The organism is Polaribacter sp. (assembly GCF_051251875.1).
Lineage (GTDB): Bacteria > Bacteroidota > Bacteroidia > Flavobacteriales > Flavobacteriaceae > Polaribacter.
Genome location: NZ_JBPOGL010000021.1, coordinates 1 through 57,671, shown reverse-complemented (window position 1 = coordinate 57,671; position 57,671 = coordinate 1). Strand labels below are relative to the sequence as shown.

General features: G+C 31.0%; 39 protein-coding genes (1 of these 39 running past the window's edge). 7 read left to right on the top strand and 32 right to left on the bottom strand.

Annotation, left to right across the window (positions count from 1 at the left end):
- On the bottom strand, positions 1 to 313 hold the 5' portion of the coding sequence (locus ACSHW5_RS10640) for a T9SS type A sorting domain-containing protein (RefSeq protein ID WP_435676114.1). It extends 2,960 nt beyond the left edge of the window; 313 of the gene's 3,273 nt are visible here — the first part of the coding sequence; it begins with the start codon at positions 311 to 313; its stop codon lies beyond the left edge, outside the window.
- Between the two features lie 259 nt (positions 314 to 572).
- Positions 573 to 1,574 (bottom strand): GntR family transcriptional regulator, encoded by a 1,002-nt coding sequence (locus ACSHW5_RS10635; RefSeq protein WP_435676113.1) that lies wholly within the window; start codon positions 1,572 to 1,574, stop codon positions 573 to 575.
- 359 nt (positions 1,575 to 1,933) lie between these two features.
- Between ACSHW5_RS10635 and ACSHW5_RS10630 the strand changes: the two genes are divergently transcribed.
- Complete coding sequence (locus ACSHW5_RS10630; protein ID WP_435676112.1) at positions 1,934 to 2,653, top strand: VIT1/CCC1 transporter family protein; 720 nt, start codon at positions 1,934 to 1,936, stop codon at positions 2,651 to 2,653.
- A 107-nt stretch (positions 2,654 to 2,760) separates the two neighbouring features.
- Here the strand turns inward: ACSHW5_RS10630 and trhA are convergent, their stop codons facing one another.
- From trhA to ACSHW5_RS10530, 20 genes are all read right to left on the bottom strand, one after another.
- Complete coding sequence (gene trhA / locus ACSHW5_RS10625; RefSeq protein ID WP_435676111.1) at positions 2,761 to 3,414, bottom strand: PAQR family membrane homeostasis protein TrhA; 654 nt, start codon at positions 3,412 to 3,414, stop codon at positions 2,761 to 2,763.
- A gap of 217 nt (positions 3,415 to 3,631) precedes the next feature.
- Complete coding sequence (locus tag ACSHW5_RS10620) at positions 3,632 to 4,966, bottom strand: ATP-binding protein (RefSeq protein ID WP_435676110.1); 1,335 nt, start codon at positions 4,964 to 4,966, stop codon at positions 3,632 to 3,634.
- A 16-nt stretch (positions 4,967 to 4,982) separates the two neighbouring features.
- Entirely contained in the window at positions 4,983 to 5,807 is an 825-nt protein-coding gene (locus ACSHW5_RS10615; protein WP_435676109.1) for a hypothetical protein, read from the bottom strand.
- Between the two features lie 20 nt (positions 5,808 to 5,827).
- Complete coding sequence (locus ACSHW5_RS10610) at positions 5,828 to 10,408, bottom strand: eCIS core domain-containing protein (RefSeq protein ID WP_435676108.1); 4,581 nt, start codon at positions 10,406 to 10,408, stop codon at positions 5,828 to 5,830.
- A 94-nt stretch (positions 10,409 to 10,502) separates the two neighbouring features.
- On the bottom strand, positions 10,503 to 11,189 hold the full coding sequence (locus ACSHW5_RS10605) for a hypothetical protein (protein ID WP_435676107.1): 687 nt from the start codon (positions 11,187 to 11,189) through the stop codon (positions 10,503 to 10,505).
- Between the two features lie 43 nt (positions 11,190 to 11,232).
- Complete coding sequence (locus ACSHW5_RS10600; RefSeq protein WP_435676106.1) at positions 11,233 to 12,591, bottom strand: eCIS core domain-containing protein; 1,359 nt, start codon at positions 12,589 to 12,591, stop codon at positions 11,233 to 11,235.
- A 17-nt stretch (positions 12,592 to 12,608) separates the two neighbouring features.
- Positions 12,609 to 14,390 carry a contractile injection system tape measure protein gene (locus tag ACSHW5_RS10595; RefSeq protein WP_435676105.1) on the bottom strand — a complete coding sequence of 594 codons (1,782 nt, stop codon included), beginning with the start codon at positions 14,388 to 14,390 and terminating at the stop codon, positions 12,609 to 12,611.
- Positions 14,390 to 18,913, bottom strand: a complete 4,524-nt coding sequence (locus tag ACSHW5_RS10590; protein ID WP_435676104.1) for a hypothetical protein — start codon at positions 18,911 to 18,913, stop codon at positions 14,390 to 14,392. The genes ACSHW5_RS10595 and ACSHW5_RS10590 overlap by 1 nt, the downstream gene beginning before the upstream one ends.
- A 13-nt stretch (positions 18,914 to 18,926) precedes the next feature.
- A complete protein-coding gene (locus ACSHW5_RS10585) occupies positions 18,927 to 21,704 on the bottom strand; it encodes a hypothetical protein (RefSeq protein ID WP_435676103.1) in 2,778 nt (925 codons plus the stop codon).
- The gene (locus ACSHW5_RS10580; protein WP_435676102.1) at positions 21,692 to 25,036 is read right to left on the bottom strand and encodes a baseplate J/gp47 family protein; all 3,345 of its coding nucleotides are present in this window, start codon (positions 25,034 to 25,036) and stop codon (positions 21,692 to 21,694) included. Before ACSHW5_RS10580 ends, ACSHW5_RS10585 begins: the two co-directional genes overlap by 13 nt.
- Before the next feature lie 8 nt (positions 25,037 to 25,044).
- The gene (locus ACSHW5_RS10575) at positions 25,045 to 25,458 is read right to left on the bottom strand and encodes a GPW/gp25 family protein (protein WP_435676101.1); all 414 of its coding nucleotides are present in this window, start codon (positions 25,456 to 25,458) and stop codon (positions 25,045 to 25,047) included.
- A gap of 58 nt (positions 25,459 to 25,516) precedes the next feature.
- A complete protein-coding gene (locus ACSHW5_RS10570) occupies positions 25,517 to 25,807 on the bottom strand; it encodes a PAAR domain-containing protein (protein ID WP_435676100.1) in 291 nt (96 codons plus the stop codon).
- A 2-nt stretch (positions 25,808 to 25,809) separates the two neighbouring features.
- The gene (gene vgrG, locus ACSHW5_RS10565; RefSeq protein WP_435676099.1) at positions 25,810 to 27,555 is read right to left on the bottom strand and encodes a type VI secretion system tip protein VgrG; all 1,746 of its coding nucleotides are present in this window, start codon (positions 27,553 to 27,555) and stop codon (positions 25,810 to 25,812) included.
- Positions 27,556 to 28,281 carry a CIS tube protein gene (locus ACSHW5_RS10560; protein WP_435676098.1) on the bottom strand — a complete coding sequence of 242 codons (726 nt, stop codon included), beginning with the start codon at positions 28,279 to 28,281 and terminating at the stop codon, positions 27,556 to 27,558.
- Between the two features lie 6 nt (positions 28,282 to 28,287).
- A complete protein-coding gene (locus ACSHW5_RS10555; RefSeq protein ID WP_435676097.1) occupies positions 28,288 to 28,455 on the bottom strand; it encodes a DUF5908 family protein in 168 nt (55 codons plus the stop codon).
- A gap of 3 nt (positions 28,456 to 28,458) precedes the next feature.
- On the bottom strand, positions 28,459 to 28,911 hold the full coding sequence (locus ACSHW5_RS10550; RefSeq protein ID WP_435676096.1) for a phage tail protein: 453 nt from the start codon (positions 28,909 to 28,911) through the stop codon (positions 28,459 to 28,461).
- Entirely contained in the window at positions 28,911 to 29,354 is a 444-nt protein-coding gene (locus tag ACSHW5_RS10545) for a phage tail protein (RefSeq protein WP_435676095.1), read from the bottom strand. The genes ACSHW5_RS10550 and ACSHW5_RS10545 overlap by 1 nt, the downstream gene beginning before the upstream one ends.
- Before the next feature lie 37 nt (positions 29,355 to 29,391).
- The gene (locus ACSHW5_RS10540) at positions 29,392 to 31,293 is read right to left on the bottom strand and encodes a phage tail sheath family protein (protein ID WP_435676094.1); all 1,902 of its coding nucleotides are present in this window, start codon (positions 31,291 to 31,293) and stop codon (positions 29,392 to 29,394) included.
- A 17-nt stretch (positions 31,294 to 31,310) separates the two neighbouring features.
- Positions 31,311 to 32,327: a hypothetical protein gene (locus tag ACSHW5_RS10535; RefSeq protein WP_435676093.1), complete on the bottom strand. Its 1,017-nt coding sequence runs from the start codon at positions 32,325 to 32,327 to the stop codon at positions 31,311 to 31,313.
- 1 nt (position 32,328) lies between these two features.
- On the bottom strand, positions 32,329 to 32,895 hold the full coding sequence (locus ACSHW5_RS10530; protein WP_435676092.1) for a DUF4255 domain-containing protein: 567 nt from the start codon (positions 32,893 to 32,895) through the stop codon (positions 32,329 to 32,331).
- A gap of 713 nt (positions 32,896 to 33,608) precedes the next feature.
- Here ACSHW5_RS10530 and ACSHW5_RS10525 point away from each other — a divergent pair.
- On the top strand, positions 33,609 to 33,968 hold the full coding sequence (locus tag ACSHW5_RS10525) for a hypothetical protein (protein ID WP_435676091.1): 360 nt from the start codon (positions 33,609 to 33,611) through the stop codon (positions 33,966 to 33,968).
- Between the two features lies 1 nt (position 33,969).
- Here the strand turns inward: ACSHW5_RS10525 and manA are convergent, their stop codons facing one another.
- The 5 genes from manA to nirB form a co-directional block, all read right to left on the bottom strand.
- Entirely contained in the window at positions 33,970 to 35,187 is a 1,218-nt protein-coding gene (gene manA / locus ACSHW5_RS10520; protein ID WP_435676090.1) for a mannose-6-phosphate isomerase, class I, read from the bottom strand.
- Between the two features lie 328 nt (positions 35,188 to 35,515).
- On the bottom strand, positions 35,516 to 37,249 hold the full coding sequence (locus ACSHW5_RS10515; protein WP_435676089.1) for an ATP-binding protein: 1,734 nt from the start codon (positions 37,247 to 37,249) through the stop codon (positions 35,516 to 35,518).
- A 96-nt stretch (positions 37,250 to 37,345) separates the two neighbouring features.
- The gene (locus ACSHW5_RS10510; RefSeq protein ID WP_435676088.1) at positions 37,346 to 37,930 is read right to left on the bottom strand and encodes a DUF4202 domain-containing protein; all 585 of its coding nucleotides are present in this window, start codon (positions 37,928 to 37,930) and stop codon (positions 37,346 to 37,348) included.
- A gap of 8 nt (positions 37,931 to 37,938) precedes the next feature.
- Positions 37,939 to 38,316 carry a nitrite reductase small subunit NirD gene (nirD, locus tag ACSHW5_RS10505; RefSeq protein ID WP_435676087.1) on the bottom strand — a complete coding sequence of 126 codons (378 nt, stop codon included), beginning with the start codon at positions 38,314 to 38,316 and terminating at the stop codon, positions 37,939 to 37,941.
- Positions 38,317 to 38,488: 172 nt separating this feature from the next.
- Positions 38,489 to 41,002, bottom strand: coding sequence for a nitrite reductase large subunit NirB (gene nirB / locus ACSHW5_RS10500; protein WP_435676086.1), 2,514 nt, complete (start codon positions 41,000 to 41,002; stop codon positions 38,489 to 38,491).
- A gap of 429 nt (positions 41,003 to 41,431) precedes the next feature.
- Here nirB and ACSHW5_RS10495 point away from each other — a divergent pair, with 429 nt between their 5' ends.
- From ACSHW5_RS10495 to ACSHW5_RS10475, 5 genes are all read left to right on the top strand, one after another.
- The gene (locus tag ACSHW5_RS10495) at positions 41,432 to 42,850 is read left to right on the top strand and encodes an MFS transporter (RefSeq protein ID WP_435676085.1); all 1,419 of its coding nucleotides are present in this window, start codon (positions 41,432 to 41,434) and stop codon (positions 42,848 to 42,850) included.
- 111 nt (positions 42,851 to 42,961) lie between these two features.
- Entirely contained in the window at positions 42,962 to 44,242 is a 1,281-nt protein-coding gene (locus ACSHW5_RS10490; RefSeq protein ID WP_435676084.1) for an alginate export family protein, read from the top strand.
- A gap of 111 nt (positions 44,243 to 44,353) precedes the next feature.
- On the top strand, positions 44,354 to 45,016 hold the full coding sequence (locus ACSHW5_RS10485) for a response regulator transcription factor (protein ID WP_435676083.1): 663 nt from the start codon (positions 44,354 to 44,356) through the stop codon (positions 45,014 to 45,016).
- Between the two features lie 137 nt (positions 45,017 to 45,153).
- Entirely contained in the window at positions 45,154 to 48,678 is a 3,525-nt protein-coding gene (locus ACSHW5_RS10480) for a molybdopterin-dependent oxidoreductase (RefSeq protein WP_435676082.1), read from the top strand.
- Positions 48,679 to 48,680: 2 nt separating this feature from the next.
- On the top strand, positions 48,681 to 50,108 hold the full coding sequence (locus tag ACSHW5_RS10475) for a rubredoxin (RefSeq protein ID WP_435676081.1): 1,428 nt from the start codon (positions 48,681 to 48,683) through the stop codon (positions 50,106 to 50,108).
- 77 nt (positions 50,109 to 50,185) lie between these two features.
- On the opposite strand, the gene ACSHW5_RS10470 is transcribed toward ACSHW5_RS10475, so the two are convergent.
- The 5 genes from ACSHW5_RS10470 to rpoC all read right to left on the bottom strand — a co-directional run.
- Positions 50,186 to 50,725, bottom strand: a complete 540-nt coding sequence (locus tag ACSHW5_RS10470) for a tetratricopeptide repeat protein (protein WP_435676080.1) — start codon at positions 50,723 to 50,725, stop codon at positions 50,186 to 50,188.
- An 87-nt stretch (positions 50,726 to 50,812) separates the two neighbouring features.
- A complete protein-coding gene (gene prfH, locus ACSHW5_RS10465; protein WP_435676079.1) occupies positions 50,813 to 51,508 on the bottom strand; it encodes a peptide chain release factor H in 696 nt (231 codons plus the stop codon).
- Positions 51,509 to 51,664: 156 nt separating this feature from the next.
- Entirely contained in the window at positions 51,665 to 53,056 is a 1,392-nt protein-coding gene (locus ACSHW5_RS10460) for an RtcB family protein (protein WP_435676078.1), read from the bottom strand.
- Between the two features lie 867 nt (positions 53,057 to 53,923).
- On the bottom strand, positions 53,924 to 54,235 hold the full coding sequence (locus ACSHW5_RS10455; RefSeq protein WP_435676077.1) for a DUF3467 domain-containing protein: 312 nt from the start codon (positions 54,233 to 54,235) through the stop codon (positions 53,924 to 53,926).
- 139 nt (positions 54,236 to 54,374) lie between these two features.
- A partial coding sequence (rpoC, locus tag ACSHW5_RS10450) for a DNA-directed RNA polymerase subunit beta' (protein ID WP_435676076.1) occupies positions 54,375 to 57,671 on the bottom strand: 3,297 nt, incomplete at its 5' end.

Genomic DNA, 57,671 nt, shown 5'->3' with positions numbered 1-57,671 from the left:
TTTCTATTTTAACTCTACCATCCAATATAACTTTTTCGTCTTCATAAGAAGTGATGGTTATTGGAGAACCATCTTGTCCTGCAATGTTAGCTAAATTAACAGATTCATGGTATGAGCCACCACGAATAAAAATAGTGCTACCAGGCCCTGATTGAGCTAATGCGTGCTGAATAGAAGCAAACGGTTGTATTAGTGTTCCTGTATTTCCATCATTTCCAGTGGTGGATACATAAAAATCCTGAGAGAAGCATACTACTGGAGAAATTAAATATATCACCAAAATAACACCCAATCTAAAAAAATATGATTTCATATAATATAATTTATAGTCAATTCTTTAAAAATTTAATAATACTAACATTTTAACTCCACTTAAAGATAGAAGCTTTTATATTCTGATTTTTTTTAAATCGTTTATTTGCTCTCTAACTATCTTCAGTCATCAATCATTCTTTAAGAATATATATATCCATTTATTATAGGTTCTTGAACAACCCAAATACTTTTATTTGATTCAATTTCTATAAATACTACTTTTATAGATAAACTTGCTAATTCTATTTAATACAGATTTATAATGATTCTCTTACTATTAATTTTGTTGGAACGTAATACTGCATTGGTTTTTCTTGCATAACAAATTCTGCTGCTTTGGTTCCTAATTCTTTAAAATCTGTTGAAATAACTGAAATTCCTTTGTATATAAATTTTTTTGTTGGTGTTTCATTATAGGATAGAAAACCTACATCTCTTCCTGGTTCAAAATTCTCTGTTCTACATTGTTCTAAAAATACACCCAACATTCTATCGCTTGTGCTTAAATAAGCCACATTTTTTTCTACGAAAAAGGATTTTGGATTGGTAATTATTCTATACTTAAATTGAAAAAAATCGCAATACTTTTTAAAATAAGTTATGGTTTCTATTGGGTGATACGTATAGGTAGGATATAAAAAAACAAGCTCTTTATATTTTCTAAAGACATTTACAGCACCTTTTAAAGATTCAAAAAAAGCGTTCCCAAAATCCTGAAAGACATAATTATTTTTATCGCTTGAATGAATACTCCAATCTATTAATAATAGTTTTTCATTATCAATATCTGACAATACTGCAGGTACATCAATATGATTAAAAGGCATAACTACATATTTATAATACTTCCCTTTTGCATTGTTTAAAACTGTTTTAAAATTATCTATATTATAATGATGAAATTGAACATCAGTAATAATATTATCTGGTAGATTATTCACAAAAGAATGGTATAAAACTTCTTTATAAGCCTTAAAAGTATCTAAAAGTAATAAAACCCTTTTGGTATCATTGGCCACATAATAGCCTTTATTGGGTACAGATTCTATAACTCCATTTTCTTTTAAAATAGTATATGCTTTGAAAACCGTATCTCTAGACAACTTACTTGATTTACATATATTGTTAACTGATGGTAAAGCATCTCCTTTTTGTAAAAAATCTTTTCCTATGGCGGTATTAATAGCATTTACCAATTGCTGATATTTTGGTATATCACCTTGATGCTGTATTGTTATAGAAAATTTATTTTTATCCATACTGTTCTGTTCCGGTATGTAAAGATATAAAAAAATTATAAATGAAATTATATAATTATTAAAAAGTTCTATTCAATAAAAAAAATTAAACCATTATAACCGATTTTGTATAATTATACTTCCTGACATTTATCATTGTAACACCTACATCTGAATGGTACTTTTAAGGTTGAAACTTACACGGTGTAAAAGAAATTCACCCTTCAGAATTTAAACCTAAAAGGATATATGCCAACTAATTTATATATAATAAATGCCCAACATAAACTCCTTTTAATATTCTGAAATTAGAAATACATTGGTTAAAAAGCAATAGATTTTGTAAGTTGTGCTTATATAAAAATTTAACAAATATCAGAATGAACGAAAATTCAGAAAAAACTGATGATTATTTAAACAACAACCATTATATACATAGAAGTAATTGGTTAAGAGCCGCTGTTCTTGGCGCAAATGATGGTATTTTATCAACAGCAAGTATTGCTATTGGCGTTGCCGCCGCAAGCAACTTAAGAGATCCAGTTATTTTAGCCACTTTAGCAGGGTTGGTAGCCGGAGCACTTTCTATGGCCGCTGGAGAATATGTTTCGGTAAGTTCTCAAACCGATGTTGAAAATGCAGATATTGAAAGAGAACGAATAGAATTGGAAGAAATGCCAGAAATAGAACTGCTACTGTTGGCAGAAATCTACGAAAAAAGAGGCCTAAAAAAAGAAACTGCGTTGCTGGTTGCCAAGGAATTAACTGCACACAATGCTTTAGCTGCCCATGTTAGAGACGAGTTAGGAATAAATGAAATTAGCCAAGCAAAACCTATTCAGGCAGCACTGGCTTCGGGTGCTTCGTTTATAGTTGGCGGATTTCTTCCTTTTTTAGTTGTACTTTTTTTTCCTTTAAAAAGTATGGAATATTCTCTGTATGGTTCTGCTCTTTTATTTCTAATTTTTTTAGGCATTTTAGCAGCAAAAGCAGGTGGATCTAGCATTAAAAAAGCAATTGTTAGAATTGTATTTTGGGGAACCGTTGCCATGGGATTATCTGCTTTAGTAGGTTATTTATTCAATGTGAATGTTGCATAACAAAATATTATGGTATTATAATCAGAAATCAATCTAATTGTTCTTATACAAACTTTATAGAAAATTGGCTATTTTATAAAAAATGGATTATTAAATTGGTTGTAATATTACTTAGAAACTACAGCCAATAAAATAGCTACGTAATGACATACAGCAGCCGCAAGTACAAAAAAATGCCAAACAGCATGGTTAAACGGATATTTTTTCCATAAATAAAAAACAACACCCAATAGGTAAAGTCCGCACCCAATTAAAATCATTGTAAGAATGTTTGTAGGAATACTTTCAAAAAAAGTACGTCCGCCAACAATCATAATACAACCCATTGCTATGTATATTAAGGTTGATATAACATTCCATTTTCCTGTAAAAAAAATCTTAAAGATAATTCCCAATGCAGTAAGACTCCACAAAACCGAAAGCAAAGAAATACCGAAAGAATTTTGCATATACATTAATAAAAAAGGCGTGTAAGTACCTGCAATTAAAAAATAAATACTAATGTGATCTAAAATTTCGAGTATCCGTTTTGTTTGTGCGTGTTGAAACCCATGATAAAGTGTAGAAAAAGTAAAAAGCTGTAAAAAACAAAAGCCATAAATTGCTGCACCTATAACGCCCACATTATTATCACTTTTTATAGCAAAGGCTATAAGAATAGGAATACTTACAATTCCAAAAATAATTCCGAAGCCATGTACAATACTGTTTACAAGCTCTTGTTTAATTTTTGTGGTTGAATTTTGAGCTTTCTTAAACATATCTTGGTAAGAATTATTGTTCTATTGTCTTTTTGTAAATTTACTCAAATCCTTGCGTCCGTTTGTACTTTTGATTATAAATTTTGATGCTAAATTATGCTTTTTTTAGACGGTTTATAAATCTTAGTAACAAATTCAATTGGTTCAGCTATTGGCATTATTTGAGATGTTACTTAAGAACTAAAACTAGGAAAATTAAAAAGCATTTCTAAACCTATTAACTTAACGTTTTTCCTTCTTTAATGTACTCTCTCTTAATTCCTTCTAAAATAACAGATTCTTTAATTTCTGTATTTCCAGCAGCCAATGTTTGTAGACAAGTATAATGCACAACATTCACAATATTTGCCCCCGTAATAGTGTATTTTTTTGACAAAGACTCTAAAGATACACCTGCTTCTAATGGGATGTTTTTGGGCAAGTTATTTTGCCACAATTTTAAACGCTCTAAATGTGCAGGAATTTCAAACTCAATCATAGCATGAAAACGTCTTGTAAACGCTGTGTCTATATTATTCTTAAAATTAGACGCTAAAATTACCAATCCTGGATGCGCTTCTATACGTTGCAATAAATAAGAAACTTCCTGATTTGCGTATTTATCATGCGCATCTCTAACATTGGTTCGTTTGCCGAAAATAGAATCTGCTTCATCAAAAAACAAAATCCAATTTTTATGAATGGCTTTATCAAATAAACTGGACAGATTTTTTTCTGTTTCACCAATATATTTAGAAACTACCATAGATAAATCTATTCTATAAACGTCTCTTCCGGTTTCCTTTCCTAACAATCCGGCGGCTAAGGTTTTTCCTGTTCCCGGAGCGCCATAAAACATTACTCTATAACCTGGTTTTAGAATGCTGCCCATATTCCATTCATTCATTAACGTCTCATTATGTGCTAACCAAATTTTAATTTCTTGAATTTCTTGTATTGTTTTATTTTTTAATATTAAATCTTCCCATTCCATTTTTGTTTCTATTAAACTTGCAGGAAATTCTTGACTTAATTGAGGTTTTAAAATAGCGCCCGTTGTTAATAATGATAAATATTCTTCATCTATCAATAATTTACCGCTCATTTTAGGTTCTCCAACAGGTACTTTTTCTAGAGATAATATTTTTTTATTGAATAAAAATGAATCAAGCTGAATGAAAGTTACACCTTTTAAACGCGCTTCGATATCATTACCGTGCAAAATGTATAACGCCGTTTCTGCAGTTGGTAAAATTCCACGATGATTTTTTCCTTTTACGCCACCAAATTCTGGAAACTCACCTCCATTTGGGAAAAACGCTGTTAAAATACTATTTAAAAAGCTAGGGTCTAATTGCGGAATTAAAGACAGTAATAATAAAATAATATCTTCCTTTATCAAATTATTTTTTTTGATAAATTGAGCTAAATAGGAATCATTATCAACTAAATCTAACTCGGAAATAAGATAAATTTCTCCGGTTAACTCTTTTGCCAAACGATACTTAATAGCGGCTTCTAAATAACTAAACAAAGGTTTAATTGAGGTATTTATTATTTTGTTACCATCCATAGATTTACTTTCTAATTTATGAAATTACACTATTTATAACACTTTCTAAATCTTGATTATCATGTGTAAATTGCTGCAACCAAGTACTTGTATCATTATGGTCTAAAAAACTATTTAATGCCGCTCTAATTGCAATACGGTTTTGTACCGGAACATCTTCTATAACTTCTGTTAGATTGTCTATAAGCTGCAATGGAGTTGCACTTTTATCACTCAATTTAAAAGCAATTTTACCTGTTAAATCTAAAAATTTTAAATAATTTACTTTGGTTGTTATAGGTGTGTTAATGCCAAGTTTAGCAAACACTCTACTTACTCCTCCAGAAGTTTGTGGTCCCCAAAACCCATCCACTAAAATATTTTCTTCATAAATATGTTTTAACACCAATTGAAGATATAAAGTTTCAGATTTAGAACTTGTATTATAATCTACAGCAACACTAGTATCTACATGCCAATGATCTTGATGGTTTGGATAAAAATAGTTTAAAACAATACCAAAATGCTTTCTTAAAAAAGATTCTATACCTAAATATAATTCTTTTTGATGCACAAAATTAAGCGTAATTAAAGTATCATTTCCCCAAAAAATAGCATCTAAATCAAATGCTGTTCCATGCCCATGTTGTCCTGGTTTATCTACAAATATACCTGCAGTTGTAATAACTTCTGGTTTACCTAAAGGGCAATTATCAAAAATTTCTTTAAATGCTTTCTGCAGAATTATTAAAAACGATTCGTCTACAGAGAAATTTCTTTGCATCCCTCTTGTTCCGTAAGGATGGTTGGTTAATCTTGCATAATGTAAGGGAATTCCGTTTATTTTGTTAATTGTTTTCATTAGATTTATTTTTAATAATATTACTTATTTTCTTCCAAAGGTTCAACAGTTTTATTTTTTTCTCCGGTGTTCATTAAATTATCATAATTCACATCCTCTCCAATGGTTATTTTTTTGGTTATTTTTTCTTCTCCAGAAGCATCCTCTTTTTTAATATCTTCTGCTTTATGCTCTTCAAAAGGATTATTTTCAAATTGCTTTTCTTCCGTATCTCTAGCATTGTATTTTTCCTCTCTATTTTTTAATTCAAAATCACCAACTAAAGATTCTGACTCGTATTCTACTTTCATAAATTTTGCAGGATGCTCTATAACATCTTCTGTTACACGTTTTTGAAGGCTATCTACCATTCTTTTTTGAGCTTTAATAGCCAATTCTTCTGTAGATTTATCTGCTTTATTATCTTTTTTATACTCTTCTGTTAATATCTTTTTTACAGGAGCAATACTATTTGTATCATCTTGTAAATATGCCTTAGCCGTTAGGTTGTAGTTTTTATTTAGAGCTTTAAATTTTCTTGCCATTTCTTGCTCAACATCTCCCATTTCTTTTTTATTGTAATTGGATGAAGATGGATGGATATTAAACCCATGATTATACCCAGAACCTCCAAACTGGTCTCCAATTATATGTGCATTATCAAAGCCGCTACCTGCCTTTGCGCTGTTATGCTTTCCTCTTCCAACTCCACTTTTTTTACTATTTAAATTTGTACCTATAACTTCTCTAGTTTCTACAGGAACATTACTAAGTTTATCTAAAATTTCATCGAACCTTATTTTAATACTAAAGCTAGGTAATGGTTCTGAACTATCTACATCTTCATGCCCACGTTTAGTTGTATAAGTTACAATATATTCTGTTCCTGTTTCTTCAATTGTTAAATCTTTTGGCAGAAAGTTACTATGATTTGGTTTATACGCTTTAGATTTTCCTTGTTTTAAAAAACCTTCTTCAGCACCTTCACTTTCTATATAAATTTGCGGATAATCACCAAACCCTTTTCCTGTTCTAAACTTATAGCCAGAAGTTCTTTTGTCTAGAATATAAACTTGCTTTCCACCAACTTTATAAATATCTAACTTTAAGGCTGCAATAAACTTATCTAATGGTTCTCCATTCTCATCTACAACTTTTTTATCTAAATATGTATCTAACCATCCTACGTTTTTTGTGCTTTCATCTCCTTTAGCACTGCCATCTACTTTTGTTGTATTTGGAGCAATTTTTATATTAAAATCTACGTCGTTATCTTGTTGATCTTTTTCTAAGGCTGAAAATGTGATTTCTAAATTTATACCCTTTTTTAATTGAGGTTGGTACTTGTTTTCCAGTTTTTTAGCTTCTTCTTGCTTCCTTTTATAAAACTGAATAAAATCTTCTCCTTTTACGGCATCTTCACTCAGGCTTATTTTTATTTTATTCGCAATTTTAACGTGCTCTTTCTTATCTGCTTCTGTTATTTCTACTGAAGTTTCCTCCTTATTTTTATCTTTAATTTTATCTGCACTACCAGTATCTTCAGTAGTTACTTTTTTCATTTTCCCTTTCTCCGTCTCACTCTTATCTCCTATATCAATAAAATAATCCCATGTTTCTTTTCCATCTATTACTTTGGCACTTTCTACCACCGGATGCGCTTTTAACCAAGCTACAAGCATTTCTTGTGCACCACTTTTATCCATAGTACCAATTTCTCCGGCTGTAGCTTTTTCTCTGGTTCTTAAATCTGTCATGGCATTGTAAAGCAATAACAAACGTTCTGCTTCACTCATTAATGGAATCTTTAATAAATGTTTACCATTGTCTTCTTTTGCATGTTTTACAAAAACTGAAACACTACCATCTTCCTTATTTTTAAGCTGAATTTTATCCAATCCATATTTTTTCTTTATATTTTTAGCTTTAGCATCTACAACTCCGTAAGTTGGTTTGGGTTTTGCTTTTTCTAATTTAGACATTTCATCTAAAGCACGCATGTACTTTTGTTCATCTGGTAGCTTTTTAAGATCTTCTTTTTTCTTGCTATTTTCTGGCAATCCTTTTCCTTCACCTGTAACTGTAGGATCTTTTTCTTGCTCACCTCCTGGTTCACCTGTCCATTCTCCTGCCGGTGAAGCATCTGCTTTACCGTGTTTCTTTGGTGGTGGATCTGCCATAACATCTGCAGTAAACTTATCCGGATCAAATTCTACAGGAGAAAAGGCCAATTCTGGCGCTTCACCAGACCCCACTAACCAATCCATATCTGCACCAATGCCCATACTATCGCCAATTGGGTATTGTACTTCTCCTAGCGGAAATTCTTCTCTTCCGTCTGGCGCTGGAGACCACCACGGACTGTCCAATTCATAAAATAATGCGCCTGACAATTGTAAAAATAATTGAGCAGCAGCCTCAAAATGTCCTTTTAGTCTAGATTCTCCTACTTTTCCACCTTGTGGAGATGCACTTTCTTCATATTGAAATGTTGGAGTAGCTTCTGCATACGCCCGTAATCCTGCGGCAGCAGTTACATTTACACCTGCTTTTAAATCATGACCTAATAAAGTAACCCCAACACCTGCTTCCGCTTCTAACCCTAAAATAGCAAAGGCGTTAATACCCAATGTACCTGTAATACTAAATTGTTGTAAAACACTTGGGTCTGTAGAATAAGTGCCTGTAAAACCAATATCTTTAAGAACTAATGGACCAAAACCTGCATTTACAAACATGCCAATACCCGCAAATAAAAATACTTGACCAACTAACGGAATACCGTAACCTGCTCTAATTTCTACACTAAAAATATCTACTTTTTTACCACGTTGCTCCATGAGTTCTATCTCATCCGGAACTACTATTTCTCCAACAATGGTTACATGTCCTTCGCTATCTATACCAATTTTTGCTGTTCCTTCTAACCAAGAGGTTATTGTGGCTTGCACTTCTCCCCAACCAGCAAGCACCTGATTTCCTTTTGTTTTTGGTACAGCTTCTGCTGGTGTAGCAGGTACTTCTGCTTCCATGGTTTCAACTCCCAAAGCAGCATTCATCATTTGTCTAGACTTTACAGCATCCGTTACCAGTAAGGTAATTTCTCCTGAAAATTTTTCAGAATTCATTTTTCCTGTACCTTGAATGGTTACTGCTCCTTTGTCATATTCTATGCTAAGATTTGCATTTATATTCGCAATATCAGCCCCTATATTGGCTTTCCCACTTAATTTACCATCTTCTCCTCTAGCTAAATTGAATTCTCCTGAAGCCAATCCTGCAACTTCTACCGTAGAAGATAAATCAAATGTAAATGATGAGTCGGTTATTCCCATACTTCCAGATGCTTCTATATAACCATCTATTCCTGCACTAAGATTATTTGCTTTAAAATTAAGTCCGCCATTTTCGAATTTATTCTCTAAACCTTCTGCAACCTCAATAGGACTTAACCCTAAAAAACTCATGGCTTCTAAATTCTCATTAATTCCTTTTATAATTCCTAAAGCGTTTGGTACTACAACTGTTTCTTTTCTTATGCTTAAAAAACCATTGGTTTTTTGTTCATCACCAAATTTATTTAAAACCAATACAGGGTAAACTCCTGCTCCTCTTAAAGGGTCCAAAAATTGCATTCCTTGAACGTCTAAATAGTTATTATTTTTGGTACTATTTAATTCAAATTTTTGATTTTCTCCTTCTTTTGGTCTACCCGATTTTTTTATTTTAATCGTTCCAGAGAACTGATTTCCAATTTTAACTTTAATATCAAACTTCTTTTCCTTTGGATTTTCTTCTAAATAAGTAATCCAATCTTGCGATAAACTTAATCCGTTAGTAATATCTATAATAGTAGCTGGCACACCAACTTCTGCAGGCACATTGGCTTCTGCTTTTTGCACATTGTTGTTTGATGGTGATGCTCCTTGCTGAACCGTATGGGTTAACTCATGTGCTAATAAATGTTTTCCAGAATCGCTTTCCGGATTGTATTTTCCTTCATTAAAATAAATGTCGTTTCCATTGGTAAATGCTTGTGAACCCAGTTCTTGATTCATTTGTACCGCCTTATTATCATTATGAACACGAACACCTCCAAAATCAGAACCAAAACCAGATTCCATTTCATTTTTAACGCCTGTATCTAATGAAGTACCTCCGCCTTTAGAATTGTTTAAAGTACCTTCTACTCCCGAAGTATCATCTGCACCTGCTACCGAGTTTGTTTGCAAAACTTCCTCTTCTTCCTTGGTTTGAATTTCTTCTTCTTCCTTTGCTTGTACATCCTCTTCTACTTGTTTTTGAATGTAGGGATTCGCTTTTAATTGTACACCCGGAGTAATGGTTTCTACAACTGGTTTTTGTTGAATTTCATTTTCCGAATCTTGCTTCTGTACATCTTCTTCAGTTTGCTTTTGAATGGTTGGACTTGGTGCTAAAAAAGTACTGGTAGGTTCTTTACTTTTGGCAACAACAGTATCGGCTGCTTTGTCTGCTTCAAGTTCATATTTGTCTCCTGATTTTCCAACATTTAATTTTGGTTGAATAAAATCAGTCTCGTTACTACCAAATATGGATGTATTTGGTTTTGACGATTTTGTATTGGATTTTGGAGCAAACATATATTTTATTGATTGTTTTTGTGACTAGCTATAATGATACTTTTTTTGTTACTTTACCGTAACAATTAGTACGAACACCAATTGTTAAAAAACGCTAATTCCCTTCACTTTTACTGGCTTCTAAAGCATTACTTTTAGAAGTATTTGGTTGGTATTTCTTAGTAAAATAATTGATTGTATTTGTTGTGCTCTTTGTAGTTGAAATACTTTTTAACCTTTGGTTAATTTTAGCCGTATCTTGCAACGATATTTTATTACTTTTTAAATCTTCTTGTAAGGTTGCTATTTTTTTATAATCTTTTAAAATATTTATTCTTTCGTCACTACTATTTTTATCCTTTGCTGATGGTATCTCTTTTTCTTTAACTATTGTACTTTCTTTTGCTAATGCTTTGTCTGCATAAACAATTGCTTTTTTTGGCTTATCCAATAATAAATATGCCTCACTTATTTCGGCAATATCTTTTGGGCTATGAACTCTATCAGCAACTTTTAGAATTAATTTTTCCATTTTTACTTTAGCCGTAGAATCATTTGGGTTTTCTCTAATTTTTTCTTTGTAAAAACTTAAATCACCTAACGCACTATTGAATTGAAATTCTTTAATACTCGGATATCCAATCATGATAATTGGTAGCATAAAGAACAATAATAATCTTTTAATTTCTTCTCTTTTTACAACGTAGTAAATTAAGGCTCCGCTTAAAATTATAAACAAGAATACCCCTAAAAATAATAGTACAATTTCATGTAAATGAAGATTTTCTAGTAGTCCTTTCATAATTTCTAATGGTTTTAAAGTTGGTTAACAACCTATTTTTTTATTAAACATATTTTACAATTACCGCTGTTAATCCTTTTACAGAATGATAATTTAGTTGTTTTAATTTTGAAAAATCAGCAACATGCAAACAACCATGAGAAGCTTCATTTAACAACCCTCCATGAACAGCTTGAGCTCCTTTATAAAAAATAGCAAAATGCATGTTCGCTTTCTCTGGCTTTTGATTATATCTTGAATTTTTAGGGTTTGGTGTATACGGCTCACTATAATCGCTACTCATATAACCGGGTCCTTCAATTCTGTGAACCAAATGATTTGCTTCTGAAGACATGTGCTCTGTAGACCCTGCCGTTACTGGAAAAGTAATATCAGATAATTTATGTTTATTGTCGAAATACTTTGCTACCAAACTACCTTTATACGTGTCTACACCATTGCTATCTTTTACTGTTTTTTTATTTAAATTCACATATATTTTATGAATCCAAGGCTTTGTTATCTTATCCGTTTTAGGATTAAAGCTATCTTCCTTTAAAGAACTTGAATTTCCCACTCCAAAATTAGTAGCTCCAGAACCTCTATAAGTTTGCACCATGCCAGTTTGCTGAATGGTATGCGTTAACTCATGTGCTAATAAATGACTGCCTTCTGTAGAATTTGGGTTGTATTTTCCTTTGTTAAAATACACATCATTACCATGTGTAAAAGCCTGCGCTCCTATATCTTCATTCAACTGAACAGCATCGCTATCTGTATGGATATTTACGGCACTAAAATCTGCGCCAAAACCTTGTTCCATTTTAGCGCGGGTATTTCCATCCATTTTTTTGCCACCACTTCCATTTTTTAATTTTTGCTCTATGTTTGGTTTCTGTTGTTTTCTAGAATTAATTTTCGCTTGTACAACCTCCTCTTCTTCTTTTGCTTGCACTGCTTCTTCCTCTTCCATCATTTGCACAGACTCCTCCTCTTCTTTACTCTGAACGGCTTCTTCCTCCTCCATCATTTGTACTGATTCTTCTTCTTTTGCTTGTACGGCTTCTTCCTCTTCCATCATTTGTACTGATTCCTCTTCTTCTTTAGTTTGCACTGCCTCTTCTTCTTCCTTTTTTTGAAGTTTTGCTTGTGCATTTTCATCTTCTGAAGTTGCCATTTTTTGAAGCAACGGCGTTACGGAAGCTGCCAAGGGTTTTGCCTGTAAATCTTCATCTCCTTCTTTTTTTTGAATCGTTGCTTCGTTTCCTTTATTCTTTACTACTTGATCTGCCATTTTATCGGCTTCTACTTCATATTTGTCACCAGGTTTACCAACATTCAATTTTGTTTGAATTGCTGGTTTTAAGAACATTCCATTTTCTTTAGCTTGTATTGCTTTGGGTTTTTTATAAAGTCTTCTCATCGAATTAGGTTTTTAAATTACCAATCGGTAATTATAAGTTTAGAAATCCATGGTAATTTGCACATACCAATTGTCCAAGGAATTTTATCTAACAAAATATCATGCACTTTCCTTTCTACCACAATTTTAGGGTTCACTTCTTTAAAACTAATTTTACCGGAACGTTGTAAAAATTCGTACCGCAACAAATCTGGTGATGCATTGTTTAAACTTCCCCAATTTGTAATTACTGCCTTTAAAAGGTCTTCCGTTTTTTCTTTTAATTCCTCTGAAATTTCTACATTTCTATTAATAGATTTATGAATAGAAACTCCGCATAAAAATTTTTCGAACACCATCTTATTTTCATATTGTTTTTCTTCTTTGGTTGCCAAATAATGCAATAAATGAATTGCCAATTCCGGATTTTTAATTGTAGCATCTTCACGTAACAAATTGCAGTTTTCAAAAAATAGTTTTAAAAATGGATGCACTAAAATAAGTCCTGCATTTTCTACGTAGAATTCTCCTTTTTCTTCTGGGAAAACAGCTTCTTCCATCAATGTAGGTTCTACAATTTCTTCTGTAGTTTCTTTTACATTCAGAAGATCTGATTTTGCCTTTAAAGCAGTTTTACCTTCTTCACTTTCTGCATGTGCTGTTGTTTTTAAAACTTTATCTACAGGTTCTTTTTCCTTATTTTTATTTTCCAATTTCGATAAAAAATTGTCCTTATTTTTTAGTGCTTTTTCTCCTTGAAAATCTATGTCTTTTTTTTGTAATCCTACCTCATCTTTAGAATGTTTTTCACCCCTTTTACGTTTGTTTACGTTTTCTTTATTTTTAGAATCAATAAAACTTGCGTCTTTTTTCTGTTTATTTTGCTCGTTTACTATTACTTTAGTTTCTTTATTTGGATGATGATGCAAACTTTTGTTTGCAATTTTTCTAGTTGAAAAAACGCTTTCAATTTCGGTTTTAAGTTCTTCTAAAATTGAATTGTTTGTAATAGACATATTAAATTCTCTACTTAGTAACTGTACTATTTCCATCAACTTATCTGTCCTTTTTCCCTGCTCTTTTCTTGTCTTTTCAAATTGAATTAACGCAACCAATTCTTCAAAAAAAACAGCGCTCTTTTTATTTAAAAAATAATCTAGATATAACTTCCAAATCGACTTTCTTACAGTAGGAGTTAAATCAATAAATTTTTCGACAATGGCCTTTTGTAAAATTGAAATTTTTACGTTTTCTATCTTAAAAGTACTTTCTAAAAGTGTTTTAATCTCCTTATCTAAAAACTGATTTATCAATCGATTTTGAACACTTTCTTTGGTTATTTTATCTCTAAAGATTTTTATAAAACTTGGAGAAACAAAAAATTCTTGCAACCTTTTTTCTTGTAAAAAAGACATTTCTTTAGAGGCATTCCACCAAGGTGGAATTCCTTTTTCTAAGAAGTAAATAAGTGCTCTTTCTTCACTTTTATCAACTTGTAAAAACCGTATGTTTTCGTTATCCTTTTCTGATGATTTAATAACTCTTTTCAGTTCTTTTATGGCTTGTTTTTTCAGATCTTCTTTTAACGCTCTAAAATTATGATCACTAGTACTATTTACATCAATATTTAATTTTGAAATTTGAATTGTTTGTCCTTGAAACTCCGATTCTAAAGATTCAAAATATTGTTCTAAACTAGGAAAAACTTCTTCCTTCAAAAACACATTAATAAAATCTTTTATTTGAAATGCCACCTCTTTATTTTTGGTAGTTACATCTACAATTACTTTTTCTATGATATGTGGTTGAACATTTGCCATTATTCAATAACTGGAATTAATGATTCTTTAATACCTTTTTGAATGTACTCTATAACTTGAGCATCTTCTGAATAGGCTTTTAAGTATGCTTTTAAATCGTTTTCTAAATCAAAAACCAACTGATTCTTTTTAAATTTACCAAAAGACAACTTCATTTGTTCTATTATATTTAAAATCAAATCCGTATCTTTTTCTAAAACTTCATGTGGCTGACAATGAAGAATATTAAAAATTAATTTAGTTTGAGCTATATAACTTTTTGACAATTCGCCAAACACATGGGTTTTTTCTTTATTGCCTGGCATTTCATCCGCAGTTAAAGAAAACAACCTCATTATTGCAGGTAGTATTTCATTATTTTTAGACCCTTCAAAGACCTCATTTGCCGCAACTACAGTTTTATCATAAATAGCCATTGTTGGTAGAATAATATTATCCATAATATCTTGTGAAACATCTATATTGTCTGATAATTTAGTACGATCTTTTATAATACTATTTCTTACTTCATCAATACAAGTTGTCTCGTTTTCTTCGGAAAGTGTTATGGTTTGTTCAAATGGTATTTCTTGCATACAAGTGGCAATTGCCACTAATGAAACTTTAATGACCTCTGAATCAAAAGAAGTTAATTTTCTCTCAATAACTTCCTTTACGTCTCTTGTTTTTGTTTCGGTACCATCTATATTCCATAAATAAGCCTCTGCCAAATCAGATGTATTGGTTAAGATTAAAGTTTTTCCTTCAATTTTATAAGTAAAACTTGCCGTTACTATTGTACCAATTGTAATTACTGCAGTGGTACTAAAACCGTCTATAGTAAAACGAATTCTTTGATCAAAAGCTCTAAACTCTTCTGGTAAAATAAATAATTGATCTGCATCAATTTTTAGTCCTTCAATTCCATTTCCAACTATTTCAATTTTACCTCCCGTTGGATTTATATTTGTAAATGGTACGTTAATTGGACTGGTTAATTGGGGATCTAAACAATAATTTTTTTGAATATCTAATGATGCATCAATAGGTTTTTCAAAAGTAATATCTGCAATCGGAATTTGCTTTTCACACAAACCATTGGTTATTGTTAAGGTTGGTTTTATGGTATTTGAATTATTAAAAGGCAACTCATATTCTTGCGCTATTTCTCCATTTTTATCTGGTCTTTGACCAGAAACATTTCCTTTTCCAAAATCCCAAGCATAGGTTATATTGGGTATTATTTCTGAAACTTTATAAGTAACTGTTGCTATAGTTTTTGCTTCATTGTAGGTAATTTCTCTGGTTACAGATAGTGATACATCTGCATATACGGTTACATTACATTCTGTTTCTTGATCGTCTAAGGTGAACTCAATTACCTTTCCATACAAACTATCATCTGTTAATCTTGCATCAAAAATATCAGCTCCTTTTTCATTTTTTGTCAATCCACTTTCAATTCCTTCAGAGACATTTGCTTTAATTTCTAGATTATTATCAGATTTTACAAATACCATTGGTTCAAATTCTTCACTGTCTTTTAAACAAACATAAGGTGAAGGCAATCTTAAAAAAACAGGTTCTTTTGGAATAATAAAGTTGATGGGCGAACAATCTGACTTAAACATAAATGGCAAACAAAAATCTGCCACAACTTTATTTTTGGTATTGGTACCGCTTACAATTGTTGCGTTTTCTTCAAAGTAAATCTTCTGATTTTTACCAACAATACTCGGGTTGTAAAATTGAATATAATTTGTATATTTTTTAATTGATTGACCACTAATTACTATAATTAATTTCTTTCCATCCGCTTTAGCCACTACAGATTTTTCACCAACCAACGTCCAAATATTATTTAAAAAACTAGCAAGATTAGAAACCGTTTCGGCAATATCTTTTCCAATAAAAACAACTTCATTTACTGGGTTTTGCGTATATTTTGTTACTCTATGTAAAAAAGCAAATTTTGTACTTATTCTACTATTCCATAACTGTATAACTCCTTCATCTCCATCCAAACCATCATCATCTATATTGGGTTGTTCTAGAAAATCTAATTCTAGCATAACATCTTCGTATACTTCTTGGTCTTTTTCATCTTCAGAAAGATAGACCATCACAAAAGTTCCGCCAGGTTTTACACCTGCTTTGTGTTCTAATCCTGGGTGATTTTTCACAAATTCAGACAATTGAATTTGCATCAAAATTTCTTGCTTTCTTTTATCAATTTCTGTTAATAATAGTTCTAATTTTTTACCAGAACAACAAACTGTAGAAAGTTGATTTATTAACAAACCAACAATTTGTTTAGAACCTTCTTCTATTTCTTTAGATTGATAATTAGCTTGTAACTCTTTTACGTAGACACACAATTCTTTAATTGTTAATTGATAATTAGATAAAGTAATATTATCTATTTGTAAAATAGTAGACGGAATTTTGTTATCTAAAAGATACGTGTGTACTAAAATTTGCGGAACTTCTCTAAAAACAAAGTCTGTAAGTTCTGCATCTGCTGCCCAGGATTCTTCTTTTTTTATAGCGGAAGTACTTTGGTCAAAATAGGCCAAAATATCATGAGCAGAGCCCTTTTTATTTTCTTGAAATGCTGCTTCTAAAAGTTGTCCTATGGTGTCTTTTTCTTTTGTTAACCCTTCTTCAACTATATTTTTTCTTAGTAAATCTTTTTGATTTACAATTACTTTATCGCTAACAGTTGTTAACCTTTCTTTACTAGTAACTGTACTTTCTATTTTAGCACTTGTTTTTGATGTTGCATCAACCATTTCTGTTAAAGAAGAAGCTTTTCTAAACTTATTTTCGTAACCTTTAGCCACTGCTACAACATTAACACCTGCATTTACTGTACTAAATCCAGACAAAAAAGAACTTATTTCTGTAAGTATACAATTTTGCTCTGCTTTCCATGCGCTTAATAACACACTTAAATCTTCGAATTGACATTTGTATTTATTAATGTCAATTTCTCCTTTACTTGTATTTATAGAAAGAGCTTTTACATCAAAACTAAGCCCTTTTTCTTCTCTTATTTTAAAAATACTTTCTAAAGCATCTCTATACATTTTACCTTGATGCCCTTCTATTCTATAAAAATTAAAACCATCTAAATTATAATCTAATGGACTTTGAATAGAGAGCGCCTTTGCTAAATTTTCTTTGTGATAACTAAGGTTATACTTTTCTTTTAAATTGCTTGTTTTTAGAAAGCTCCATTGTGTTAAAAAAGACTCGTTTACATTATAATAGAACGGAATTGCTCTGTCTTGTAATTTTGTATAAATTTTAGAAGGTGTAATTTCTATGGTTTCTCCTTTGTTAGCTGTACGATAGTTAAATGCCAATACTTTAACTCTTTGTAATAAACTAATAACTTTTAAATAATTCTCATCTTCATGCCCAATAATTGGTGATTTATAAAATTGATGTCTATAACTTAAATAGGCTTCTTTTTCTTTAATTTTTCCTAATAATAAATGCTTTGGAAACGCTCCAATATTCGGGCAACAATCTACATTCAAATGCAATAACAGTTCTTTAATTTCATTATAAGTATCTATAATATCTTTTAAAACATCATATCTATATTGAAAATCAAAAGGCACTAAATTAGACGAGAAATTAAAAATATTATTAATTCTTGGTGTAACTGAAGTTATTTTAAATTTAGCATAGATGCTGTTTAAACCTGCAACCAAATTTTTTAACGTATCATTATTTTTTATTTCTTTGTAATAACTCTCTTTTAGCTTTTTATACGTTTCTGTATTTTTAGAACTTAATACAATTCTTTTAGCTTGTACTTCTGGTAAATTCTGATAGATTTCAAACCAATTATGTTGGTTATAAATGGCATCTTTGCTTACCAGATATTTTGCATCGTCTAAAGAAACTAATAACACTTTTAGGTTGGCTACTTGCACTAATCCTTGATTGTCACAACTTTGACTGGAACATAAATCTGCTTGTTTAGAATAACTTTCTAAGTACAACAAAACCACCATTTCTTCTATATTAGAAAAATCTTCTATTCTTTTTAAAGTACCGTTTTCATCCTGATTTTCAGATAATTCCCACAGCGAAATTTGATTTTCTTCATCACCAATAAAATGAGCGTAATTGGCATTGTTATCTGTATATTTTTTATAATAACCGTAAGATTTAGAAAGAAAATCTATCGTTTTTAAAGTTTCATTATCTCTACCTTCTATTACGGGTAATTCTTTTTGCAACAACAACAAATCTCCATCTGTGGTAACACCTCTTCCTTGAGAAATATTTAATCGATATTCACTAAGAAATTCTCCTTCTAGTTGCACTTTTACTTTTGTGTAACTTAGGTTAAATCCACATGCAATTCCCACACCACTTAAACTAGTTCTAGACAAACGATTTTGATCATCGAAATAATCTAAAAAGTTATTTAACTGCGTTTCTGTTAAAACTTGATTTTTATCAAACTTGCTGTATTGAGTAGAAATCTCCTCTAGTTTTATATTGTTGTTTAATTTAGTGTCCATTGCTGTTTGGTTTTTACTGTGTTCCTAAATTTGTTTGGCCTAATATGATTCTTCCTTCTAAATCATCACTTTCATCTGCACAATCAATCAATTGACCAAAAGGATAAATAGTGTTTAACTTAGACATTGCATCTATTAAATTTTTATGTTCATTATGTTTTTTGGGTTGTTTTTGCCCCAAATTTGTTTTTGCTAGTAAATAAGTTTTGTAGGCTTCCTCAAAACACCATAAATCATTCTCTTCATCTTTTACTGCTTTTCTACGATTTCCTACCCAACAAATTTTTGGTAATATGTGTGCCGGAAGTTCTTCTTTTATTATATTTTCTATGTAATTTCTAAAGTCTGCATTTATAAAACGATAGGTATATCCTGGTAAAATAATACTCACTTTATAAGAATACGGATCTACATCACAATCAGCACAACCATCTGCACAAATGGGCATAAACCCCACTTTATCTTCTAAATTATTGGTAACATCTGGTCTTAACAAAATGTGCTCAACCATAAACATTCCTTCTTCCGAAAATTTATATTTCATAAATGAAATAAGATGTAACAAACCTTTTTTTAATGCATTTAAACTGCTATAATATTTATATTGTTTGGCAATAACATAATCTGTGTGATATGTTGCTTTTGATGGATCTATGATATGAAATGAGTATTTTCCTGAAGCTGTTTTATGAATAACTATATTCTCTATTACATGATAATCTAAAATCTCTTTTTTAAAAGCTTCTGCTATTTTTTCTTCGGATGTTTGAATAATCTGCATCACAGAAAAATAGAGTTCTTTAGAGGCTTTTGAGATAGAACTATAATCTGTAGTTGCAGACAAAACAATGTTTTTATCGGCATCTTTTATACGCCATCTGTACTTTTTAGCTATTGGTGCAGCATCAGACGATGACTCTAAAACAGCATCTGTGTCTGAATCTGGAATTATCTCATTTTCCAAAGTATAAATCTGAATATAAGAAGTTGTTAAGTTTCTTCTTGAATAATCTTTAATTCCCACTAAACGAGCAACTCGTTTCTGAAATCCTGCAATATTATTGGTATTCCAAAGGGCTTTTTTATCTTGATTGTAATAATTAAAAGCATTTCCCCTATCGGAACTAATGGCCATATAATCTTTTAAGAAAGCTTCTTTATTGGCTAAAATAATTTCATCAGAAGCAGTTCCGTAAAGTGTTTTCATCAGAAAAGCATAATCTCCAAATTTCTCTGCAAAACGCGCTAATAAATGGTCTAAAATTTCATTTCTACGTACAATATTATTATCAAACTTGTCAAATAACAAATCGGTTAATTTATCAGCATCATTAGCAGGATAACCATTTACCAAATCTTCAAAACCTTTAACTCCGGTAATTGCTTGGGCAAAATAAGTTTTGGTTTCCGCTCCGCTGATAGATAAAAGGTCTTTTACTTTTGATAAATGCTGAAAATAATTTGCCAATATTTTATCAAAAAACAACAAGTAAGATTTTAACTGTTTTGCTTGCGCTTTACGCTCTGTAGTTGCTCTGCCACTTACTCCTTCTTGACCGATTCCATACGTATCCGGAAAATCATTTTGAATACTAGCATAGGTATTGGTTTCTGAAAAAGTGCCATACGGAAAATCTAATTTCTTGTCTTCTTTTGCTTTTGTTTTTTGCTCTAAAGCCGCTTCTTCTAATGCTTTTTTAAATTGTTCTACCGCTGCTTTATTAATATTTACAGGCAAAACTCCTTTGTTATAATTAAACGTACTTTTATTACAAAGTGTTGGTTTTTTATCGCCTTTAATACAAATTATCCAATCGTTCTCAAGTGGTTCTGAGCTGCCACAATTACCAATAGAAATATCTTGAATAAGCTTTACGCCCTTAATATTCATGATAATTTTCATCAAATCAGATAAACGCACTTCTTTTCTAAGACCAGAAGCTTTTAATTCTTCTGTCTCTATAAAACCATTGTCTAAAAGTGGTCCGTCAAATATTTCATCTGGCGAATATCCTTTGGCTAACATTTCTTTCACTCCATAAAATTTTGGAAACGGAGAAAAATACTTTTCTATTTCAAACAATACATTGGCGTGTATTTCTTCTTCATTGGCTTCTTTTTCTACTTCAATACTAGCACATACAGAAATTGGTTTTATACCTATTCTTTTTATGTTTACTAAATCTTCACAGAGGTTTCTGTTTTCATGGTATTTTACTCTAATTTTTTCTTTTATCTCTTCAATCTTTTTTAGTTTTTCTTTTGCTGTCAGTACTTCATCACAAGAATCAAACTCCACCAAAAGAGTATACAAACCTTTCAAATTAAAATCATTTCTATACGTACTATCTAAATGATTAAAAGCATTTGAATCATAAGACAATTCATTTTCTAAACAGTTTACGTGTACTTTTTTCTGATAGATATTTAACCAGCAATTTCTTACGCCTTCTATGTCTATAAACAGTTTTCTATAATCTAATTCTGTTACTGGCTTGCTTGGAAATACTTCTGAAGCTTTGTAAAACTGACTATGAATATTATTGTTTACATTCTTAGAAGTTAATAAATTTTCTATAGGAGTTTCAATTCTATTTCCTAAATCTGTGATAGCATACGCAAGCATTTCCATGATAGTAACTCCCGGATCGTGCTCGTTAAAATCCGTCCATAAATCACCACCTAACTCCTCTATATATTCTATTCCTAATCCTTTTAAGAAATAGAAATCTAAGTCGTTTTTAGTTGCGACATCTTTGGGTAAAGCGATATGTTTTTCTAAGCCTGACATATATTTATTTCTTCTGTTAATGATTCTCCACAAGCCGTTAAATTAGTGTCTATGGAATGCTTTTTCTCTGAAACCAATATAGATTTAGGACTTGAAGGTGTAATATTGGTTTCTGCTTTAGTACTCCCTTCTTTTCTCATTGTTACATTTTGCAAAAAATCTACATAGTCTAACTTTTCTAAATAATCTATTAATACACTTCTATGTAAGGTAATGCCAAAGGCAATTTCTTTGGTTTTATCATACGCCCAAGGCGATAAAAACTTGATAATATCTTCGTCTAATTTCTTTGCATAAAAACTTTTATCTAAGCCTTTATAAAATTGCACTTGCAAGGTTATTTTTACTTTTTCATAATTAGGGTTGATAACTTTGGCAGTTACATGTTTAGAGTTTAATTGATTAATAAACGCTTCTACTTTATTTAAAACTCCTGTACTTACTCTAGGCTCAAAAATGTCAAACACATTTTTATTTACAGTGTCCGGAATTACAACTATGGTTACTTCTCCTGCGGCTAAAAAACTTTTATCGGAAGTGTGATTTAAACATTTCACTTTATAAATTTCTGTAAATTCTTGTAGTATTAAATGCTCATAATCCCATAAAGTAATGGCCCTATTTTTATGTCTTAACCGCTCACTTATTCTTCTGTAAAAGTTAAGATCAGATTCTTCTGCTTTTCCATTAAAAGAAACATAAGGCTGTTGCAGCCCTTTTACTTGCGGAATTCTAGTAATCAATTTTTTAATGGTTTCTGCTGGCAATCCTTCTGCCAAATGAGAAAGCTCATTCGAATCATTTTCAAACGTTGCTTCAACGGCTTGTGCATGTATATGAATAACTTTACAAACTGCATCGTAACTTTTGTGCATTCTTGCACGTAGCCAAATTCTATTTTCTGGCAACAAGGTGTTGTCTTTTGTTGCTTCCGCAGGAATACTAATTTTTATAATTCCTGATGATAAAAAATTACCTGTATTATTAGCAATGATATATTCTTTTAAATCTTTCCATTTTCCATTGCATAAAACAGCCCAGTCTACAGCTTCATTTTCTTGAAATGATGGCACTAAAGGATTTTCACTTCCTTCTAAAACTTGTATTAATAAAGAAACTGTTTCAGAAGCCTCTGCATCTTCTAAACCAATAAATAAACTTCCTCCTTTGCAATACTTTGGCAACAAATGAGTTTCTATATTTTTTGTATCGTTTTTGCCATTAATTCCTCTTTTTCTTTTTATAATTTCAAGGTAATTATGTTCTTCTTCTTGCCCAAAAGGATGTTCTTGAAACAATTTAATTCTGTTAGAGCTATAAGCTGCTTCATTATTTTCTGGTAAAATATCCGAATTATCTTTCAGAGAAAACACTTGAGATTTTATGTTGATACTCTCCGAAGCCACATAATTTAAGGAGATGTTTTCCGCTAATGGCGTATAAGGTTCATTTGGTATTGGAGGGTTTGTGGTCGATGTTAATGCAAGTGCATAAATTCTTGGATACAATTGATGTAAAAAAGACTGATGTAAAGACAGTCTTAAAGGACCAGATTTTTCTATGTTGTATTCTGTATTTAAAAACTGAATATTACTTTCAAAATCATTTTCTAATCCTTTAGAAAATAATATTTGATCATCTGGTTTAATATCCCAAGCTGCTTTGTGGTACACTGCTTTTTCCGCTGTAAAATCTTCATCACTTTCAATAATTAATTGAGAAGAATTTATCGTTTTCATTTGTTCTTCAAAAACACTTTTCTGGGTAGCTTTTCTTTGCGTTTGCAAATATGCCGAATACCATTCTTTGAAATCATCTGGCGTATTTTTCCATTTTAAATTGATGTCAATACTATTCCAATTCTTAGAAAATGCTTCAGGATAATTAATGTAAAAATTAGATTTTTTAACAGGTTGTGTCGTAAAAGGGTAAAATGGTTTTGCTGATTTTAAAACGCCAAAATCATTTTCAAGCAACACATTTTTAACATCTTTTACATCTACTTTTACGGTTATGTTTTCAACCACTTTTTGTGTTATTGCTCTGTAAAAAGTATGACCTTCTGCTTTGCTTACATCAACCATAAAACGAACTACAGGAAAATTGGTGTTGTATTTTTTTAATAAAAACTCTTGGTTGTAATTTACCAATGCGTCTGTATCTCTATCTAACTGAAACACTAATTTTAGTTGTGTATTTGTTAGCTTTTCAGTTATCATTTTTTCTTCTGCCGCTATTTTCTCTTGAGCTTTTTCCACTTCTTTATCTGCTATCTCAACTTCAGTATTAATGTCTATAGAAACTGAGGCTTCTAGTACCTCCTCTTCAATAATCATTTCTAGTGGTCCAATCCAACCTTCATCTCCACTACCATAAATAGTAATAATATCTTGTAAAACTTCTGGCGTAAATTCTTCTAAAACGGTTGCTAAATCAGGATCTGACGTAAAACCTATTGTAATGGCTACTTTGCGCAATCCTTCTTTTAAATTAAGCATCGGAGAAGATATGGCAAACCCTATTTCTGCATTTTCTAAAGTATTGTATTTTGTTTCTGCAGATGTATATCCGAAAGGATACCAATACGGGTTTTCTTCTAACAGCGGTAATTCTAATCCATCTAAAGTATTGGCAACACTGCTAGCTCTTAACTCTTGCGGATTGGATACAATCTGTTTTGGGTCTGTAAATTTTGCGCCATTGTACACCGTTTTTAAATCGGATACTTTGGCTTTATTCACAATTAATTCTTCTGTAGTCTTATAAATTCTTTGATTTCCTTCTGCATCTTTTTGAGCATTTAAAGCTGTACCTGTTACAATTTGCTCTTCACTACTTTTTCTTGCCAACTCAAATAACACATGTACTTGATCTGGAGTTGCAGCTAATTTATCTACTTGTAAAATGCTTTTATAATAAAAATCTAAATGTCTTTTAGTTATTGTATTAAATCGTTCTTTAGAAAACTCAAGTAATTGTAAAAAACAAATGAATAATGTTAAGTGAGGTGTTAAATTATGTGCCTCTTTATAGTTTGTTAAAACTTCTGTAATGTTATTTTTTAATTCTTCATATTCTACAGTAGAACGATCTGGAATCGCAGTATTTTCTAAATCAAAATCATGAAAAAAAGCTTCCCAATCACCCGAAGGTTTTTTATCATCATTTGTAGAAAAGTAATTAACATTCTTTGCAAAATTATAAGCAAATAAAATCCAATCTTCCACAGAAAAATCTTGCAATTTAAAGTTTGTTGGGTCTAAGGCTTCAACAAAACGTTGTGCCTGACCTGTACCACTCCTCTTTAATATTTTATCTATAATATTGCTCATTACTTTACTTAATTAATGTCTGTTCCTTCTTCTCTATAAAATGGGAATACCATGTTTCTTCTAGAGTTTGTTGCTCTAATTCTATATGCGATCTCAATCATTAATTTTCCTTCTAAAGGTTCCGTTTCTGAGATATCAATTTTTAGTACATCAATTCTAGGTTCATGATATAAAATGGCTGTTTTTATTAATTCTACCACATAAGTAATTAATGTTCTGTCTAAACTTTCAAACAACAATTCTTCTAGATTACATCCAAAATCGGGTAACATTACGCGTTCACCTAATTTTGTTGTCAGTAAAACATGTAAACTGCTTTTAATGTCTTCTTCATCAGAAATCATTTTTACTTGTTTCTGCTCAACATCAAACTCAGGTGGAAATGCCCAACCGGTTCCTAAAAAAGATGCTTTATTTTTCATGTTTTTTATGTTTATTTTTTTTCCTCGAATTTTTATTTCAATAGGTATTTCATACTTTCTAACCTATTAAGACTGTTGGTTCTCCTGCTACAATAGTTCCGCCATGCGCTGTGGAATCTCCCATTCTTGCTGCTGGCATTCCGCCAATTAAAACTGTAGTAGATCCTAAAACAATTGAATCTGGTGGCCCAACGCACGTTGCCATATCTCCTACTCTTGCTGCTGGCATTCCGCCAATTAAAACGGTAGGTTCTCCTGCAGGTAATATAGGTCCGCCTACATGAGGCACGGGTCCTGTTGTCATCGGACAAACATGCATATCTGTTATTCTTGCTGCTGGTGCTCCCATTTTTAATTTATTTGAACTAATGAACCTTTTAAAACTGCAATTGCACTGGTAGAAACCTCTGCTCCTGCAGAACCTTCTGCCTTAAACTCTGCACTTGCTGCTATACTTACATTTGTACCTTCTATACTAACATCTCCAGATGCCTTTAACTCTATATTGCCCGCACTTTCCATCACTATTCCGTTACTATCTATGGTAATCACATTAGAGTTGTCATCTTCTATTACGATGGTTCCTGCATCTTCATCTAACGAAATCAATTTTCCTGCTGGTGTAGAAATGTTTATCGATTTTTTATCATCATCAAACATAATTCTCATATCACTTCTGGTAATAAATCCTTTTTCATGATTATCATCAGTGGCAGTAATGGGTGCTGGTTTTGCACTGCTATGCAACATTCCTAAAACAATGGCATCATTGGGGTCTTCATTAATAAAACCAACAATAACCTCATCTTCTATTTCTGGTCTAAAAAACGCACCTCTGCTATCACCTGCGTCCAAAGAAGCTACTCTACACCAAATTCCTTGTTCTTTATTATCTATGATTGGTATTTGAACCAATATGCGATCTTCTCCATCCGGATCTTCTTCTAATTGAGAAACAATGCCTATTTGCAAACCACTAATGGCTGGTAATAATCCAGAAGCAGGTTGCGCATTAATTGCATTTGTTTCTGAAAACCATTCTGGATTTAAACCAAATTGTGCACTCACTGTCCAATTTCCATCGAATATTTCATGAACAACTCCAGTAACATAAACCTTACCATTAAAACGATCTCCGACACCTTCTAATTTTAAAATGGTATTTGGTTTTACAGCCGGAATTCCTTGAAACTTGACTCTTCCTCTGACTTTTGCTAATTGTTGAAATAACCATTTTGCATCTGCCCATTCCTGTAATTCTTCATCGGTTACAGCACCACCATGTTTTAATTCTAGATTTTCTAAACCAATAATTTCTTCTAAATCACTTACAGAAATATTTCCGTTTAATGAAACCGAAGGATTTTTTGCTTCAATTTCTAACAATTCTTGATCGGAATGATTCCATGCATAAGACGATACTTTTTTTACTTGATGTCTCGCATCAATTTCTGCATCAAATTCTAATAAGGTTGCTCCATAACTAATGGTTTCTATTTCTTGTTGATCAATATTTGGCTTTGCAACGGTGATTTCTCCATCATCAACAAAACACAATTTTCCGTTGGCTTGGGCTCTTAAAACCATAAAATCCCAATCGGTTGCATTGTATTGAACGAGTTCTAAATGCTCATGCGATGTTGCTTCTACCTCTTTTGATAAACCTTGATTTGAAATTAATTCTTCAATAATATCACTGTCTTTACTTTCGTAGAAATATTTGCTTTTTCTACCAATAGACATTTTTACGGCTTCATCTTTACATTCTATGATTAGTTGCGTACTGTTTTCTCTAATTTTAATAGTATGTTTAATAACAATGCCTTTAAAAATAGTTTCTTCATCTGAATGATACCCTGCAGTAATTTCTATTTTCTTACCGGGAATTAAAAAATCTTCATTGCTTAAATTAAATTCTCTTTTGGCGGCTTCACCATCAATTAAAACCAATTTTGCAATCGGAATTTTATTTACTTCTTTTAGTACAGAAATACTTTTTACTCCATATATTTTAGACAATTCTTGTCCGTCTATTAATACTTTAAAAGTAATTAGATCTGCACTTTTTGAGGTATTTATAACGCCGCTATTGTTCATTTAGGATTGCTTTTTAATTGGTGGAAAAAAAATTTCTTGTCCTGCTTTTAAACTTCTAAAATTCATTAAATTGTTGGCTTTTGCAACTTCTAAATAATACTTAGAATCTCCATAAATACGATGTGTCATTAAAGGCAAAGTATCTCCGTCTTCTACCACTCTGTAATGGGTTAAATCTGGCGATTGATTATTCTCTTTTGCGGCTCTTTTTTCAGCTTCTATAGAAGAGATAAACTTTACTTTTGCAATGGCTCTTATTGGTGTACCGTCTGGTTTAAAAAGCTTGTATTCAATAGCTAGTTCTGTTAAGATTCCTTTGAATAATAAAGCGCCCCAACTGATAATTAAATAATTAGGTTTATGTTCATCTCCATTATAGTCAAATACGGCTTTCTGAAAATCTTCTAGGTCTTTTATAATACCTTGTCCTTGATCTTTGTACACTTTATCATCACTACTTCCCTCTGGGTCATCACCATAATGAATGAGTACTCCTGTTCTATCAAAAAGAAATTCTAAATCTAAATCTGAAGGCAAGGAACGTGTAAACTTTGGGGCAGCAGCACTACTTCCGGCTCCTTCCTCTTTTTTATATTCCGTTTTAAAAGACTGCGAGTATTTCTCTGGATTTAAAAGCGCTGTGTATTTCAGATCTTTTAACTCCGTTTCAAACTTTTCGTCTTTAAAACAACGAATTACCAGTTTTTGTAATTTTCCTTCGTTCATTATTATTTATCGTTCTTTTTGTCTTTCAAGAATTTCCATAACCCCTTCTATACAAGCATTAATAATTGCTTCAGATCCTTTATTAGTTGCTGTTTTATCTGATGTTGAATTTCCAGAACTTGCACCTTCATCAACATTAATTTTAATGTACATTTCTTTAATTTCTATGGGCATTTCTTATAGTATTTTAAAATAATTATAAGCTATTTCTAGTGTTTCTATAACCAGCTTGTTTTCTTCGGCATTAAAATCACCTACACTCCATTTTACCGGATATGCATGTGCAATGTTCCATGTTTGTATAGGTGTTGCACTGCTTTCACCATCTTTTACTAATAAACTTACTGAAATATCTATGGGCTTAAATGTAAAGTCTTCTAATGCCTCTCTACACCAAGTAATAACACCAGAATCTATGAGCATTCCTCGTTTTAAAACTAAATTCGGAAACTTAGTTCTTACAGGTATTTTATGTTTAAACCTATTTTCTCCACCTTCCGCAATCTCCTCGGTTTCTAAGTCTATGGATAAACCAGAAACCGATTGAAATTGATGGTCATTTTTTTTTGTTTCAATTCCTAAAAATTCAACTTTAAAATGAAACCCTACAGGTGGAATATAATCTGCCATTATTGTAATATTAATTTCTCAATTACAAAAACTGCTGTTTCCATAGCTATCTCGTTTCCATCTGCTTTTAGGTCTGTAGATTGTACTTTGGTGATGTATGCATTGCTGCCCACCCAAGTTACCGCAGGTTCTCTTTTTTCATCTAATAAACTAATGGTTAAATCGCCTCTATATTGCTCTTCTCCTTCTTGAAAATAAACTGTTTTTGCCCATTGCGTATAAAACTCTTTACTTTTATTAACAAAGGTTCCTCGTTTTACAGTAATGTCTCCGTATTTAAACATTCCTGGTTGTTTTGATTTGTGAAATTCGCTGTCTGCGCCTGCTCTGTACTCTATTTTTTCATTCTCAAAATCTAATCCTGAGACTTCTGTACAATTAAATTCGGCATCTCCAAAAGTAACTTTGAAGCTAAACTTTGGTAATGGATATATTGTTGCCATAACGTATATGATTTTTAAATTTTATTAAACTGATTGATTATGCTTCTTGCATTTTATGAGAGAATTTTAAGATGATAAATTCGGCTGGTCTTACAACTGCCATTCCAATTTCTACAATCATATTTCCTTCTAAAATATCTTGCGCTGTCATGGTTTCTCCTAAACCAATATTTACATAAAAAGCTTTTTCTGGTGTTGGTCCTGCCAATGCTCCGGCTCTCCATTGCGCTGTTAAAAAGTTATTAATCATTGCTTTTACACGAACCCAAGTATTTTTATCATTTGGTTCAAAAACAAATTGTTCTGTAGCTTTTTTAATAGATTCTTCTGCCATATTAAAGAAACGTCTTACAGAAACATAACGCCATTCGTTGTCATTTCCTGCCAAGGTTCTTGCTCCCCAAACCAATACTCCTTTTCCTGTAAAAGATCTAATTGCATTGATTGATTTTCCAGCTACAGTATCTACATTTAAATCTCTTTGTTCTTCATGAGAAATCTGTAATGAAGGCTTAATCACATAGTTTAAACTTACATTGGCTGGTGCTTTCCAAACACCTCTACCAGCATCTACACGTGCATAAACTCCTGCCATTGCAGAAGATGGTGGTAATACCATTGGCATTGCATTAATTTCAGACTTAATAATATTGTAAGCCGCATTGTCTATAGACGCTACTTCTGCAAGTGTTTTTGTATTTAATATAGGCGTAGTTGCTGCCGTTATTGCGGTAGTAATAGCCGTAACTATTGTTGCTATTAAAGTACCAATTGTTTGTATGGTAGCAACTGTTGTAGCTGCTGTTGCTACGGTTGCAGTCATTTCTGTTTTCACAGCAGTTCCGTTAGCTGCTCCAGCCAAACTAGCAAGATTTGCTTCTAATGTAGTTTTTAAGGTTAATAAATCTTCTGCATTTTCTGTTAAGGCTGTGTTTAAAGCTGCTGCTTCAGCACTTGTTGCAGCATCATTTCCTGCCGTTACTGCTGGTGTAGCACCTGCAATAACTGCAGCCAAAGCATCTATAATTTCTTGTGTTTTATTTACGGCCGTAGCTTGTTCTGCTAATGCATTGGTTGCATCACCTCCTTGAATGCCGGTATTAATAGTTCCTAATTCTGTAATTAGAGTTCCAGCATCAGTTTCTAATGTACCAATAGCAGTTGCTGCACCTTGTGCAGTTGTTAAAGAACTAGCTAAAGCTGCATCTGCTTGTTTTGTATGGGTAATAATTACTTTAGTAGCATCATAATGATAATCTAAAATGGTTTCTAAAAAAGGATAATAAGCTGCCCCATATTTTATAAAATCTTTATCATTAGAAATTTTATTTCTTAAATCATCAACCGGAGTTTCGTTTTCTGCATCATCAGTTTCTGTATCTATTATGGTAAAACGATCTTGTAATTCGTTACACTGTGTTAAAGCATCATTATACAGTCCATAAAAATCATCTACATTGCCTAAGTTTGTAGCATCCGGAAACAATAACAAAGTTGGCTCATCTTCTTTTCTAATTTTTGTTAATCCATCACTTAACTTTGTTTTGGCAACGGTGCCTGTAAGGTAATCTGCCACGGAAACAATATAACAAGGTCCTCCGCCATTTGCAAAGTATAATTGTAGAGAATAAAACATTAAATAAGGTTTTGCGGCACTTGGTTTATTTACCAAGTAACTTCTCTCTACATTACCATCTACAATGGTATCTGCAATAGTTACTGCAATAGAATCTTCTTTTAATGCTGAACCAAAATAGGTTTCGTACTCTAATAGAGATGTTATTCTCGTTGGTACTAGCGTTAAGTCATCTCCGTTCTTTTTTTCTGCTTTTTCCGTGTACCCTATAAAGGCAGGAATTGCTGTTTCTACTTGAGCTACAGAAGGCGGAAATTTCACAATTTCCTCTACATAAACCCCAGGTGTTTTGTAAGCTGTCATAATTTTAGTATTTAGTTTTATATGAATATTTCAGAATAATCTACATTATCCTGGTTTGTGATACTCTCAATTGTCGGATTAGGGAATTGGTAATCTTTGTCTGGTTCTGGTGTTAAATCCGAAGGGGTTTCAAGGTCTGGAGGTTTTCCTATAATTTCTGTAAATCCGTTTTTAGACAACCATTTTTCTTCTTTGGTTATAAATATCTTTTCATCTATTGCACTAAAAAAACGCCATTTGGTTTTACGGTTGATAAAACTAATTGTGAAAACTGGATGTGATTCTTCAACAAATTGCTCATCGTTTATATAAGTAAGTAAATTTTCTTCTACATTATCTCCTTTAATAGTGAGTCTCACATAACCTAATATATGCTGCTGCTTTTGTAGTTGAATAGCTTTGTGAAGTATCTCTGTTATTTTTTCATCTTTTTTTGGTTGATTATTTTCTAATGCCTTGTCTTCATTCACTAATTGAATAGCATTTGAAATTGAAAATTGAGTACTAGGTAGAAAAAAATCATCTTCTGCAGCAATCTCTTGTATAAGATTTCTTGTTGCAATTTCATCCAAAGAAAATTTAGCATTTATGGCACCGCCATTATTCTCAAAAATATTCTCAAAATCAACTTGATTCTCAGGAACTACATTGGTAAATAAGTACATCTCATTTTCTGAGAGACTAGACATGTTTGTGTAATTCTGAAAATAGGCGTCTGTAAACTGTAAAGCAAACGTAAACGTGATGTGATCTTCAAAAGGGATAATTGGTTTGTTCTCTTTTGTATTGACCAAAACTCTAAATCCACTTGTGCTTTTCTTAAAAATTACTTTATAATTCTTACATATTTTTTGTGTAGCACTAGTTGGCTTAATTGTTAAATAATCTGATAAACTATAGACACTTAAGGCTAATTTTTTATCCTCTTCTGTCATCTCATCATCTCCAACATCAATGGGCAAAAATTTCTCATTCCCTTTGTCTAGGAAGTATCCGTGGTGAATGTTAATATTGAATAATGATTTATAATACATCTTAATTGTTGTTTAAGTTTGTACCAAGACCGGTAATTAACGCTCCTTTTTTAAGAATTGTTTCTCTTTCTATTTCTATGAGGGAAACTTTATAAATTGCTGATGGATATTGCTTTCCTCCTAAAGTGCCCCAAATAAAATTGAGTTCTTCAAATGAAGGTGTGTATAAATCAACTATAAACCTGAAGTTTTTAATATTTAACATATCACCTTCGCGCTTAAAATTTGTATTTGCTTGTGTAAACACTCTTTTGCCTTGAAAAAATTCTATTACTTTAGATAAACTTTTTAAGGATTCTTTATAGGCTGAATTATTAGCACTAAACAATAAATATAAATTTAGATTTATTTTAGGATTTTTATAAGAAACATCGGTACCATTAATAGTATGATTGGATACATTTTTAAGAGTAGCTTCTTCTTGTGTATTTAATAATGTTAACACAACTCCATTAGTTTCAGTATCTCCGTCTTGATCAATATTTGCAATATTTTCAAGAATCACAAGATTTGTAACTAAATAGCTATTTATCTCTTCTTTTATAACTTGTAAGACTTCAAAAATCATATAAACAGTGTTTGGTTAGTTGTGTATATTTTGAAAATTAAAACTACTCTATAAATCTAAAAATCAATAAGGTAAAACCCTCTTTTAATATAGGATTATCCCTAATTGTGAGAGAATCCTCTTTTAATTTTGAAATTTTGTTACTTAAGTTGAAAAGGGGAAAAGCAAATTTTTTTATTGAAACAAAAAGGGTTTTTTATGTTGATAAAAAACCTTTTATTTTTACTTAAAAATCAAGAATAATGAGATTACTAGTATGGATTTGAGCCCTAATTGCAGAATTTTAATTGCAAAAATAGAAATACCTATTTTATCATTATTTCAAGTGTCTCATTTATCAATCTCTTGACTTCTATAAAGTTATTAAAAAATTAACTATTTTAATGCTATTTTTGAAGCTATTTTAATAGGTATTTATACCTGTTTTAATTATTAAGTATTTATACAGTAAATCAATAATCTTGATAAACTAGATTACTTATATAAAGTGTAAAACATTTTTTATATACTGTTAAAAACCTTTATCCTAAACTATTGTTTTAGGTATTATTTTAATACAATTTTTATACTAGATTTACATATCAATAGCAACATAAAAAGAAAAACATGTTGTGTTAAAAGTTGTTTTATTCTTACTTTTAAAGAGAACTTCTGTAAAGTTAAGCAAAGCCACCATATTCATATATATTTGCAAATATTATTATTTTAATTATATGACAATTCAAGATCTAGTAGGTACATTTTCTATTATTGGTAGCAACCAAGATTCTGATGAAAACTCTTATAAAGGAGAGCTTACTTTATCTTTAGATGAATACCATAGAATTATTGCCAAATGGAATATTAGCGAGTCTCAAGAGCAATTTGGAGTAGGTTTTTTTAAAAACAATATTCTTGTCATCAACTTTAATTATACCGGTTTTGAAGATAAACTGTATAAAGGAGTTGTGGTATATAAATGTTTAAACAAAGATATTTTAGAAGGTTTTTGGTCTGAGGAACTTGGAAATCCAAATTTTTTGGGAACAGAAAATTGTTTTAGAGTAAAAAACTCTAAAACAATTTTAAATTAATTTATTTAGGCACACTTGCTTTATAAATTTCTACCTCTGAAATTGTATTAATTTGATAAGCTGTATTTGCTTTTATCAAAACAGATTCTCCTTTATTTAAAGTTATAGACTCATTATTTTGTGAAACAGTCCCGTTTCCTTTTAAAGCCATTAATATTTCTACAGAATTAGAAATAGCACTATATTCTACAGTATTTACCAACTCTATTTTACTCAATTCAAAATCTCTTGCTTTGGTTTTATAAACAACCTCACCGTTCGCTTTATTTTTAATTCCGTTTAAAATATTAGGGATGGTTTCTTCAAATTTTGTATTCTTAATAAGATCTTTAACATCTATATGTTTACTAGTTAATCCTGCTCTTAAAACATTATCTGAATTTGCCATTAACTCCATATTTACACCTTCTAAATACGCATGAGGTACACCTGCATCTTGAAAAATAGCTTCGCCTCTAGATAAATTTAAAATATTAAAAAAGTAGATAGAAAAAATTCCTTTGTCTATATCTTCTGAATCTTTATTATCTAAAGATTTAGCCGCCCAATATGCTGGTGAAGATTTATCTAATTCATGATTCCTAAATTTTGGAAGAATTCTTTTTACCAAAGGCCTAAGAATAGCATTTACCTCCTCTTGAGTATATTCCATTACTTTTTTATATAGACCTAAATAACCATCTTCTAAAAAAGTATTTAATAAAAAACTTAACTCAACTGTTTCTTTTAAATTTTTTACCAATTTTTCACTCCCTAAAAAACCATGCAACAACCAAAAATCTGTTAAAGCAACCATTATTTCTGGCTTGTGATTTTCGTCTTTAAAATTTCTATTGCTTGCCGTTAACGGAATTCCTAGTTCATTTTCTTTTTTATAGCCTATTTTAGCTGCAGAAATACTTGGATGCACTTGTATTGAAAGCATTTTATGAACATCTAAAACCTTAAATAAATAAGGAATTTTACCAAAGGTATTTGCTACTTCTTCTCCTAAGTTTGCAATTGGGTTTTCATTTAGAAATATATCTAAAGAAACACTGCCTTTATTAGTAATTACATTTGATGGCGCTTTTAAATGAGCTCCTAACCAGTATTCTGCATAAGTAGTATTAGCATCTGCACTTTCAGAAATTAAATTAGGAATAAAGCTTTTTCCACCCCAATCGTAATTTTGAACTTTTCCTTCAATTCTAAATAGTTTATTATCTAAGTTTTCCATATCTAATTTTAAAATCTAATAATTTTATCAAGAAAATATCCTTTTTTAAATAAAACTCTTGTATTCATTTTTAACTACTATTATTACGAACTTCTCTATGATTTTGTAATGAAAATAATTTTGGGTGTCAAGTGTATTTTGAGTTGATATTTTTAAAGTATGATAAAAATAGAACACTTGATTTTCCTGTTTGTAAAAATGATTTTCTTACATTTAAAATAGAAATATCAAATTTAAAAGAATCTTTTAATTTATCTTAAAAATTTAGACTTTAATATCATTAATTTTTCAGTTAAACAAATTGTTTCACTGTATTCAATTACATGTATTATAAAGGAAGGTTAATTACTATTCTTGTTCCTTTGTTTTTTTCAGAATTGATAAAAAGTCGTCCGTTTATATAATTAATACGCTCATTCATAAACAAAAGTCCCATGCCTTCTCCAGACTTTTTTTCTTTTATTTTATCCATTTCAAACCCCAAACCATCATCTTGCACAGTAATACTTAATAATTCTTCACTACTATTTACTGATATTAAAATATAATTAGATTCGGCATATTTAATAGCATTGTTTACAGCTTCTTGTGTAATTCTATACAAGTTTGTTTCCACCAAAGAATCTAATCTGACATTAAAATTTGTTTTATTTTCAAACAAAATATTTTTACCCGTTAGTTTAGACAATTGTGTTGTAAGTGTTTGTAATGCAGACCCAATTCCATGATCTGTTAATTCTGGTGGGGTTAAATTAAAAGTTGCCCTTCTAACACCATGAATAATTTGTTTAGAAAGAATTTTTAAATTCTCTATCTTTTTTTCTGATGCTTCTAAATTATCTATATTAATAGATTCTACACTAAATTTTAAGGCAGTTAACATTTGCCCTATGCCATCATGAATATCTTTTGCAACTCTTTTTCTTTCCTCTTCTTGGGCTTCTATAATTTTACTAGATATTAGTTTTTGAGTGGCTATTTGTTCATTGTATTTATCTTTAGATAGTTTTTCAAACTTCTCTTCATTTTGTTTCTTTTTGGTAATATCTGAACATAAAATAAGAGTTTTCTGCTTTAGATTTATATTTTTTAAAGGCAGTATAGACATCTCTAACCAAGCATTCTCATCTCTTTGAGTAATAATTTCTATCTCACCCTCCCAAATACTTCTTCTATTTCTAATAAGCTCTTTTAAATAAATTTGTTGTCCAGAATCTTTTGTAATTAGTTCTTCTACAGCGCCCTTAACATGTGCCGTTGAAAAGCCCAAAAGGTTTCTAAATTTTTTACTCATGTACAAGGCCAATCCATCAGAATTAACACTTACAAATAACGCCGCATTATCTATAACATAATTTAATTCTTGTAATTCCTGTAAAGATTCTTCTTTAGAAATATACATTTCTTCTAATTCTGATGCTTTTTCCATAACATCTTGCTTAGAACGTAATAAACTATGAATAGTATCTCTTATTTTTAATGAAATAGGTATAAATAAAAAGATAATTTCGAAAGCAAGAATTAATAACGATACGCTTAATAATATAGTTTCTAAGAGTCTTAACTTTTTAACTTTAGATGAACTTATATCATCATATTTAAAAACAATTTCATCCATTTTAGACAAAAAATCGTCTTCATTGTCTAAAATAATTTCTAAACCTTCTGTTAATTCTTCAATAGAAAACTGCGGATTTTTTTCTAAACTTAATAGTAGATTTCGAACAACCTCTTCAATCGGTTTGAAAAATGCATCTAATTCTTGATACATTTTTGCAATTTCTTTGGTGTTCTCTTCTGGCAACTCTAAAATCTCATTTCCGTTTTCTAGCCGTTCATGATATTCTACCCAAAGCAAATAAGTACTTTTAATTGCTGCTAGCTTTTTCTGTCTTTCTGAAGGATTGTCTGCGTCTTTTAAAAGTAAAATTTCTTTTGTTAATTTCTGACTCAACATGCGCTGACGCCCCGCAATATTTATAATTCTAGAATCATTTATTTGCGTACTTATATGATGCTGAATTAATACTTGAGAAATAATAATAGTTAATGCTATTGCCAAAAAAGCAAATAGATACAATCTTCTCAGTTTTTGGAAAATTTTAGTATCTAAAACTATGTTTTTTAAGGCTTTATTCACAAAATATATGCACAAATATTAAGCTAATGCTTTTGAAATTAATTGTGTCGATTTTTCTGAAAATTTTAATTTCAAGGCTGCTTCATGCCCAGCATCAGACATTTTTTTCCAGGTTTTTTGTAAGATATCTATGATTTTTTCATCCGTATGTTTCGCTGCAAATTCTTCGAAATAATAATCTAGAAAAACCAAACAAGTTGTATCTTCTAACGCTTGTGCTTCTTCGTTTTTCTTAATGAGTTTTTTTAAGATAATTTTTTGAACCCTGTCTACAAACTGATCATCAAAACCTACTTGTTGTAAGATATCTCCAGTAATATCTGCATGCATTTTTTTTAAGGTCTCGCGCCATTTTAAATAACCAACTTTATCCATAGTATATTCTTTTCTTGCTATTTTCCAACGACAAATATGTTGTGCCCTTACCGAAATTTGTAGTGCTTTAGATGCATTAGGATTAAACTGAAGCAACTTTCTTGTCATCCTTTGAGAATATAATAACTCTTTAGGATATTCTAACCCAGAAACTTGGTAGGTATTTGGGTCTTCGGCATTTTTTTTATCTATGATTGCAATTGCAGTTTCAAATCTTGTTGGTTTCATATATAGCTTTATTCAGAAAAGCCAATATACACATTTTCTGCTTCAATCTTTACAGGATAGATAGCAATAGGTGCTAAATCTGCATTTAAATTTTCGCCAGTTTCTAATGAAAACGTTTTTTTATGCAACGGACATGCTATTTTAGGAATCCCTTTATGGTCTCCTAACATGCCTCTAGACAATACCATTTCTTGTTTTTCTGGCGATAAATTCTGGCAAGCATACCATTTATTTAATCTAGAAAAATTAAAAACAGCAATTTGCAAATCTTTATATTTTACACATGCTCCTCCATCTTTTGGAAATGCATTTACAGAAGCTGCTTTAAACCAAACTTTTACTTCGTCTTCTTTTACTGTTTTATATTTTAAAAGTAATGTGTCCATAATTATATGTATAATACCTAATTAATTTTAAATTTCTATTTGATATGTTCTCGATACAAAATTTTTAAAAAAGAAATTTCACTTGAACTGACAACTCTTTGTATTCGTTTTCGATACTGTCACATCAAGTCATTTTGCTTTTTTTACAAAATTGTATCGAGATGTATTTTGATTAATCTTTCCAGAGTTCTGGCATTTTTTGATCACGTAATGGAACAAATACTAAATTATCATCTCTATCATCTGAATTCACAAAATGTTGAAAACGCTTTTTAGTTTCATCATTCTCTATGGCTTGTTTCCACTCACACTCGTAAGCTTCAACTAAAAATTGCATTTCTTTTTCTAAATCATCAACAATATTTAAACTGTCTTCAATAACAATTTTTTTCAATTGCTCTATACCTCCTTCTAACTTGTCTAACCAAGCAGCGGTACGCATTAAAGGAGCAGCAGTTTGTATGTAATAAATTAAGTAACGATCTAAATATTTTATAACCGTTTCATTATCTATTTTTTCTGCCAATAATTGCGCATGTTTAGGTGTTGCTCCACCATTTCCACCAACATAAAGATTCCAACCACCTTCAACAGCAATAACACCAAAATCTTTACCTCTAGCTTCTGCACATTCTCTAATACAACCAGAAACACCACCTTTTAATTTATGAGGAGAACGCAAACCTTTATACCTATTTTCTAATTCTATAGCAAAAGAAATACTTTCATCTAAACCATAACGGCACCATGTAGAACCAACACAACTCTTTACTGTTCTTAGAGATTTTCCATACGCATGTCCGCTTTCAAAACCAGCAGCTATTAATTCTTTCCAAATTGCAGGCAAATCATTTAATTCTGCTCCAAAGAAATCAATCCTTGCACCACCTGTAATTTTTGTATATAAATTATATTTAGATCCTATTTTACCTAAAACAATTAAATCTTCTGGAGTAATTTCTCCACCAGCAATTCTTGGTACTACAGAATACGTACCATTACGCTGAATGTTTGCTAAGAATTTATCATTGGTATCTTGAGTAACATCTTCTTTATTTGGCGTTACATTATACAAACTGGCCAAAATAGAAGACACTGCAGGCTTACAAGTCTCACAACCATGCCCAGATCCGCAAGTATCTAGAATTTCATTAAAAGAAGTTAGTTTTTTAGCTTTTATAATTGCGTATAATTCTTGACGACTGTATTCAAAATGCTCACAAAGCACATTCTTAACCGTTTTACCTAGAGATTTTAATGTTTCATTTACTAAATCTGTAACCATTGGTTTACAACCACCACAACTTGTACTTGCTTTTGTTGATGAAATAACCTCAGCTAAATCTTCACAAGAACCATCCTTTATAGCACCACAAATCTGACCTTTACTTACATTCTCACAAGAACAAATTTGTGCATTATCTGGTAAATCTAAAGCACTACCAAAAGCACCGCCTTCTGTTGCTGGTAATATTAATTGTGCAGGATCTTCAGGAATTGGCATTCCATTTAAATATACTTGATGCAACATATTATAATCTGATGCATCTCCTACTAAAATTCCTCCTAATAGACTTTTACCATCTAAACTAACATTAATTCTTTTGTATAAATGTTTTGTTTTATTTTCAAAAATTACTGAATGTCCTTTTGATGCTGGCATAAAAGGTTCTCCAAAACTTGCTACATCTACCCCTATTAATTTTAATTTGGTAGACATATCTATTTCTGCTGGCATTAATTCTTCGGTATTCCCTAAGATTTGATTTACAGCAACTCCGGCCATATCATAACCAGGTGCTACCAACCCAAAAATCATTTGATTGTACAAAGCAACTTCTCCAATTGCAAAAATGTTTGGGTCAGAAGTTTGCATTTTATTATCAACTACAATTCCGCCACGAACTCCCATTTCTAAACCACAGGTTTTACCGAGTTCATCTCTTGGTCTAATTCCGGCAGAAACCACTAACATTTCTACATCTAAAACATCATCTTCTCCAAATTCTAAACCAACAATAGCACCGTTTCCTAAAATCTGATTGGTTGCTTTACTTAAATGTATATTTAAACCGATAGACTCTAACTTTAATTGTAATACATTACTACTTCTAGAATCTAATTGTCTTGGCATTAATTTAGGAGCAAACTCTACAATATGTGGTTCTAAACCCATATCCATAACAGCTTTACCAGCTTCTAAACCTAACAAACCTCCACCTAAAACCGCCGCTCTCGCATTTGGATTTTTCGCTTTTAGTTTTGCAGCGTAGCCCAACATTCCTTCTAAATCTTCAATAGTTCTATATACAAAAACCCCTTCTTTTTCCACACCCTTAATTGGCGGAACAAAAGCCGATGAACCTGTAGCTAAAACTAAGTAATCGTAAGAAAACTCTCTTTCTTTTGCTGTTGTAACTGTTTTAGATTTTCTATGAATTTCAGAAATCCTTTCATCAACAATTAAATCAATTCCGTTTTCTTGATACCACTCTGCAGGGGCAAGCTCTAAAGCTTTTGCATCTTGATTTTCAAAAAACTCACTTAAATGAACTCTATCATACGCAGGTCTTGGCTCTTCACCAAATACAATAATTTTAAAATCTTCACCTTTATATTGAGCGGCAAATTTTTCACAAAATTTGTATCCTACCATTCCATTCCCTACAACAATAACTGTTTTCATACGTAATAATTTATCGTTTACAGATACAAAATTAAGTATAAATACGTAATAATGACTAGTATTTTTAAAAAACATTACATCTGATACGTATTTTTATGAAAAAAAAATTATCTACCCTATTAAATCATAAAATAAATAAAAAAGTTAGGGATAAAATACGAAAACAACATTCCAATAAAATCTACTTAAAACAGAATACATCAAGCATCACTATAGACATTGCGTACTTATTCAACAAATAACCTAGGTAGCCTATTTAGACTCAAATATCAAAATGCAAATAAAATATTTAATTTTTTATGATAATCATTATTTAGTTGATTCATTTTAAGATATACGTAAAAATGATCATAAATACGTATTTTTTACGTATTTTAATTGCGTATATATACGTAAAAATCTAATTTTGCCGATATAAAACTAAAAGATATGAGCAATTTAAAAATTCAAAAAGCCACAAAATTATCCTTATTTAATTTCAGTAACGTGTCTATTAAGACATTCTGGATAACATCTATTGCATTCTTTCTATGCTTTTTTGCATGGTTCGGAATAGTACCTTTTATGCCAGACGTTGTTAGAGATTTAGGATTAACACCAGATCAAAAATGGAACTCTATTATTTTAGCAGTTACCGGAACCGTATTTGCCCGACTAATTATTGGTAAGTTATGTGATAAATATGGTCCTAGACTATGTTATACATGGTTACTTATGTTAGGTGCCATACCTGTAATACTTATAGGTTTTGTACAAACTCCTTTACAATTTTTAATCTGTAGATTATTTATAGGGTTTATAGGAGCCTCATTTGTAATTACTCAAGTACACACCTCTATTATGTTTGCACCTAATATTGTAGGTACAGCAAACGCAACTTCAGCAGGTTGGGGTAATTTAGGTGGTGGAGCAAACAGACTTGGTATGCCAATTATTGCTGCCGCAGTTATTAGTTTTGGTTTAGCAGACGAAGCAAATGCATGGAGATATTCTATGATTATTGCTGGTGTTATCTGTTTTTTAATGGGTATTGTGTATTACTTTTTTACAAAAGACACCCCTAATGGAAACTTTAAAGAATTAAAAGAAATTGGTGAGTTGCCAACAACTAAAAAAGACCAAATTGGGTTTTTAGAAGTATTAAAAGATTACAGAGTATGGATACTATTTTTTGTATACGCAGCCAGTTTTGGTATTGAACTTACCGTATACGGAACCATGGATGATTACTTACAAAACACTTTTCAATTAACACGTATTACTGCCGGTAACATTGTTCTATCATTTGCTTTAATGAATATTTTTGCAAGAACACTTGGTGGTTTCTTTGGTGATAAATTCGGAAAACTAAAAGGTTTACAAGGTCGTGTATTATTTTTAGCAATTATCTTAGCCATAGAAGGTATTATGCTTACAACATTCTCTAGTATTACTATTTTACCAGTTGCCATTATATTCTTAATTTTATTTAGCTTATCTGTACAAATGGCAGAAGGCGCAACCTTCTCTGTTGTACCTTTTATCAACAAAAAAGCAATTGGTTCTATCTCTGGTATTGTAGGAGCTGGTGGTAATGTTGGTGCATTTTTAGCTGCAATGTTATTAAAATCTAAATCTGCCGTGGCAGAAAAAGTTGCTATTGCAGCAAATGAAGGAAGCAGCATTGAAGTTATAGAAACAGCACAATCTGCCGCTTCTTCTTTAGCGGTTTCTAACGGTTATTTATTAATAGGAATTATTATAATCATAACCTCTGCAACTGCATTAACTATTAAGTTTTCAACACAAGAAGAAGAAGAAAGTTTAGAAGAATTAAAGAATTCATTAGAATTATCTCTAGACAAATAAGTAATTCTAATAAAACATAAAACTAGGTAAAAGCTACTTTTTATTATAACAGAAATAAAATCTAAAATAATAAAAACGAGCTTTTACTTTAAAGAACATTAAACAAACAATATGAAAATTAAATTTACACTTTTAACCTTAACAATATTAACTTCTTTAAATTGTTTCTCGCAATTTACAATAGACGGAGAATTAAGACCAAGAGCAGAATATAGAAATGGTTATAGCTCTATTATTGCTGATGATGTAGAACCAGGATTTGGAATTTCTACAAGAACCAGATTAAATTTTGGCTATCAAACAGAAGGATACAACTTCTATGTAAGTTTACAAGATGTTTTAGTTTGGGGAGAAAATAGACAATTACTTCCGCAAGATGCTAACAATTCTTTTTCAGTATTTGAAGCTTGGGCAGATATTAATTTAGGTGCAAATTGGTCTACAAAAATTGGTAGACAACTACTTGCTTATGATGATCAACGTATTTTTGGATCAGTTGGTTGGGCACAACAAGCACGTAATCATGACGCTGCTCTTTTAAAATACAAAAAAGATAAATTTATATTAGATTTTGGTTTGGCTTTCAATCAAGACAAAGCAAACCTAGGCGGTTTCTCATCAATAGGAAATGAATACAGTACAACAGGTTTCTTCTCTTATAAAACAATGCAATACATCTATTTAAAAAACAATTGGAAATCTTTTTCAGGTAGTTTACTACTTTTAAATAATGGTTTTCAAGAATTTGATGGAGCAGGTTTGCAAGATGGTCTTAGCAACTTACAAACTATAGGTACCAACTTAGGCTACACAGTAGGAAAATTAGGACTTGCAGGAAATCTATTTTTACAAACCGGAAAAAGACAAGGAGATGTTGATGTAAAAGGAGCTTATTTAGCAAGTTTAGATGCAACCTTTAAAGCCTCTAACAAAGTAGTTTTAGGATTAGGTGCAGAATCAATAAGTGGTAACGATGCAAATGCCGGAGAAACCGGAGCATTTTTTCCATTATTTGGTACAAATCATAAATTTAATGGATTTATGGATTATTTCTACGTAGGAAATCACGCAAATTCAATTGGTTTATTTGATGTACATGCAAGTGCTCTTTTAAAATTCAAAAACAAAGCAAGTTTACTTATAAAAGTATTAAACTTTTCTGGTGAGCAAGAATTAGCAAGCGGAGAAAAAAGTTTAGGTACAGAATTAGACATAATGTTCACTAAACCCACTAAAGCTGGTAAATTACAAATAGGGTATTCGCACATGTTTGCAAATGACGGAATGTATGAACTAAAAGGAATTACAAAAACTGCAGCTGCCAATACTCAAAACTGGGCATGGGTACAACTTACAATAAGTCCTAAATTTTTAAATACTTCAAAAAAATAGAACTCTTTTTTTTTAATTGAACGATAAAACCTGGGAAGGAGACTTCCTGGGTTTTATTATTTTTAATTATGTAAATTTGCACAATTAAAATCATAAAAATTACGAATTCTTATGTCTATAAAAATTGTATTAGCTGATGATCATGCCATTGTAAGAGATGGCATAAAATACTTACTAGAAGAAGAAAAAAACATAGAAATTATTGGAGAAGGCTCAAATGGAATTGAAGCTCTTGAATTGGTTACAGAAAAAGAACCAGATCTTTTAATTATAGATGTTAGAATGCCAGAAATGAACGGTATAGAAGCTGTAGCTTTATTAAATAAAACGCCAACTAAAACAAAAGCAATTGTTTTATCTATGCATGATTCTGAAGAGTATATTTTAAAATCAATAAAAGCAGGAGCCAGCGGTTATTTGTTAAAAGATACCGATAAAAAAGAATTTATAAAAGCCATAAATACAGTGTATAATGGTGGTAAATATTTTAGTGGAGACATCTCTAATGTCATTGTATCTAATTTTTTGCAAAACTCTACTAGTCAAAACCAAGAAGTAAAGGAAAAAAGCGAACCAAAACAATTTGGATTAACAAAAAAGGAAAAACAAATACTACCACTTATTTTATCAGGAAAAACAAATTCTGAAATTTCTGAAATCTTAAAAAACAGTAAGCGTACCATAGAAACGCATCGTTTTAATATGATGAAAAAAATGAACGTTAAAAACCTTATGGAACTTTCTGCAAAGGCTTCTAAATATAATTTAGAATAAACCCAACCTCATTTTTATCAATAAAAACAAGATTTAATATCAATTTCATAAAAAAAGTATTTAATTTTTAAGGAATAAAAACTACGTATTAATACGTAATATTGTATTTTTGATGATATAAAATATCAAAGAAAAATATGTCAGCAATTAAATCTTATAAAACTATTTGTTCTTATTGTGGTGTTGGTTGCGGCATCATTGTAAATAAAGACTCAAAAGGAAAAATAGAAGTTGAAGGAGATAAAGATTACCCAGTAAATAACGGTATGTTATGTTCTAAAGGGATGAATCTTAATTACGTGGTGCAAAACACCGATGATAGAATTCTAAAACCTCAAATGCGATGGAGTAGAAATCACCCAATGCAAGATGTAACTTGGGATTCTGCATTAGATAGAGCAGCTGCAGTATTTAAATCTATCATAAAAAAACACGGACCAAATAGTGTTGGTTTTTATGTTTCCGGACAATGTTTAACAGAAGAGTATTACATTATAAATAAATTAACAAAAGGTTTTATTGGTACCAATAATATAGACACAAACTCTCGTCTTTGTATGAGTTCTGCGGTTGTTGGTTATAAAAAATCTGTGGGAGATGACGCAGTGCCAATTGCTTATGAAGATATAGAATTGGCAGATTGTTTTTTAATTGCCGGAGCAAATCCTGCTTGGTGTCATCCTATTTTATTTAGACGATTAGAAAAACACAAAGAAGAAAACCCGAATGTAAAAATTGTAGTTGTAGATCCTAGAAAAACACAAACTTGTGCCATTGCAGATTTACACTTACAAATAATTCCGGGTACAGATGTAGTCTTATATGATGCCATTGCAAAACGCTTAATTGAAAAGAATAAAGTAGATAAAAAATTTATTAAAAATCATACATCAGATTACGAAAAATTAAAAGAACATGTTTTAAAAACATCTCTTGTAACCGCGGCTAAAATATGTGGTATAACTGTAAATGAAATAAAAAAAGCAGCACAATATATTGGTCAGTCTATGGGCTTTATTAGCATGTGGACCATGGGTTTAAACCAAAGTGTAATTGGTGTTGATAAAAACACTTCTTTAATTAACTTATCTTTATTAACTGGTCAAATAGGGAAGCCTGGCGCAGGTCCTTTTTCGTTAACAGGACAACCAAACGCAATGGGTGGTAGAGAAGTTGGCGGAATGGCAAATTTATTAGCTGCTCATAAAAACTTAGCAGACCCTGTTCATAGAAAAGAAGTTTCAGATTTTTGGGGAGGTGAAGAAATTTCAGAAAAACCAGGTCTTACAGCAACAGAAATGTTTGATGCTTTAAATGCCGGAACTTTAAAAGCTATTTGGGTGGTTTGTACAAATCCGGTGGTGAGTTTGCCAGATTCTCTTATGGTAGAAAAGGCATTAAAAAAAGCAAATTTTGTAGTTGTACAAGATATTTCTCATAAATCAGAAACAACTAAATATGCAGATTTATTATTACCTGCTGCAGGTTGGTTAGAGAAAGAAGGAACCATGACCAATTCCGAAAGAAGAATTAGTTATTTAGAGAAAGGAATTGAACCTCCAGGAGAAGCATTACCAGATGCAGAAATCTTTACCAGATTTGCTCAAAAAATGAATTTCAAAGGTTTTGATTATGAAAATGCCAGCGAAATTTTTGATGAACATTGCATCCTTACCAAAGGAACTCCAATAGATATTTCTGGTCTTTCTTATGATAGACTAAAAAACGAAGGTAGTTTTCAATGGCCAGTACCACACAAAAATCATAAAGGAACTGCTAGATTGTTTACGGATAATCAATTTTTAACGGATGATAAAAAAGCACATTTTAACGTTCCAAAGCAAACAGAAAATCAATCTGAAAAAACATCAGAAGATTTCCCTTTAGTGCTAACTACCGGACGAATTAGAGATCAATGGCACACAAGAACAAGAACCGGTAAAGTAAATAGATTAGATACCCACATTCCATCTCCTTTTTTAGAAATGAATGGTGTAGATGCTTTTGAGAGAAATTTAAAAGAAGGTGATGTTGCCATTATAAATAACCCAAGAGGTGAAGTAAGAGTAAAAATTAAATTTGGTTTCGATATTAGAAAAGGAGTTGTTTTTATGCCAATGCATTGGGGTAAAGTTTTAGGCAATGACTTTGGTAGAGCAAATAATTTAACCAATAATTTAGTTGATCCAATATCAAAAGAACCAGATTTTAAATTTAGTGCTGTACAAGTTGTAAAGTACAAAAAAGACGTTCAAAAAATATGTATTATTGGCGCTGGTGCAGCCGCTTATAGATTTGTACAAAACTATAGAGAAAAAAATGAACAAGATGAGTTGGTTGTTTTTTCTAAAGAACCAAATCCTTTTTATAACAGAGTTTTATTACCTGAGTATGTAAGTGATGAGCTTTCTTGGGAAGAATTAGAAAAGTTAAAAAAAGGAGAAGTAGACAAATTAAATGTACAGTTACTATCCGGCGTTTCTATTAAAAACATCAATAAAGAACAGAAAATAATTACAGACAACAACAACCAAGAACATAGTTATGATACATTAATTATGGCAACTGGTAGTAGAGCTTTTGTGCCAAATAACGCACAATTAGAGCTACCTGGTAGATTTACTTTAAGAAGTAAAATAGATGCAGATAGATTAAAAAACCATCTAGATAACACCGGATTACCAGAAGAAGAACAACATGTTGTTATTGTTGGTGGTGGTTTACTTGGCTTAGAATTAGCAGCAACTCTGTCTAAGAAAAACATCCAAATTACCATTATACAAAGAGCTTCAAGATTAATGGAACGCCAGTTAGATTCTATTGCAAGTCGTCTTTTGGCAGAAGATGTACAAGACAGAGGTATACAAACCTATTTTGACAATGAAGTAAATACCGTTTTTGACAATGAAGAAAAAAATGGTTTAGAAATAACATTAAAAACTGGTAAAATTATTTATAGCAATGCCATTGTTTATGCCATTGGTACAAGACCAAATATAGAACTTGCAAAACAATCTAAACTAGAAACTAGAAGAGGTGTTATTGTAAATCAGCATTTAGAAACTAGCGATCCTTCTATTTTTGCTTTGGGAGAAATTGCTGAATTCAACAATGCTCTTTATGGTATTACTTCTGCTGCAGAACAGCAAGCAGCCATTGCTGTAGATTATATTTTGGGAGATTTAAGCAGCATATATGCAGGCTCTGTTCTTATGAACATATTAAAGTTTGAAAACTTAGACTTATGTAGTATTGGCGTTGTAAGTGCTCCTAAAAATGATCCTTCATTTGAAGAAATTATTTTTACAGATGTTAACAAACGTTATTACAAAAAATGTATAATCAAAGATGATAGATTAGTTGGTGCTGTTTTAATGGGCGATAAAAATGAGTTTGCCGAATTTAAAACCTTAATAGAAGATGAAATTGAACTTGCAGATAAACGGGAAGTGATATTAAGATCTAACAAATCTGCCGTTCCTGTTAAGGGTAAATTAGTGTGTACCTGTAGCCAAATTGGCGAAGGAAATCTACAAGAAGAAATAGAAAAAGGATGTTCTGATTTTAATGAATTATGTAAACTTACAGGTGCTGGTTTAGGCTGTGGAAGTTGCAAACCTGAAGTAAAAGATATTTTAAAAATGAGTTTAGCTAAAGTATAATTATGGAAGATTTAAAAAGAGTTTTTATAAAAGGTGGTATTTTATCGCCAAGTGAATTAAAACAAATTATAGACTATGCAGAATCTCTAGGTTTAGATGCTTTACATTTTGGTTCTAGACAAGATATTATATTTCCAAAACACACCTCAAATAAAGAAATTGAAAGTCAATTTCCTAAATTGAGTACAAGCATGATTTCTGATACTGAATACAGTAATATTGTTTGTTCTTACGTTTCTGCAGATATTTTTTTAAACACTTCTTGGCTTAGTGGTGTAACCTATTTATATATTATTGAAAGTTTTAAACATCAACCAAAATTAAAAATAAATATTACCGATCCTAAACAACAATTAGTACCGCTTTTTAGTGGACAATTAAATTTTATTGCCTCGCAACATGAAGATTATTGGTATTTAAATTTAAAGTTACCTCACTGGGAAAAAGCTATTTATTATCCTGTGCTTATCTATAGTTGGGACATCTCTAAAGTAGCCAAACTAATCGAAGAAATTTATACAGATGCAGATGATGTAGAAGAATTATTTATGCTGATAAATAATCAAATTGAAACCAATAATAGAACTATTGAAACGCCATTAAAAGTTGATTTTAAACCTTTTCCTTATTATGAAGGAATGAATAAAATGGAAATGAATCAATATTGGTTAGGATTGTATTGGAGAAATAACAGGTATTATTTATCATTTTTAAGAGATTTTTGCGATTTCTGTTTAGATAATAGAGTAGGTAAAATCTGTATTACCCCTTGGAAATCTTTTATAGTAAAAGGGATTCCGAAAGCTAGTAAACTAATGTTAGAAAAGTTGCTAGGAAAATCTGGTATTAATATACGTCATTCGCTTTTAGAATTAAACTGGCATTTGCCTGTAAATGATGACGCCGCATTGTCTTTGAAAAAATTTATAGTTCAAAATTTTGATCAGAATGATATTAGTACGTATGGTTTAACCTTTACAATTGCTAATAATGAAGATAAAAATATTTACTTTACTTCTATTGTTGTAGAAAAAAATAGCTCTCCTACCATTGTAAAAGACTTTAAAGTAAGAGACACGTATAATGTTTTGTACTGCGAAAACTTTAATCCGAATACTCAAAAATACAAAGTATATGCACAAGATGTGGATAAAATTGAGCTTTCTGGATTATTAATGGAATTGAGTAAAAAATATTTTGAAGAATTTGGAAATGAATCTATAGACGAGGATAATTCAGAAAAAAACAAACAAAAAATAGTAAAAACAACAGCCTATCAATGTGCTGATTGCTTAACCGTTTATAGCGATGTTTTTGGTGATGAAAAAGCAAATATAAAACCAGGAACACCTTTTGAAGAATTAGAAGATTCTTACAATTGCTCTGTTTGCGAATCTTCTATTAAAACATTTAAAATGATAGAACTTTAAATATCTTTTTAATTACAAACAAACCTATTAAATTAATAATAGGTTTGTTTTTGTTACTTGTAAAGAATTACCTGGAATTAGGCATTTTTATTTTCTTTCACTTTTTTATCCTTTTTTACCACTTTTACTTTCTTTTTCTTGGGCATTTTTCCTTTAATTCTATCCTTATCTGCATTTATGTCTGTCATAAATTCAGCATTAAAAGTATGTTCTTTGGCTAGTTTTATATAGCCCAATGCTTTTTTATACTCTTTTAATTGCTCATATAAAATGCCTTTTTTTAAATACAAAAGTGCCTTATCAGATCCTTTTACAGTTAAACCAAAATCTATAAACTCTTCAGCTTCTTTGTAATCTTCATTCCATAAAAGGGTGTTTATATACGGTGTATATACTTCAAAAGCTTTAATATTTTCTGCTAATGCTTGTTTAAAAAAAATAATTGCTTCTTCATATTTATACAATTTTTCTGCATAAACTCTCCCCATTAAAGTCAATGCCATTGTATTTTTATCATCATAAGACAATGCGTAGTCTAAAGCTTCCATTACTTCCTCTAAATCATACGGATAACTTTCTAATGCTTTAAATATGTAATTATTAACTAATGTTCCCATTTTGTTTCTCTTTTAAATTCTCTTGGCTTCTTAAAACCCAGTTAAAAGTAAATAAAACCTTTTAACTGCGTTCAAAGAAACAATATTTTATAATTCTAATTGTTTTATTAAATCTTTTTTAAGCCGATTTCTTTTTTGCTTAAATGATTTTTCTTTTTTCATTTGTTTAAAATCCGATCCTGTAAAAACTTTAATAGGATTTCCTCTTTCTAATTGCTGATGATTATCCCAAATACTTTTTAATTGAAGCTTCGTTTTTTCAACATTATAATTTACAACTTTTTCTTGTAATCTTTCAATAGCAATTTTTTTATTTTGATGTTGAGATCTACTATCCATTACCAACACTTGCATGCCACTTTTTACATGCTTTGCTCTTATTGCAGAACTTACTTTATTTACATGCTGCCCTCCTGCTCCAGAACTTCGTATTGCTTGAAATTCAATTTCATGCTCTTTCAATTCTAATGATGCTACAACAGCTACTTCAAAACAACCAATAAACCAATTTTTACGTTTGTAATTTTTTCTAAATGTTGAGTTTCCTATCCACTGAATTGTACCCAACCAATTTGCTAAAAAACCAGCAAGATCTTTACCTGTTACTTGTATACTTACAGATTGCACAGTGCCATTTTCTACTCCATTCTCTTTATGTAGAATTGTATACTTTATAGTATTATTACTCAATTCTTTTAGAAATATCTTTAACACCTTAGCCACTGCAAAAGTACATTCTATGGGTCCTTTTCCTGCTGATATTTGTATTATTTTTTGTGTCATTTTTTTATTAAATTTTCTAACTACTTTTTGCTTGGCTAATTATCTTAATCACTAACCTAAGAGATTACAATTTTTCAATTTCGCTCTAGTCAGACTCCATTCCTTTTGTTTTTTTTTCAAAAAGATAGTGTATAAAGCCCTTAAAAACCCCAAAAACTACGTAGCCATTCTTACAATTTTAGGCGTAAATGTGCCCAATACTTCTACCAATTCTTGCTGATTTGCCATCACCTTTTTTATGTTTTTATAAGCCATTGGTGCCTCATCTATTCCACCACCAATTAAGGTTACATTATTCATTTTAAGTTGATCACTTACATCACTTTTTGTAAATTTTTCTTTACACTTTTTACGTGAATGTTTTCTACCAGCACCATGTGAAGCCGACTGTAAACTATCTAAATTTCCTAAACCGCGCACAATAAAACCTGGTGCTGTCATAGAGCCAGGAATAATACCCAACGCCCCTTTTTGGGCGGGAGTTGCTCCTTTTCTATGCACAATACATTCTTTACCATTTACAGTTTCTTTCCAAGCAAAATTATGATGATTCTCTATTTTTACAATTGGTTTTGCTCCTAATTCTTTGGCAATTCTATCGTGAATATTATCATGACATGCTTGGGCATAATCACCCGCTAAATTCATAGCCATCCAATATTCTTGTCCGTCATGCGTACTCATATCTAACCAGGCTAAATGCTGTACATTTTTTGGTAACGGACATTGTTTTGTTGCCAAATATGTATAATGTTTAGCAATATTTGCTCCCAAACCTCGTGATCCGCTGTGCGATAAAACTCCTATATATTCTCCAATTTTTATGCCAAATTCTAGATGCTCTTCTGTAATTGAAACAGAACCAAATTCTACAAAATGATTTCCTCCTCCAGAAGTTCCTAATTGTTTAAACGCTTTATCTTTTAAACGTTTTATAAGCGGAATTTCTGTAAATTCATCTCTATAAAAAATCTCATGATCTTGTTTTTTAACATGCGTTTCTCGCATTCCGAATTTTGTGTGATTCTTTAAAATATTTTCTAATTGATGCACTTTTCCTTTTAAAAAAGAAACCGGAATTGCATATACAGTTAAACACATTCTACAGCCAATATCTACACCAACTCCATAAGGAATTACCGCATTTTCCGTAGCTAAAACACCACCAATTGGTAAACCATAACCATAATGTGCATCTGGCATTAACGCACCTTGCACAGCAATTGGCAATTTTAAAGCATCATACAATTGAAATTTTGCTTGCTCATCTATTTCATTTTCTCCATAAATAGAAAAAGGAACTCTTGTATTTCTTAATTGATGCATTTTAACTGCTACTGGTTTCACCAAACCTTCTGCAACTTTTCCCCAAATAGCATTTCCTTCAAACTTTTCTGGGTGTTTTAACACCTCTTTTGCTTCTTCTAAAATGCGTTCTTTTTTCTCTCTTTTTCTGTATCTGTTTATTTGCCCTAATGCTATATTGATACTATTATTCTTAGGAAAGCCTAATTTTATAAGGTCTTTTCCTTTTAATTTATTTCCCATGATTTTAATTTTGAGATGTTTTATTTTTAGAAACTCAACTTTCGGTTGATTCCTTTTTTTTTAGTTTCATGTCTTCCCAGGCATGACAATCATTCGGAAATTAATTAAAGAAAAATAGCCATAAAAAAAGTCCGAAATTAATAACTTCGGACTTTTCATATAGATAGTGTTTGCTATTTATGTATGTGAAAGTCGCGAAGTAAACAATAAAAAGAACCTAGTTCTCCTTGTATGTTTTTATGATGTAGATAATTGAACATTGTACTTCGTGTTTATGCTGATCTTTTCTCAGCGATTATTATTATTGTTAATTTGACAAGTTCTGTATTAAATTGCCGTTGCAAAGATGTAACAACTTTTTGATATACACAAATAAAATTAAAATATATTTAACTAGAAATCAATAAGTTAACTCAAATTCAACCAATAGATTTCCTGTCCGAATTTATTCAGAAACAGTGCACATAACTAACTCATTGATGTTGTGATATGTATTTAACAGGCATACATTGCTTTGGCATTTAATACTCTTTAGAAAAATCAATAAAAAAAACGTCCAAAAATGATTTTTTGGACGTTTTTACTATTTTATGAAAGATATTCTCTAGAATATATACTTAAATAGTCGCAATATGCGCCCGTTTTTATGTTGTTGATATATATTCATAGGTGAAATATTTAATTTATTTTACTAATTTGAACTGCAAATATGCATTAAATTTTATAAAATCACTAATTTTAAATAAAATTGGCAGGTTTTATGCCTTTTAAATTTGATAATAATTTTCTATAACTACAGCTAAAAAAACAATTGGAAGTCATAAAACTTCAAAAAAAAAGTGAAACTTTCGTTTCACTTTACTCATTTTATGCTTGACCTGTTGGTCCAAAATTCATAGGAATTGGAGGCTGTTCATAATCTTTTATTTCACCATGTTGCTCTTCAAACTTTCTCACATTATCTGCCAATGCTTTTGTTAATCTTTTTGCGTGTTGTGGTGTTAAAATAATTCTAGATTTTACTTTTGCCTTTGGTACACCTGGCATAATATTAATAAAATCTACAATAAATTCTGACATTGAATGATTAATAATTGCTAAATTAGAATACGTTCCTTCAGCTATTTCTTGATCTAATTCAATATTTATTTGTCCTTCTTTGTTTTGATTTTCTTCCATAGTTTGTCTATATAATTGTTGAATTGTGTAACCTAATTATTGTGAAAAGTTACAAAAAAAAAGTTGAATTGAATAGTGTAAATACGTTACCCTAAACAATTCAACTTTTAAATACTTAAACGTTTACACGTTATTTATATTAGAAACTTTTTTCTATTTCCTCTTTAGGACCTACAATTAAGTTGTCATAAGCTCTCATACCTGTACCTGCTGGAATTCTCTTACCAACAATTACATTTTCTTTTAAGCCTTCTAATGTATCTATCTTACCATTTACAGCCGCCTCATTTAATACTTTGGTGGTTTCTTGGAAAGAAGCCGCAGAAATAAATGATTTTGTTTGTAAAGAAGCTCTTGTAATACCTTGTAAAACTTGTTCTGCTGTTGCAGGTTTTGCATCTCTTGCTTCTACTAAGTTTTTGTCATTTCTTCTTAATAAAGAATTTTCATCTCTTAATTGACGCGCAGAAATAATTTGCCCAGCTTTTAAGTTTTCAGAATCTCCAGCATCTTCAACAACTTTCATTCCGTAAATTGCGTCATTGTCTTGAATAAAATCAATTTTATGAATTAATTGATTTTCTAAGAATAATGTATCACCAGAATCTATAATTCTAACTTTACGCATCATTTGACGTACAACTACCTCGAAATGTTTATCGTTAATTTTCACACCTTGTAAACGATATACTTCTTGTATTTCATTTACTAAATATTGCTGTACTGCAGAAGGTCCTTTAATTCTTAAAATATCTGAAGGAGTTGTTGCCCCATCAGATAACGGCATACCAGCTTTAATAAAGTCATTCTCTTGAACTAAAATTTGGTTAGAAAGTTTTACTAAATACTTACTAATATCTCCAGTTTTAGATTCTACAATAATTTCTCTATTACCACGCTTAATTTTACCGAAAGAAACTACACCATCAATTTCTGAAACCACAGAAGGGTTAGAAGGATTACGTGCTTCAAATAATTCTGTTACACGAGGTAAACCTCCAGTAATATCTCCTGCTTTACCAGATTTTCTAGGTATCTTAACAAGTGTATGTCCAGACTCAACTTTATCTCCATCACTTACCATTAAGTGTGCACCCACTGGTAAACTGTAAGAACGTAAAGCATTACCTTCTTTATCTTCAATAATTAATGAAGCAATTATTTTCTTGTTTTTAGAATCTGTAATTATTTTTTCTTGGAAACCAGTTTGCTCATCAACATCTACAGAATAATTAATACCCTGTTCTAAATTATCAAACTTAACTTTACCTCCAAACTCAGAAACAATAACACCATTAAATGGATCCCATTGACAAATTACATCTCCTTTTTTGATTGATTTTCTATCTTTATCGAAGATATAAGAACCATAAGGAATAATATTTGTACTCTGAGTAATTCCAGTTTTCTTGTCTATAATTTTAATTTCCGCAGTTCTTGAAATTACAATTTCTACTTCATTATCATCATTGTCTTTTCCAAAAACAGTACGTAAATCTTCAATAACAACTTTACCTTCAAACTTTGCAGTTAATTTGTTATCTTCAGAAATATTACCCGCAACCCCACCAACGTGGAATGTACGTAATGTTAACTGTGTACCAGGTTCTCCAATAGATTGTGCTGCAATAACACCAACTGCTTCACCAATTTGTACTTTACTTAACGTTGATAAACTTTGACCGTAACATTTAGCACAAATTCCTTTTGTAGATTCACATGTTAATGCAGATCTTACTTCTACAGAATCAATACCAGATGCTTCTACTTTAGAGGCTAATAAACCAGTAATTGGTTGATTAATTTCTAACAATAATTCATCGGTTAAAGGATGATATACATCTTGTAAAGAAACTCTACCATCTATTCTATCTGATAAAGATTCTACAATCTCATCATTTTTCTTTAATGGAGTAACTTCTAAACCTCTTAATGTACCACAATCTTCTTCGTTAATAATAACATCTTGTGAAACATCTACCAATCTACGAGTTAAGTAACCAGCATCTGCCGTTTTTAAAGCCGTATCTGCAAGTCCTTTACGCGCACCGTGCGTAGAGATAAAGTATTCAAGAATAGATAATCCTTCCTTAAAGTTAGAAAGAATAGGATTCTCAATAATTTCTCCACCACCAGCGGTAGATTTTTTAGGTTTTGCCATTAATCCACGCATACCTGTTAACTGACGAATTTGTTCTTTAGAACCCCTTGCACCAGAATCAAGCATCATGTATACCGAGTTAAACCCTTGTTGGTCTTCTCGTAAATTTTTCATTGACAATTCAGTTAATCTATTATTAGTAGAACCCCAAACATCAATTACTTTATTATAACGTTCTTTTTGAGTTAAAAGACCCATGTTATAATTGGCAACAATTCCATCTACTTCTTTGTTTGCCTTCGCAATCATAGAAGCTTTTTCATCAGGAATAATAATATCTCCTAAACTGAAAGATAAACCACCTTGGAAGGCAAATTTATATCCCATGTTTTTTATTTCATCTAAGAAATCTCCTGTTGTAGGAATATCAGTAGCTTTAATAATACCACCAATAATTCCTCTTAAGTTTTTCTTAGTTAAAACTTCATTAATATAACCAGCTTTCGCAGGAACAACTTCATTAAATAAAACTCTACCAACAGTAGTTTTTATAATTTTTCTTACTTGTTCACCGTTTTCATCAACATCATACGTTCTAACTTTAATTCCGGCATTTAAATCTACCTTTTCTTCGTTAAAAGCAATAGTAACTTCTTCTGGAGAGTAAAAAGTTAATCCTTCTCCTTTAATTGGTACTTCTGGAGTAGAGATTCTTTCTTTAGTCATATAATATAAACCAAGTACCATATCCTGAGAAGGTACAGTAACTGGTGCACCATTTGCAGGGTTTAAGATATTATGAGAAGCTAACATTAATAATTGTGCTTCTAAAATAGCTTCTGGTCCTAATGGTAAGTGAACCGCCATTTGATCTCCATCAAAATCGGCATTAAATGCAGTACACACTAATGGGTGTAACTGTATTGCTTTACCTTCAATTAATTTTGGTTGAAAAGCTTGTATACCAAGTCTGTGTAAAGTAGGAGCCCTGTTTAATAAAATAGGATGTCCTTTAATTACATTTTCTAAAATATCCCAAACAACTGGTTCTTTTCTATCTATTATTTTCTTTGCAGATTTTACTGTTTTTACAATTCCTCTTTCAATTAGTTTTCTAATTACAAAAGGTTTGTAAAGTTCTGCGGCCATATCTTTTGGAATACCACATTCAGATAATTTCATTTCTGGTCCAACAACAATAACAGAACGTGCAGAATAATCAACACGTTTTCCTAATAAATTCTGACGGAAACGTCCTTGTTTACCTTTTAATGAATCTGATAAAGATTTTAAAGGTCTGTTAGATTCAGTTTTTACTGCAGATGATTTACGTGT

Coding starts and splice junctions, on each gene's coding strand:
- ACSHW5_RS10600 (WP_435676106.1), bottom strand. CDS start 12,591: ATGAGAAGACTTTATAAAAAACCCAAAGCAATACAAGCTAAAGAAAAT.
- ACSHW5_RS10615 (WP_435676109.1), bottom strand. CDS start 5,807: ATGAAAACAATTAACAAAATAAACGGAATTCCCTTACATTATGCAAGA.
- ACSHW5_RS10585 (WP_435676103.1), bottom strand. CDS start 21,704: ATGTCAGGCTTAGAAAAACATATCGCTTTACCCAAAGATGTCGCAACT.
- ACSHW5_RS10455 (WP_435676077.1), bottom strand. CDS start 54,235: ATGGAAGAAAATCAAAACAAAGAAGGACAAATAAATATTGAATTAGAT.
- ACSHW5_RS10610 (WP_435676108.1), bottom strand. CDS start 10,408: ATGTTTGCTCCAAAATCCAATACAAAATCGTCAAAACCAAATACATCC.
- ACSHW5_RS10590 (WP_435676104.1), bottom strand. CDS start 18,913: ATGGACACTAAATTAAACAACAATATAAAACTAGAGGAGATTTCTACT.
- ACSHW5_RS10540 (WP_435676094.1), bottom strand. CDS start 31,293: ATGACAGCTTACAAAACACCTGGGGTTTATGTAGAGGAAATTGTGAAA.
- ACSHW5_RS10635 (WP_435676113.1), bottom strand. CDS start 1,574: ATGGATAAAAATAAATTTTCTATAACAATACAGCATCAAGGTGATATA.
- ACSHW5_RS10475 (WP_435676081.1), top strand. CDS start 48,681: ATGGAAGATTTAAAAAGAGTTTTTATAAAAGGTGGTATTTTATCGCCA.
- ACSHW5_RS10550 (WP_435676096.1), bottom strand. CDS start 28,911: ATGGCAGATTATATTCCACCTGTAGGGTTTCATTTTAAAGTTGAATTT.
- ACSHW5_RS10535 (WP_435676093.1), bottom strand. CDS start 32,327: ATGTATTATAAATCATTATTCAATATTAACATTCACCACGGATACTTC.
- ACSHW5_RS10575 (WP_435676101.1), bottom strand. CDS start 25,458: ATGAAAAATAAAGCATCTTTTTTAGGAACCGGTTGGGCATTTCCACCT.
- prfH (WP_435676079.1), bottom strand. CDS start 51,508: ATGACACAAAAAATAATACAAATATCAGCAGGAAAAGGACCCATAGAA.
- nirB (WP_435676086.1), bottom strand. CDS start 41,002: ATGAAAACAGTTATTGTTGTAGGGAATGGAATGGTAGGATACAAATTT.
- ACSHW5_RS10560 (WP_435676098.1), bottom strand. CDS start 28,281: ATGAACGAAGGAAAATTACAAAAACTGGTAATTCGTTGTTTTAAAGAC.
- ACSHW5_RS10580 (WP_435676102.1), bottom strand. CDS start 25,036: ATGAGCAATATTATAGATAAAATATTAAAGAGGAGTGGTACAGGTCAG.
- ACSHW5_RS10530 (WP_435676092.1), bottom strand. CDS start 32,895: ATGATTTTTGAAGTCTTACAAGTTATAAAAGAAGAGATAAATAGCTAT.
- ACSHW5_RS10495 (WP_435676085.1), top strand. CDS start 41,432: ATGAGCAATTTAAAAATTCAAAAAGCCACAAAATTATCCTTATTTAAT.
- ACSHW5_RS10605 (WP_435676107.1), bottom strand. CDS start 11,189: ATGAAAGGACTACTAGAAAATCTTCATTTACATGAAATTGTACTATTA.
- nirD (WP_435676087.1), bottom strand. CDS start 38,316: ATGGACACATTACTTTTAAAATATAAAACAGTAAAAGAAGACGAAGTA.
- manA (WP_435676090.1), bottom strand. CDS start 35,187: ATGGAAAACTTAGATAATAAACTATTTAGAATTGAAGGAAAAGTTCAA.
- ACSHW5_RS10555 (WP_435676097.1), bottom strand. CDS start 28,455: ATGCCCATAGAAATTAAAGAAATGTACATTAAAATTAATGTTGATGAA.
- ACSHW5_RS10510 (WP_435676088.1), bottom strand. CDS start 37,930: ATGAAACCAACAAGATTTGAAACTGCAATTGCAATCATAGATAAAAAA.
- ACSHW5_RS10480 (WP_435676082.1), top strand. CDS start 45,154: ATGTCAGCAATTAAATCTTATAAAACTATTTGTTCTTATTGTGGTGTT.
- ACSHW5_RS10525 (WP_435676091.1), top strand. CDS start 33,609: ATGACAATTCAAGATCTAGTAGGTACATTTTCTATTATTGGTAGCAAC.
- vgrG (WP_435676099.1), bottom strand. CDS start 27,555: ATGAACAATAGCGGCGTTATAAATACCTCAAAAAGTGCAGATCTAATT.
- ACSHW5_RS10570 (WP_435676100.1), bottom strand. CDS start 25,807: ATGGGAGCACCAGCAGCAAGAATAACAGATATGCATGTTTGTCCGATG.
- ACSHW5_RS10620 (WP_435676110.1), bottom strand. CDS start 4,966: ATGGATGGTAACAAAATAATAAATACCTCAATTAAACCTTTGTTTAGT.
- ACSHW5_RS10470 (WP_435676080.1), bottom strand. CDS start 50,725: ATGGGAACATTAGTTAATAATTACATATTTAAAGCATTAGAAAGTTAT.
- ACSHW5_RS10630 (WP_435676112.1), top strand. CDS start 1,934: ATGAACGAAAATTCAGAAAAAACTGATGATTATTTAAACAACAACCAT.
- ACSHW5_RS10595 (WP_435676105.1), bottom strand. CDS start 14,390: ATGGCAAATGTTCAACCACATATCATAGAAAAAGTAATTGTAGATGTA.
- trhA (WP_435676111.1), bottom strand. CDS start 3,414: ATGTTTAAGAAAGCTCAAAATTCAACCACAAAAATTAAACAAGAGCTT.
- ACSHW5_RS10460 (WP_435676078.1), bottom strand. CDS start 53,056: ATGGGAAATAAATTAAAAGGAAAAGACCTTATAAAATTAGGCTTTCCT.
- ACSHW5_RS10490 (WP_435676084.1), top strand. CDS start 42,962: ATGAAAATTAAATTTACACTTTTAACCTTAACAATATTAACTTCTTTA.
- ACSHW5_RS10485 (WP_435676083.1), top strand. CDS start 44,354: ATGTCTATAAAAATTGTATTAGCTGATGATCATGCCATTGTAAGAGAT.
- ACSHW5_RS10545 (WP_435676095.1), bottom strand. CDS start 29,354: ATGGCAACAATATATCCATTACCAAAGTTTAGCTTCAAAGTTACTTTT.